Annotated in this window: 51 protein-coding genes and 1 pseudogene (2 of these 52 running past the window's edge); 15 read left to right on the top strand and 37 right to left on the bottom strand. The window is 69.1% G+C overall.

Features of this window, described 5'->3' with window-relative positions; genetic code table 11:
- The 11 genes from NRF20_RS35435 to NRF20_RS35385 all read right to left on the bottom strand — a co-directional run.
- A protein-coding gene (locus tag NRF20_RS35435; protein WP_398629093.1) for a diacylglycerol kinase crosses the window boundary here: on the bottom strand, positions 1–823 show its 5' portion. Its footprint begins 86 nt before the window's first position; the window shows 823 of its 909 coding nt (coding positions 1–823); it begins with the start codon at positions 821–823; its stop codon lies beyond the left edge, outside the window.
- 18 nt (positions 824–841) lie between these two features.
- On the bottom strand, positions 842–1,789 hold the full coding sequence (gene tatC, locus NRF20_RS35430; RefSeq protein ID WP_398629094.1) for a twin-arginine translocase subunit TatC: 948 nt from the start codon (positions 1,787–1,789) through the stop codon (positions 842–844).
- Positions 1,790–1,838: 49 nt separating this feature from the next.
- On the bottom strand, positions 1,839–2,132 hold the full coding sequence (gene tatA / locus NRF20_RS35425) for a Sec-independent protein translocase subunit TatA (protein WP_398629095.1): 294 nt from the start codon (positions 2,130–2,132) through the stop codon (positions 1,839–1,841).
- A gap of 267 nt (positions 2,133–2,399) precedes the next feature.
- Positions 2,400–2,597: a hypothetical protein gene (locus NRF20_RS35420; RefSeq protein WP_259933213.1), complete on the bottom strand. Its 198-nt coding sequence runs from the start codon at positions 2,595–2,597 to the stop codon at positions 2,400–2,402.
- Positions 2,598–2,632: 35 nt separating this feature from the next.
- A complete protein-coding gene (locus NRF20_RS35415) occupies positions 2,633–2,902 on the bottom strand; it encodes a hypothetical protein (protein ID WP_266362875.1) in 270 nt (89 codons plus the stop codon).
- 19 nt (positions 2,903–2,921) lie between these two features.
- Positions 2,922–3,878: a helix-turn-helix transcriptional regulator gene (locus NRF20_RS35410; protein WP_398629096.1), complete on the bottom strand. Its 957-nt coding sequence runs from the start codon at positions 3,876–3,878 to the stop codon at positions 2,922–2,924.
- A gap of 13 nt (positions 3,879–3,891) precedes the next feature.
- Positions 3,892–4,845, bottom strand: a complete 954-nt coding sequence (locus NRF20_RS35405) for a helix-turn-helix transcriptional regulator (protein ID WP_266362872.1) — start codon at positions 4,843–4,845, stop codon at positions 3,892–3,894.
- 113 nt (positions 4,846–4,958) lie between these two features.
- Complete coding sequence (locus NRF20_RS35400) at positions 4,959–5,333, bottom strand: FKBP-type peptidyl-prolyl cis-trans isomerase (protein WP_266362870.1); 375 nt, start codon at positions 5,331–5,333, stop codon at positions 4,959–4,961.
- 43 nt (positions 5,334–5,376) lie between these two features.
- Positions 5,377–6,324 carry an FKBP-type peptidyl-prolyl cis-trans isomerase gene (locus tag NRF20_RS35395; RefSeq protein ID WP_398629097.1) on the bottom strand — a complete coding sequence of 316 codons (948 nt, stop codon included), beginning with the start codon at positions 6,322–6,324 and terminating at the stop codon, positions 5,377–5,379.
- Positions 6,325–6,451: 127 nt separating this feature from the next.
- Positions 6,452–7,813 carry a Pup--protein ligase gene (pafA, locus tag NRF20_RS35390; protein ID WP_093894153.1) on the bottom strand — a complete coding sequence of 454 codons (1,362 nt, stop codon included), beginning with the start codon at positions 7,811–7,813 and terminating at the stop codon, positions 6,452–6,454.
- A 9-nt stretch (positions 7,814–7,822) separates the two neighbouring features.
- Positions 7,823–9,082, bottom strand: a complete 1,260-nt coding sequence (locus tag NRF20_RS35385) for an MFS transporter (protein WP_266362866.1) — start codon at positions 9,080–9,082, stop codon at positions 7,823–7,825.
- A gap of 132 nt (positions 9,083–9,214) precedes the next feature.
- On the opposite strand from NRF20_RS35385, the gene NRF20_RS35380 reads away from it, so the two are divergent.
- The gene (locus tag NRF20_RS35380) at positions 9,215–10,261 is read left to right on the top strand and encodes a LacI family DNA-binding transcriptional regulator (RefSeq protein ID WP_398629098.1); all 1,047 of its coding nucleotides are present in this window, start codon (positions 9,215–9,217) and stop codon (positions 10,259–10,261) included.
- Positions 10,262–10,313: 52 nt separating this feature from the next.
- On the opposite strand, the gene prcA is transcribed toward NRF20_RS35380, so the two are convergent.
- The 6 genes and pseudogenes from prcA to arc form a co-directional block, all read right to left on the bottom strand.
- Complete coding sequence (prcA, locus tag NRF20_RS35375; RefSeq protein WP_382950796.1) at positions 10,314–11,156, bottom strand: proteasome subunit alpha; 843 nt, start codon at positions 11,154–11,156, stop codon at positions 10,314–10,316.
- A gap of 58 nt (positions 11,157–11,214) precedes the next feature.
- On the bottom strand, positions 11,215–12,060 hold the full coding sequence (gene prcB / locus NRF20_RS35370) for a proteasome subunit beta (RefSeq protein ID WP_398629099.1): 846 nt from the start codon (positions 12,058–12,060) through the stop codon (positions 11,215–11,217).
- Positions 12,012–12,199: pseudogene (locus NRF20_RS35365) on the bottom strand (endonuclease domain-containing protein); the annotation flags it as partial. The pseudogene NRF20_RS35365 and the gene prcB, both read right to left, overlap by 49 nt.
- A gap of 101 nt (positions 12,200–12,300) precedes the next feature.
- Positions 12,301–12,519 carry a ubiquitin-like protein Pup gene (locus NRF20_RS35360; RefSeq protein WP_016325855.1) on the bottom strand — a complete coding sequence of 73 codons (219 nt, stop codon included), beginning with the start codon at positions 12,517–12,519 and terminating at the stop codon, positions 12,301–12,303.
- 120 nt (positions 12,520–12,639) lie between these two features.
- Positions 12,640–14,151 (bottom strand): depupylase/deamidase Dop, encoded by a 1,512-nt coding sequence (gene dop / locus NRF20_RS35355; protein ID WP_398629100.1) that lies wholly within the window; start codon positions 14,149–14,151, stop codon positions 12,640–12,642.
- 236 nt (positions 14,152–14,387) lie between these two features.
- On the bottom strand, positions 14,388–16,154 hold the full coding sequence (arc, locus tag NRF20_RS35350; RefSeq protein ID WP_398629101.1) for a proteasome ATPase: 1,767 nt from the start codon (positions 16,152–16,154) through the stop codon (positions 14,388–14,390).
- A gap of 241 nt (positions 16,155–16,395) precedes the next feature.
- Here arc and NRF20_RS35345 point away from each other — a divergent pair, with 241 nt between their 5' ends.
- Positions 16,396–16,707 carry a ferredoxin gene (locus NRF20_RS35345; RefSeq protein WP_114243630.1) on the top strand — a complete coding sequence of 104 codons (312 nt, stop codon included), beginning with the start codon at positions 16,396–16,398 and terminating at the stop codon, positions 16,705–16,707.
- Positions 16,708–16,746: 39 nt separating this feature from the next.
- On the opposite strand, the gene NRF20_RS35340 is transcribed toward NRF20_RS35345, so the two are convergent.
- The 3 genes from NRF20_RS35340 to NRF20_RS35330 form a co-directional block, all read right to left on the bottom strand.
- On the bottom strand, positions 16,747–17,325 hold the full coding sequence (locus NRF20_RS35340) for a hypothetical protein (protein WP_398629102.1): 579 nt from the start codon (positions 17,323–17,325) through the stop codon (positions 16,747–16,749).
- Between the two features lie 229 nt (positions 17,326–17,554).
- Positions 17,555–18,460, bottom strand: coding sequence for a tRNA (adenine-N1)-methyltransferase (locus NRF20_RS35335; RefSeq protein ID WP_266362854.1), 906 nt, complete (start codon positions 18,458–18,460; stop codon positions 17,555–17,557).
- Positions 18,461–18,510: 50 nt separating this feature from the next.
- Entirely contained in the window at positions 18,511–19,761 is a 1,251-nt protein-coding gene (locus NRF20_RS35330; protein ID WP_114248900.1) for a site-2 protease family protein, read from the bottom strand.
- 171 nt (positions 19,762–19,932) lie between these two features.
- Here NRF20_RS35330 and NRF20_RS35325 point away from each other — a divergent pair, with 171 nt between their 5' ends.
- Entirely contained in the window at positions 19,933–20,778 is an 846-nt protein-coding gene (locus NRF20_RS35325; protein WP_413753914.1) for a RecB family exonuclease, read from the top strand.
- Positions 20,779–20,787: 9 nt separating this feature from the next.
- On the top strand, positions 20,788–21,459 hold the full coding sequence (locus NRF20_RS35320) for a response regulator (RefSeq protein WP_093541287.1): 672 nt from the start codon (positions 20,788–20,790) through the stop codon (positions 21,457–21,459).
- Between the two features lie 79 nt (positions 21,460–21,538).
- Here the strand turns inward: NRF20_RS35320 and NRF20_RS35315 are convergent, their stop codons facing one another.
- From NRF20_RS35315 to metH, 3 genes are all read right to left on the bottom strand, one after another.
- Entirely contained in the window at positions 21,539–23,140 is a 1,602-nt protein-coding gene (locus NRF20_RS35315) for an ABC transporter substrate-binding protein (RefSeq protein WP_398629103.1), read from the bottom strand.
- 365 nt (positions 23,141–23,505) lie between these two features.
- On the bottom strand, positions 23,506–24,207 hold the full coding sequence (locus NRF20_RS35310; RefSeq protein ID WP_266362850.1) for an HAD family hydrolase: 702 nt from the start codon (positions 24,205–24,207) through the stop codon (positions 23,506–23,508).
- A gap of 120 nt (positions 24,208–24,327) precedes the next feature.
- Positions 24,328–27,840 (bottom strand): methionine synthase, encoded by a 3,513-nt coding sequence (gene metH / locus NRF20_RS35305; protein ID WP_413753913.1) that lies wholly within the window; start codon positions 27,838–27,840, stop codon positions 24,328–24,330.
- A 239-nt stretch (positions 27,841–28,079) separates the two neighbouring features.
- Between metH and NRF20_RS35300 the strand changes: the two genes are divergently transcribed.
- The 6 genes from NRF20_RS35300 to NRF20_RS35275 all read left to right on the top strand — a co-directional run bounded on the left by NRF20_RS35300 (position 28,080) and on the right by NRF20_RS35275 (position 35,099).
- Positions 28,080–28,844, top strand: a complete 765-nt coding sequence (locus tag NRF20_RS35300) for an IclR family transcriptional regulator (protein WP_229845830.1) — start codon at positions 28,080–28,082, stop codon at positions 28,842–28,844.
- Positions 28,845–29,093: 249 nt separating this feature from the next.
- The gene (locus NRF20_RS35295) at positions 29,094–29,885 is read left to right on the top strand and encodes an MIP/aquaporin family protein (RefSeq protein WP_398629105.1); all 792 of its coding nucleotides are present in this window, start codon (positions 29,094–29,096) and stop codon (positions 29,883–29,885) included.
- A gap of 56 nt (positions 29,886–29,941) precedes the next feature.
- The gene (gene glpK / locus NRF20_RS35290; RefSeq protein WP_398629106.1) at positions 29,942–31,477 is read left to right on the top strand and encodes a glycerol kinase GlpK; all 1,536 of its coding nucleotides are present in this window, start codon (positions 29,942–29,944) and stop codon (positions 31,475–31,477) included.
- Between the two features lie 5 nt (positions 31,478–31,482).
- Positions 31,483–33,093, top strand: coding sequence for an FAD-dependent oxidoreductase (locus NRF20_RS35285; RefSeq protein WP_413753912.1), 1,611 nt, complete (start codon positions 31,483–31,485; stop codon positions 33,091–33,093).
- Between the two features lie 134 nt (positions 33,094–33,227).
- Positions 33,228–34,286, top strand: a complete 1,059-nt coding sequence (locus tag NRF20_RS35280; RefSeq protein ID WP_398629108.1) for an LLM class flavin-dependent oxidoreductase — start codon at positions 33,228–33,230, stop codon at positions 34,284–34,286.
- 141 nt (positions 34,287–34,427) lie between these two features.
- Complete coding sequence (locus NRF20_RS35275) at positions 34,428–35,099, top strand: FadR/GntR family transcriptional regulator (protein ID WP_037700470.1); 672 nt, start codon at positions 34,428–34,430, stop codon at positions 35,097–35,099.
- Between the two features lie 99 nt (positions 35,100–35,198).
- On the opposite strand, the gene NRF20_RS35270 is transcribed toward NRF20_RS35275, so the two are convergent.
- From NRF20_RS35270 to NRF20_RS35250, 5 genes are all read right to left on the bottom strand, one after another.
- Complete coding sequence (locus tag NRF20_RS35270) at positions 35,199–36,251, bottom strand: ABC transporter permease (RefSeq protein ID WP_266362839.1); 1,053 nt, start codon at positions 36,249–36,251, stop codon at positions 35,199–35,201.
- A complete protein-coding gene (locus tag NRF20_RS35265; RefSeq protein WP_398629109.1) occupies positions 36,248–37,768 on the bottom strand; it encodes a sugar ABC transporter ATP-binding protein in 1,521 nt (506 codons plus the stop codon). The genes NRF20_RS35270 and NRF20_RS35265 overlap by 4 nt, the downstream gene beginning before the upstream one ends.
- A 133-nt stretch (positions 37,769–37,901) precedes the next feature.
- A complete protein-coding gene (locus tag NRF20_RS35260) occupies positions 37,902–38,942 on the bottom strand; it encodes a sugar ABC transporter substrate-binding protein (RefSeq protein WP_266362835.1) in 1,041 nt (346 codons plus the stop codon).
- A gap of 146 nt (positions 38,943–39,088) precedes the next feature.
- Positions 39,089–39,868: an SDR family NAD(P)-dependent oxidoreductase gene (locus tag NRF20_RS35255; protein WP_398629110.1), complete on the bottom strand. Its 780-nt coding sequence runs from the start codon at positions 39,866–39,868 to the stop codon at positions 39,089–39,091.
- Entirely contained in the window at positions 39,865–41,205 is a 1,341-nt protein-coding gene (locus NRF20_RS35250) for an L-fuconate dehydratase (protein ID WP_413753911.1), read from the bottom strand. Before NRF20_RS35250 ends, NRF20_RS35255 begins: the two co-directional genes overlap by 4 nt.
- A gap of 256 nt (positions 41,206–41,461) precedes the next feature.
- Between NRF20_RS35250 and NRF20_RS35245 the strand changes: the two genes are divergently transcribed.
- Entirely contained in the window at positions 41,462–42,544 is a 1,083-nt protein-coding gene (locus tag NRF20_RS35245; RefSeq protein WP_398629112.1) for a PAC2 family protein, read from the top strand.
- 66 nt (positions 42,545–42,610) lie between these two features.
- Here NRF20_RS35245 and NRF20_RS35240 read toward each other — a convergent pair whose 3' ends face one another.
- From NRF20_RS35240 to NRF20_RS35220, 5 genes are all read right to left on the bottom strand, one after another.
- The gene (locus tag NRF20_RS35240) at positions 42,611–45,658 is read right to left on the bottom strand and encodes an NPCBM/NEW2 domain-containing protein (RefSeq protein ID WP_413753910.1); all 3,048 of its coding nucleotides are present in this window, start codon (positions 45,656–45,658) and stop codon (positions 42,611–42,613) included.
- A 125-nt stretch (positions 45,659–45,783) separates the two neighbouring features.
- Positions 45,784–47,013, bottom strand: a complete 1,230-nt coding sequence (gene mshC, locus NRF20_RS35235) for a cysteine--1-D-myo-inosityl 2-amino-2-deoxy-alpha-D-glucopyranoside ligase (protein WP_398629114.1) — start codon at positions 47,011–47,013, stop codon at positions 45,784–45,786.
- 152 nt (positions 47,014–47,165) lie between these two features.
- Positions 47,166–48,020 (bottom strand): SCO1664 family protein, encoded by an 855-nt coding sequence (locus NRF20_RS35230; RefSeq protein WP_398629115.1) that lies wholly within the window; start codon positions 48,018–48,020, stop codon positions 47,166–47,168.
- Positions 47,984–48,574: a DUF3090 domain-containing protein gene (locus tag NRF20_RS35225; protein ID WP_072484378.1), complete on the bottom strand. Its 591-nt coding sequence runs from the start codon at positions 48,572–48,574 to the stop codon at positions 47,984–47,986. The genes NRF20_RS35230 and NRF20_RS35225 overlap by 37 nt, the downstream gene beginning before the upstream one ends.
- Before the next feature lie 104 nt (positions 48,575–48,678).
- Complete coding sequence (locus NRF20_RS35220; protein ID WP_398629116.1) at positions 48,679–49,401, bottom strand: histidine phosphatase family protein; 723 nt, start codon at positions 49,399–49,401, stop codon at positions 48,679–48,681.
- Between the two features lie 59 nt (positions 49,402–49,460).
- Here NRF20_RS35220 and corA point away from each other — a divergent pair, with 59 nt between their 5' ends.
- Complete coding sequence (gene corA, locus NRF20_RS35215; RefSeq protein ID WP_266362819.1) at positions 49,461–50,456, top strand: magnesium/cobalt transporter CorA; 996 nt, start codon at positions 49,461–49,463, stop codon at positions 50,454–50,456.
- 25 nt (positions 50,457–50,481) lie between these two features.
- Here corA and NRF20_RS35210 read toward each other — a convergent pair whose 3' ends face one another.
- Positions 50,482–51,270: a ferritin-like domain-containing protein gene (locus tag NRF20_RS35210; RefSeq protein ID WP_398629117.1), complete on the bottom strand. Its 789-nt coding sequence runs from the start codon at positions 51,268–51,270 to the stop codon at positions 50,482–50,484.
- A 300-nt stretch (positions 51,271–51,570) separates the two neighbouring features.
- Positions 51,571–52,620: an LLM class F420-dependent oxidoreductase gene (locus NRF20_RS35205; RefSeq protein ID WP_266362815.1), complete on the bottom strand. Its 1,050-nt coding sequence runs from the start codon at positions 52,618–52,620 to the stop codon at positions 51,571–51,573.
- Between the two features lie 140 nt (positions 52,621–52,760).
- Here NRF20_RS35205 and NRF20_RS35200 point away from each other — a divergent pair, with 140 nt between their 5' ends.
- Entirely contained in the window at positions 52,761–53,744 is a 984-nt protein-coding gene (locus NRF20_RS35200) for an aldo/keto reductase (RefSeq protein ID WP_413753909.1), read from the top strand.
- Entirely contained in the window at positions 53,741–56,080 is a 2,340-nt protein-coding gene (locus NRF20_RS35195; protein ID WP_413753908.1) for a helix-hairpin-helix domain-containing protein, read from the top strand. The genes NRF20_RS35200 and NRF20_RS35195 overlap by 4 nt, the downstream gene beginning before the upstream one ends.
- 63 nt (positions 56,081–56,143) lie before the next feature.
- Here the strand turns inward: NRF20_RS35195 and NRF20_RS35190 are convergent, their stop codons facing one another.
- Positions 56,144–56,803 carry a hypothetical protein gene (locus NRF20_RS35190; RefSeq protein WP_398629120.1) on the bottom strand — a complete coding sequence of 220 codons (660 nt, stop codon included), beginning with the start codon at positions 56,801–56,803 and terminating at the stop codon, positions 56,144–56,146.
- Positions 56,804–56,850: 47 nt separating this feature from the next.
- Between NRF20_RS35190 and NRF20_RS35185 the strand changes: the two genes are divergently transcribed.
- Positions 56,851–57,039, top strand: coding sequence for a DUF5703 family protein (locus NRF20_RS35185; protein WP_030918345.1), 189 nt, complete (start codon positions 56,851–56,853; stop codon positions 57,037–57,039).
- Positions 57,040–57,106: 67 nt separating this feature from the next.
- Here NRF20_RS35185 and NRF20_RS35180 read toward each other — a convergent pair whose 3' ends face one another.
- On the bottom strand, positions 57,107–57,136 hold the end of the coding sequence (locus tag NRF20_RS35180; protein WP_398629121.1) for a chaplin. 705 nt of this gene lie beyond the right edge of the window; only the last 30 of its 735 coding nucleotides appear in the window; its start codon lies beyond the right edge, outside the window; its stop codon occupies positions 57,107–57,109.

Below are 57,136 nucleotides of genomic sequence, written 5' to 3'. Positions count from 1 at the left end.
CCCCGTCCGCGTACGCGGTGACACCGGCTGCGGCCAGCTCGATCGAGGAAACCCTGTGCACGGTGACCTTGGGGTGGCTGAGGTGCGTTCCCTTGTAGACGCGGGGGAAGACCTTCAGCAGGGTGGTGCGGCTGCAGTCCCCGACGACGGTCACGTCGAAGAGCCCGTCGTCCATGACGGCGTCCGCGCAGATCCGCATGCCTCCGCCGTACGTCGATCCGTTGCCGACGGCGATGAGCGTCGCCTCGATCTCCCGGACCGGTCCGCCGTCCAGCCTGATGCGGTACGGGATGGGCTTGAACGCGGCGAGTTCGGCGAGGATCGCGAGGTCGTACTTGAACCGTCCACCGACCCAGCGCATCCGGTTGCCGCGGTCGTTGACCCGGGAGTCGAAGCCGGAGGCGAGCACGGACCCGAACCACCGCTCACCGACCCGTCCGAGGTCGATCTCGCGGACGGTACCGCCCTTGAGCGCCTCGGCGGCCAGCCGTCCGGCGACGGCCGGATCCCGTATCGGCATCCCGAGCGCGCGGGCGAAGTCGTTCCCGGTGCCGACCGCGACGACCCCGAGCGGGGTCATCGTTCCCGCGACGGCCTGCAGGGCGAGGGACATCATGCCGTCCCCGCCCACCGCTATCAGCGCACCGGTCCCGCCCGCGACGGCCTCACGGGCCCGCCGCAAAGCGTCGTCGGCGTCCACGCCGAGAACCGTGCGTACGGAGAATCCGGCGTCCCGCAACGCGGAAGCGGCCGGCTGCGCGGCATGCGCGCCCCGGCCGCGTCCTGCGGTGGGATTGACGAAAAGAGTGATCTCGCTGGTCACCCGGGGGACCTTACAAGGTCAGGTGATGTCGTCGTAACCATTGCCCCGGTCACGGTCCGAGCTCGCCTGGGTGGGCAGCGAGCGGCTGGACGAGACCGGTTCGATCTCACCGATGCCCTCGGGGGTGAGGTCCAGCTCCGACGCCTCGTCGTCGTCAAGGCCGGCATCGGGATTGGAACGCTTCCTGCGCTTGTCGTTGAGGAGGGAGAAACCGACCGCGATGAAGTACAGCACCGCGAGCGGGCCCGCGAGCAGAAGCATCGAGATGGGATCGCCGCCGGGTGTCGCGATGGCCGCGAACGCAGTGAGCCCGACGATCATCCCGCGCCACCAGCGCAGCATGCGGACGCCGGACAGGACCCCGGTCATATTGAGCAGGACCAGCAGCAGCGGCAGCTCGAAGGCCAGCCCGAAGACGATCACCATGCGGGTAATCAAGTCGAGAAAGTCGTCAAGGGGCAGCAGGTTCTTCACGTTGTCGGGCGTGAAGCCGAGCATGATCTGGGCAGTCTGCGGCAGGATCTCGTACGCCAGGTAGGCGCCGGCCAGGAAGAGCGGCACCCCGGCCGCGACAAAGGCCACCGCGTAGCGCTTCTCCTGCTTGTGCAGGCCCGGGGCCACAAATGCCCACAGCTGGTAGAGCCAGACGGGAGTGGCCACCAACACACCCGTCATCAGGGACACCTTCAACGCGATGGTAAAGGGTGAGAGCAAACCGTTGGTGGTCATCTCCGCGCACGGACGACCATTGATCATGGTCACGGTGCCGTTCTTGCAGCCGACCGAATCCAGGATCGGCTTCATCAGGAACTCGAAGATTTCCTTCTGGAAGAACGCTGCCGCGATCACGGTGATCACGATGGCCAGGACCGACTTCAGCAGTCGATCACGCAGCTCACGCAGGTGATCGAGGAGAGGCATCCGCCCCTCGTCGTCCTTCTCCTGCTTGCGGGCAGACTTGAGCAACCCACTTCCCTCGTCTCGTGCGGCAGCTGTCGGTGGAGCGGATCAGCTGTCAGCTCTGGGTGGTGGGCTTGGCCTCGCTGACCGGACGGGCACTGCTGACGTCTCCCGGAGCGGCCTGAATGGTACGAGCGGGCGCTGCCTGCGGTGCGGTGTCCGCGGCCGTCTCCGTGGTCGGCGCCGCAGGCTCCGCGTCGTCCTTCTTCATGGCCTTGGCCTCGCTCTTGAGGATGCGGGCCGACTTGCCGAGTGAACGCGCCATGTCGGGAAGCTTCTTGGCACCGAAGAGCAGCAGGATGACAGCGATGATCAGAACGATCTCGAGGGGCTTCAGATTGCCGATCATGTGCGACTTCCTTCTCACTGAGGCGACTGGAGGGCGGGCTCGCTACCCATTCGGCCGGACACACGTCCGACCTGTGCGCTGGCAGCGATCGTAACCCGTAGGGGTAAACGCAAGGCAATGCCCGTGCATACTCCCGCTTGCGGCCCGCACCTCCCCGCCTGGGCCGACGTCAGCAGCGTACCCCCCCGAACCCGAGAAACTGGAGGCCGCGCCCTCCCCGATCCATCGCCCCTGCTCACGGGCTCACACGATCGTGGAGCGGTACATCTAGCGCAACGCTTCACCCGTGGCAGCAAGATCCGTCGCGGCCCGCTCCAGGTCCTCCGCCGCCCGGTTGATGCGCTGGGTCGTTCGGGTCACCTGACGCCCCAGACGCTGGGCCTCGATGAAGACCTTGACGGCCAGCACGCCGAGAACGGCGATCCCGAGAAACCCCAGGGCGATGGCGAGCATGGGCCAGAACATGCGCAGAGCCTCAATGTGTCTAGGTGTCCGAAGTTCTAAAGGCTGGTGTGGAGGCGCAGCGTCCGCACCCCGCCGCCGGTGAGGAGCTCAACTATCCGTTCCCCGGCGGGTTTACGGACGGCCGCGCCGCACTCCGGGCAGGTGAAGGAGTAGAACGTCGTCCGGCGGCTGGCACCCACGGCGAGGCGGATGGCGCCCGCCGCCAGCTCGAACCGCTCGCGGCAGTCCGGGCAGGCGGCCTTGAACCGTACGGATTCGGGCACCACCACGGTCGGAACACCTGACACCACAGACATATTGCGCATATCTCCCTCAGGTATCCGCTCAGGCCGGTCCGTCATAGGCAGCGAGCGCCGCACGGGCCGCCTGTTGTGCGCTCTGCGCGAGCTCCGGCGGGGAGACGATGCGGCCTTCCCGGCCCAGTCGCAGCGCGAGCCTGCGCAGCGAGGCCGGATCGGGGGTGCGCAGGGTGATCCGCAGCCCGCCGTCCGGCAGCTCCTGTGCGCAGTCGTGCGGGTAGTACTCGGCGACCCACCGGCCGCCGGGGCCCACCTCGACCACGACCTCCGGGTCCTCGGCCGCCGGCTGGACGAGCCCTTCGGACAGATCCCGCAGTTCGAGCTCGGGCGGCGCGGCCGGCTCGTCGAGCAGCCGGATCTCGGCGACCCGGTCGAGCCGGAACGTCCGCCGGTCCTCGGAGGACCTGCACCAGGCCTCCATGTACGTATGCCCCACGGCGAACAGCCGGATCGGGTCCACCTCGCGTTCGGTGAGCTCATCGCGCGCGGGCGAGTAGTAGCGCAGCCAGAGCCGGCGCCGCTCGGAGATCGCCCGGTCGACATCGGCGAAGACACCGCCCTCGGACTCGAAGGTGACCGAAAGCCGCGAGCTCGCCGCCCCCACCTCACCGGCCGCGGTCTCCAGCTTCGCGGTGGCCCGCAGCAGCGCCTGCCGGTCACTCTCGCGCAGCCCCGGCAGCGTGGCCACGGCGCGGGCGGCTACCAGGAGCGCCGTCGCCTCGTCGGCCGCGAGCCGCAGCGGTTCCGCGACATCGTCGGGGTTGTGCCACCAGATCCGGTCGCCGTCGGTGTCGATGTCCAGGAGATCCCCGCCGCGGAAGCTCGTACCGCACATGGGCAGCACGTCGAGGTCGGAGATCAGCTCGTCCTCGGTGATCCCGAAGGCGCGGGCGACGTCCTGGACGTGGGCGCCGGGGCGCTCACGCAGATACGTCACCAGGGAGAGCATCCGGCGGGTCTGGTCGATCGCGTTCGTGGCCATGTATCGGTCCCCCTCAGTCCTTGGCCACGGCGCGCAGCCGGTCCACCACATCGGCCCGCAGGTCGGCGGGTTCCTTTACGACGACGTCCGGACCGAACTCGACGAGCCAGGCGTCCAGGCCGTGTCCGTACGGAATCTCCAACTCGTCCCACCCGTCGCCGAGTTCCCGGACCGATATGGCGCGCGAGCGCAGCGGGTATCCGGCACCGGCCCGCAGCCTGATCCGCGCGGTCCGGGTCGCCGTCTCCCCCGCCCAGCTCTCGACGGTCTCGCGGACGGTCACGACGTCGGGCACCTCGACGGTGAAGGCCCCGGCCCGGGAGCGGACCCGGCCGGTGATCCGGGAGAGCCGGAACACCCGCTCGGCGCCGCGGTCCCGGTCCCAGCCGGCCAGATACCAGTGGCCGCGCCAGCACTCCAGCGTCCACGGCTCGACCTGGCGCTGCTCGGGCCGGGCGGCGTTGGCCTTGCGGTAGTCGAAGGTCACCGGGCGGCGGTCCCGGCAGGCCAGCATCAACGGCTCGAACGCGGCCTCATGAACGGGGATACGGGGTTCGAGGGCGCTGTGCACCTCGTACGCGTCCTCGGCCTCCGGCATGCCCGCGGCCCGCAGCTTCTGCAGCGCTCCGCTGGCGGCGCCGGCCAGCCGCGCCTGCTGCCAGACCTTGGCGGCCAGTCCGAGTGCGGCGGCCTCCTCGGCGTCCAGCGTGATCGGGGGCAGCCGGTTGCTGTCGCGGCGGGCGAGATATCCCGTGTCGCCGTCCAGGTTCTCCACGGTCTCGATGATCAGACCGAGCTCGCGCAGATCGTCCTTGTCACGCTCGAACATCCGGTTGAAGGCGTCGTCGGAACCCGCTTCCAGGTAGGCCTCGATGGAGCTGCGCAGTTCGCGCTTGCTCAGCGGGCGCCGGGTCCCCAGCAGACACAGGGCCAGGTTCATCAGCCGCTCGGCCTTGGCAATCGCCATCGACGCCCTTTCTGTTTTGCTCTACGACCGTCGACCGTACCGCTACGCGCGGTCCGGACAAAAGCGAGGGCCCGTGCCCCCAGGCACGGGCCCTCGTATCGCACGGATGCGGATCAGACGGCGACCAGGTCGCAGACGAAGATCAGCGTCTCGCCGGGGGCGATACGGCCGCCACCGGCGCCGCGGTCGCCGTACGCGAGGTGCGCGGGGATGGTCAGCTGACGACGGCCGCCGACCTTCATGCCCTGCACGCCCTTGTCCCAGCCGGAGATGACCTGGCCGGCACCGAGCTGGAACTGCAGCGGAGTGCCGCGGTTCCAGGAGGCGTCGAACTCCTCGCCGGTGGAGAAGGCCACGCCCACGTAGTGGACGGAGACGGTGGCGCCCGCCTCGGCCACCGCGCCGTCGCCTTCCCAGATGTCCTTGATTTCCAGGTCGGCCGGCGGCTCGCCACCCGGGAAGTCGATCTCGGGCTTCTCGATGCTCACTGACTTGCTCCTCTTAATGATGAACTGGGCAACCGGGACAGTCTTACATCTTTGCCAGGATGTCCACGGCGAACACCAGCGTGGACTTCGCGGGGATGGTCTGCTGCGCCTTGTCACCGAACCCCTGGTCCGGCGGGATGACAAGGAGCACACGGCTGCCGATCTTCTTGCCGACCAGACCGTTCTTGAGCCCCTTCAGGGTGACCTGGGCCAGTGGGAAGGTCTGCGTCTTGCCCGCCGTGTAGGTGCTGTCGAACGTCTTGCCGTCCTTCCACAGCAGACCGACGTAGTTCACGATGACGCTGTCGGTGTCCTTCACGACGTCGCCCTTGGACTCCAGGATGTAATTGGAGACGAGCTTCTTCGGCGGGTCGGTCTTGGTGGGGATGGTGACCTTGGGGGCCTTGCCGTCGGTGTTGGTGCCGACCTTGGGCAGGTCGATATTGTCCTGGGCGACCGCGGTGCCCTTGGCTGACGTCGGGATCTGCGTCGACTTCAGAATGTCGACGACGAAGACGAGCGTGGCGTTCGGCTTGATGTCGCCCTGGCCCTGCGCTCCGTAACCGAGATCCGGCGGAATGACCAGCTCGACCCGGCTGCCGACCTTCTGGCCGACGAGGCCCTTGTCCCAGCCCTGGATGACCATGCCGGCGCCGAGGGTCAGATCGAGCGGCTGCTTGCGGTCGAAGCTGTTGTCGAACGGCTTGTCGGAGTCCCAGGGCTGCCCGAGGTAGTTGACCTGGATCGCATCGCCGTTCTTGAGCGTGGCGCCGTCACCCTGGCTGACGACCCTGGTCTTCAGCTCCTTGGGCGGTTTCCCCGTGCCCTTGGACAGGGTGGGCTTCTCGCCGAATTTCGCTCCCGCGGTGATCGCGGGGAACCCGTCCTCGGACACGGCGGAAGCGGAAGCGGAAGCGGAGCCCTTTTCGTCACCGCAGGCCGCTGTCAGCAGCAACAGGGGGACGACGAGAAGGCCGGCAAGTCGGCGCACTTGTTCCTCAGATCTCAGACGGCACAGTTGGTTTGGTCCTCGACACTCTAGGGCGTACGCAGGGCCCCGTACGAGGAACGTACGGGGCCCGCGTCGCGTCGGGAGCCGAAGTTGTCCTGTTGCCGGCTCACATACCCGCGATCAGCTTCTCCACTCGGTCGTCCACCGAACGGAACGGGTCCTTGCACAACACCGTGCGCTGCGCCTGGTCGTTGAGCTTGAGATGGACCCAGTCGACGGTGAAGTCCCGCCGCTGCTCCTGGGCCCTGCGGATGAAGTCACCTCGCAGCCGCGCCCTGGTCGTCTGCGGGGGCACGGACTTGCCCTCGAAGATCTTCAGGTCGTTGCAGACACGGGCGGCCTGTCCCTTGCGCTCCAGCAGGTAGTACAGGCCGCGGCGGCGGTGGATGTCGTGGTACGCGAGGTCTATCTGGGCGACCCGCGGATGCGACATGGTCATGTTGTGCTTGGCCCGGTACCGCTCGATGAGCTTGTACTTCATCACCCAGTCGATCTCGGTCTCGATCCGGTCGAGGTCCTCGGCCTCGACCGCGTCGAGGGTACGGCCCCACAGCTCCAGGACCTGAGCGACGGTTCCGGTGCGGATGCCACGGCGGTCGACAAAGTCGACGGCCTTCTCGTAGTACTCGCGCTGCACCTCGATGGCGGACGCCTCGCGGCCACTGGCCAGGCGCACCTTGCGCTGCCCCGTGGTGTCGTGACTGACCTCGCGGATCGCCCGGATCGGGTTCTCCAGCGTCAGATCCCGCATCACGGTGCCCGCCTCGATCATGCGGAGCACCAGATCGGTCGCGCCCACCTTGAGCAGCATGGTCGTCTCGGACATGTTGGAGTCACCGACGATGACGTGGAGGCGGCGGTACCGCTCCGCGTCCGCATGCGGCTCGTCACGCGTGTTGATGATCGGGCGGGAGCGCGTCGTGGCGGAGCTGACGCCCTCCCAGATGTGCTCGGCACGCTGGCTGACGCAGTAGACGGCACCTCGCGGTGTCTGCAGCACCTTGCCCGCGCCGCAGATCAGTTGCCTCGTGACGAGGAAGGGAATGAGGATGTCCGCGAGCCGGGAGAATTCTCCGTGCCGCGCCACGAGATAGTTCTCATGACACCCGTAGGAGTTTCCCGCCGAGTCGGTGTTGTTCTTGAAGAGATAGACGTCGCCCGCGATTCCCTCCTCGTGCAGGCGGCGTTCGGCGTCGACGAGCAGGCCTTCGAGAATGCGCTCACCGGCCTTGTCGTGGGTGACCAGCTCGGTCAGGTTGTCGCATTCGGGGGTTGCATATTCCGGATGCGATCCCACGTCGAGGTAGAGGCGGGCGCCGTTCCGCAGAAAGACATTGCTGCTGCGGCCCCATGACACAACACGGCGGAAGAGGTAGCGCGCCACTTCATCAGGAGACAGTCGGCGCTGTCCCCTGAACGTGCACGTGACGCCGTACTCGTTCTCCAGCCCGAAAATGCGGCGGTCCATGACTGAACATTACGCCTGATGGCCTGAGCTGAAACCGGGTTCGACAGCACCGTTTCGATCATTTTCCGATCCTTGTACAGCAACGGCCGTACGCCCGGGAACTGCGAGGACCCCTCCCGTGGCAAGCAGGACCAGCAGCGCCGCCACCCCGCCGGCCCCCGCGACGGCGAAGCTCCACGTCGTGCCGCCCAGTTCGACGGCCGGACCTGCCACGGCCGTTCCCGCCGCCGCGCCCACTCCGAACGTCGTCACCAGCCAGGAGAACGCCTCGGTCACCGTGCCCTGCGGAGCATGCCGGTCGACGACGATGAACGAGCACGCGATCGCGGGCGCCAGAAAGACTCCGGCCACTGCTGCCAGAGCGGTCATGGCGACCACCCCCGGGGTCAGCATCAGCGGCAGATAGCCCAGCGCCAGCAGCGCGACGATGACGCGCAGCCGGCGCTCCGGAGCCCCGGCCCACTGCCGTGCCCCGTACACCGCGCCACCGACCAGCGCACCCAGCCCGAGCGCGGCCATCAGCCAGCCGTACACCGACTCCCGGCCGTGGTCGTCGGCGTACGCCACCCCGGCCACTGTGATCGAACCGAGCGCGAGCCCCACGAAGAAGAACGAGCCGAGCAGCGCCAGCAGTCCCGGCGAGCGCAGCGCGCCCAGCCAGTGCGCCTCGCGGGGCGCGGAACGCCAGGCTCGGGAGGGCTCGGAGAGGACGACGGAGAGCGCCCCCAGGACACCTATCGCGTTGATGACGAGCAGGGCGGCGGCGGGCGACCAGAGGGAGACGAGCAGCGTCACCAGCAGCGGGCCCACGGTGAACATGACCTCCTGGGCGACGGCGTCCATCGCGTACGCCCGGTGCACCCGGTCCTCGCCGCCCAGGACGCTCGGCCACAGGGCCCGCAGACCGCCCTCCAGCGGCGGGGTGAACACGCCGGCCACCATCACCGCTCCGTAGGCCAGCGGCAGTGACCCCAGGCCCACCAGTGCCAGCAGGGCCATGCCCAGCGCCGACACCACGGAGGCCGGGAGCTGGACCCGCGGCTGGCCGTACAGGTCCACGGCGCGGCCCAGCAGCGGCTGTCCGACCGCGGTGGACAGCCCGTACACGGCCGCGAGCGCGCCGGCGAGGGTGTAGCTGCCGCCCTCGGCCCGGGTGAACAGCACGATCGCGATATGGGCGGTACCGCTCGGGAGCCGCCCCACCAGGGTCCCTGCCAGCAGCCGGGCGGCGTGCCGCGCCCGGAGGATGTCCAGAAATCCCGCGGCCATGTCCCGCCCCTCTCCCTCGGGCACTCTCCGCACCCTGAGGTTTTACGTATAACGTCGAGGTTCATACGTACCATGTGCCCAGTCCGCAGGTCCACCTCACGGCGCCTGCCCCCGACCGGCCCGGAGGCCCCAGTGACCAGCGCACCACAGTCACAGCCGGCCCCGGCCCGGCCCACCAGCCGCGATGTCGCGCGGGCCGCGGGCGTCTCGCAGGCCACCGTCTCCCTCGTGCTCGGCGACAAATGGCGAGGCAGGGTCTCCGAGGCCACCGCCGAGCGTGTACGGCACGCCGCGCACGAACTCGGCTACCAGCCCAATCTCGCCGCCCGCAGCCTCCGTCTCGGCCGCACCAGGACCGCACTGCTGGTCGTCCCCGCGCTCACCAACGAATTCTTCGCACGCGTCTACACCGGCGCCGCCGCGGTCGCCGCCGAACACGGCTTCGGGGTCGTCCTCTACCCGTCCCCCGAAGGCACGGGGCCGGCCAGGGATCCCTTCGCCTCGGCGCGCGCCTCCCTCGACGGGGTGATCGCCTCCTCCATGGCCGCCGGCGCACTGGACGTGCTGCGTGGCGCCGGCCTGCCGCTGGTCATGCTCGACAGCGACCCGGCGGACACCGGCGTCGCGGCACGGGTCAACCTCGACATCGCCGACGGCATGCGGCAGGTCGCGGAGCATCTGCTCGCGCTGGGCCACCGCCGCTTCGTCCACCTTGCGTCGGCGGTCGACACCTGGACCTTCGCGGTCCGTGCCCGGGCGCTCCACGACGCCCTGGGGGCGGTGCCCGGCACCTCCGTACGGACCGTCACGGCGCCGCTCGACGTACAGGCAGGCCGCGAAGAAGCGGAGCACGCACTCGGCGCCTCCGGCCCCCGGCCCACCGCCATCGTCTGCGACGACGACATCCTCGCCGCGGGCGCCTGCAAGGCTGCCCGCAGGCTGGGGCTCCGTGTCCCCGACGACCTCTCCGTCACCGGTTTCGACGATCTGGCCCTGGCCACAGCCGTCGAACCGGAGCTCACCACCGTGCAGCTGCCCGCCGAGCAGGTCGGTGAACGCGGCATGGCCGCCCTGCTGGCGGTCCTGGACGGCCGCCCGGCCGAGCCCGGCAGCCTGCCCGTGCACCTGGTCGCACGAGGCTCCTCGGCGCCCCCGTCCGCGGACGGTCAGCGCTCATGACGGTGCCCCGGCCCGCCGGGAAGGGCGGACCGGGGCACCGGCACAGCGTGGACTACTCCTCGGAGGACTCCACGTCCCCACCGGAATCGGTGGACTTGGTGACATCCGTCGTGCTCGCAGGGGACTCCGTCCCGGAGGACTCAGCCCCCTCGCCGTCCTCGATGTCGGAGGGGGCATCCGTCGGTGCGGAGCCGCCGTCCGCCTCCAGCAACCGCGCCAGCTGCCGGCCGACGATCCGCTTGAACTTCCGCTGCTGCGGCCTCGTACGGTCCAGGACCGCGACTTCCAGCCGCTCCGCGGGGATCTCCCGCTCGCTGCCGTTGGGATCGCGGGACAGCGCCTGCACCGCCAGCTTGAGCGCCTCGGCGAGCGTCATGCCGTCGCGGTGCCGCTGGTCCAGGAAGGTGCTGATCTGCTCGGCATTCCCGCCGACCGCGACCGATCCGTGCTCGTCGACGATCGAGCCGTCGTGCGGCAGCCGGTAGATCTGGTCGCCCTCCGGCTCGGCGCCGACCTCGGCGACCACCAGCTCCACCTCGTACGGCTTCTCGGCCGCACTGGAGAAGATGGTGCCCAGCGTCTGCGCATAGACATTGGCCAGCCCACGGGCTGTCACATCGTCACGGTCATAGGTGTATCCACGCAGATCCGCGTAGCGCACACCGCCGATGCGGAGATTCTCGTACTCGTTGTACTTGCCGGCGGCGGCGAAACCGATCCGGTCATAGATCTCGCTGAACTTGTGCAGCGCACGGGACGGGTTCTCGCCGACGAACACAATGCCGTCGGCGTACTGCAGCACAACAAGGCTGCGACCACGGGCGATGCCCTTCCGGGCGTATTCCGCCCGGTCGGCCATGGCCTGCTGAGGTGAGACATAGAACGGCGTCGACACCGGTTATCCGTCCCTTTCTGTCAGTGACAAGAGCATCGAAGAAGCAGCGGAACGGGGATCAGAGCAGCGCGGCGCGCGGGCCGTCGGGCTGTTCCAACCGGCGTTCCAGAATCGAGCGGGCGATCTCGGAGGATTCCGCCTCGACCAGCTTCCGGAAGCCTTCGTCGGTGATGACGGTGACGATCGGGTAGATCCGCCGGGCCACATCGGGACCGCCGGTCGCCGAGTCGTCGTCCGCGGCGTCGTACAGCGCCTGCACGACCAGGGTGAGGGCCTGCTGCTCCGTCAGATCCTCGCGGTAGAGCTTCTTCATCGAGCCACGGGCGAAGATCGACCCGGAGCCGGTGGCAGCGTATCCGTGCTCCTCGGAGCGGCCGCCGGTGACGTCGTACGAGAAGATCCGGCCCTTTCCGCGGTCGACGTCGAAGCCGGCGAAGAGCGGCACGACGGCGAGGCCCTGCATGGCCATCGCCAGATTGCTGCGGATCATCGTGGAGAGCCGGTTCGCCTTGCCCTCCAGGGAGAGCTGGGCGCCCTCGACCTTCTCGAAGTGCTCCAGCTCCAACTGGAAGAGCTTGACCATCTCCACGGCCAGTCCGGCCGTGCCGGCGATGCCCACCGCCGAATACTCGTCGGCCGGGAAGACCTTCTCGATGTCGCGCTGCGCGATCATGTTCCCCATGGTCGCCCGCCGGTCGCCGGCCAGGACCACACCGCCGGGGAACGTCGCCGCGACGATGGTCGTCCCGTGCGGCGCCTCGATGGCCCCCTGCAGAGGCGGCAGGTTCCGGTTGCCCGGGAGCATGTCGGGAGAATGGTCGGACAGGAAATCCATGAACGAAGAGGATCCCGGCGTCAGGAAGGCAGCTGGTAGACGCCCGGTGCTACGAGTGTTGGCTTCCACGCGTTTCCCTCCAGGTATGCGACGGCCCTGCGCAAGGTGTCAGGATCGTCTCCCAACGTGCCGATGGCCGAATTGCAGTTGATGCGTTTACGCCACGGACCCTACCCGTCCCGCGGCAGTGGTCCACATGGACTGCGGGGCAGCTGCACGGCCTGCGGTGCCGCTTGTGGCCGCGCGGTACGGGCCGACCCGGCCCGTACCGCGCGTACCTCTCCACTCCCCCGCGTTCACATGTGTGAACTACTGTCCACCCTTTTGAACGAAGGAACGCACGAAGTCCTCTGCGTTCTCCTCGAGTACGTCATCGATCTCGTCCAGAACCGAGTCGACATCGTCGCTCAGCTTCTCCTGGCGCTCCTTGAGGTCCTCGGACGCCTGCGCGTCCTGCGCCTGCTCCTCGACCTCCTCGGTGGAGCGCGTCGCCTTCTGCTGTCCGCCGCCGGTGTCCTTGGTCGCCATTTAGCTCACCCCGCTCGGTTCGAAGCACTTGATCAGACCCTACCTACGGGGTCCGACATTGGCCCGGTAGTTGTCTCAACGTCCGGGGGTCATCCCGATGTTTCCCCGATCGCGGCCCTTTCAGCCGCCCGACAGCACCTGGACCAGCTCTTCCGCCGTGCGACAGCGGTCCAGGAGCTCCTTGACGTGATTACGGGTGCCGCGGAGCGGTTCCAGGGTGGGTACGCGTTGCAGTGAGTCATGGCCCGGCAGGTCGAAGATGACCGAGTCCCAGGAGGCCGCGGCCACGTCGTCCGCGTACTGTTCCAGGCAGCGGCCGCGGAAATAGGCCCTGGTGTCCTCCGGAGGCTTCGTACGGGCCTTCTCGACCGCGTCCTCGTCCAGCAGGCGCTTCACCTTCCCGCGGGCCACCAGACGGTTGTAGAGGCCCTTGTCGGCCCTCACATCGGCGTACTGGAGATCCACCAGGTGCAGGCGCGCCGCGTCCCAGTCCAGGCTGTCCCGGCGGCGGTAGCCCTCCATGAGCTCCCGCTTGGCGATCCAGTCGAGCTCGCCGGACAGGCTCATCGGATCGTTCTCCAGCCGGTTGAGGGTGTCCTCCCAGCGGATCAGGACGTCCTTGGTCTGCTCGTCGGCGTCCACCCCGTACCGCTCCTCTACGTACTTGCGGCCCAGCTCGAAGTACTCCATCTGGAGCTGCACCGCGGTGAGCGTACGCCCACTACGCAGCGTGATCAGATGCTTCAGCGTCGGGTCGTGGGAGACATGGTGCAGGGTACGCACCGGCTGGTCGACCGCGAGATCGACGTTGATGAAGCCGTCCTCGATCATGGAGAGGACCAGGGCGGTGGTGCCGAGCTTGAGATAGGTGGAAATCTCCGAGAGGTTCGCATCGCCGATGATCACATGGAGCCGGCGGTACTTCTCGGCATCGGAATGGGGTTCGTCGCGGGTGTTGATGATGGGGCGCTTGAGGGTGGTCTCCAGCCCGACCTCGACCTCGAAGTAGTCGGCGCGCTGACTGATCTGGAAGCCGTGCTCGTGCCCGTCCTGGCCGATTCCCACGCGTCCCGCTCCGGTGACCACCTGGCGGGAGACGAAGAACGGGGTCAGATGGCGCACGATGTCGGAGAACGGGGTCTCCCGCTTCATCAGGTAGTTCTCGTGCGTGCCGTACGAGGCGCCCTTGTTGTCGGTGTTGTTCTTGTAGAGGTGGATCGGCTGCGCGCCGGGAAGCTGGGCCGCGCGTTCGGCCGCTTCGGCCATGATGCGTTCGCCGGCCTTGTCCCAGAGGACCGCGTCCCGCGGATTGGTGACTTCCGGGGAGCTGTATTCGGGGTGCGCATGGTCGACGTAGAGGCGGGCCCCGTTGGTGAGGATGACATTGGCCAGGCCGATGTCCTCGTCGGTGAGCTGGCTGGAGTCCGCGGTCTCGCGGGCGAGGTCGAAGCCTCGCGCGTCCCGCAGCGGGTTCTCCTCCTCGAAGTCCCAGCGGGCGCGGCGCGCCCGGTGCATCGCCGCTGCGTAGGCGTTGACGATCTGGGATGAGGTGAGCATGGCATTGGCGTTGGGGTGGCCGGGGACGGAGATCCCGTACTCCGTCTCGATGCCCATTACTCGCCGTACGGTCATGCGGCCCTCCTTGCCCGGCGGCGCTCCCTTGAGGGGGCGGCGCTCAAGTACCGCTGCTTGTCCGGTGCGTGTGCGGTGCCCGTCCCCGCACTGCGCGACCGGGCGGTACGCAAGAGCCTAGAGCGACTCTGTGCTGGTGGGGAGATCAATTACGTCATTGCTGCGGTGTCGCGTGAGCTGTCCGGAAAGCAACCGGCTGCGGATGCCCGGCCGGGCATCCGCAGCCGGTCTGCGTTCTACAGGTACTGCCCAGTATTCGCCACCGTGTCGATGGACCGACCGGTGTCTGCGCCCTGCTTTCCGGTGACCAGCGTACGGATGAAGACGATCCGCTCGCCCTTCTTGCCGGAGATCCTGGCCCAGTCGTCCGGGTTCGTGGTGTTCGGCAGGTCCTCGTTCTCCTTGAACTCGTCCACACACGCCTGGAGGAGATGGGAGACCCGAAGGCCCTTCTGGCCCTGGTCGAGGAAGGCCTTGATGGCCATCTTCTTGGCCCGGTCGACGATGTTCTGGATCATCGCGCCGGAATTGAAGTCCTTGAAGTAGAGGACTTCCTTGTCGCCGTTGGCGTACGTGACCTCGAGGAAGCGGTTCTCCTCGGACTCGGTGTACATCCGCTCGACGACCGACTGGATCATGGCGTGCGCAGCGGATTCCTTGGATCCGGTGTGCTCCGCGAGGTCGTCCGCGTGCAGGGGCAGCGAAGGCGTGAGGTACTTCGCGAAGATGTCCTTCGCGGCCTCTGCGTCGGGGCGCTCGATCTTGATCTTCACATCGAGGCGGCCGGGTCGCAGGATCGCGGGGTCGATCATGTCCTCGCGGTTGGAGGCGCCGATGACGATGACGTTCTCCAGGCCCTCGACGCCGTCGATCTCGGCGAGCAGCTGGGGGACGATGGTGTTCTCCACGTCCGAGCTGACGCCGGATCCCCGGGTGCGGAAGAGGGACTCCATCTCGTCGAAGAAGACGATGACGGGGGTGCCCTCGCTCGCCTTCTCACGGGCACGCTGGAAGACCAGGCGGATGTGCCGCTCGGTCTCGCCGACGTACTTGTTGAGGAGTTCCGGGCCCTTGATGTTGAGGAAGTAGCTCTTGCCCGCGGGCTGGCCGGTGACTTCGGCGACCTTCTTGGCAAGGGAGTTGGCCACTGCCTTGGCAATGAGTGTCTTGCCGCAGCCGGGCGGGCCGTAGAGCAGGATGCCCTTCGGTGGCCGCAGTTCGTGTTCCTTGAAGAGGTCGGGGTGGAGGTAGGGGAGCTCGACCGCGTCCCGGATCAGCTCGATCTGGTCGCCCAGGCCGCCGATCTTGTCGTAGTCGATGTCCGGTACTTCTTCGAGAACGAGCTCTTCGACCTCGCTCTTGGGCACCACTTCGTAGACGTAGCCGGACCTGGGCTCGAGCAGCAGTGCGTCGCCGGGGCGGATGGTGATGTCCAGCAGCGGCTCGGCGAGCCGTACCACCCGTTCCTCGTCGGTGTGCCCGATGACCAGGGCCCGTTCGCCGTCCTCGAGGATTTCCTTGAGTGTGACGATGTCCCCGGCCCGCTCGAATTCCATGGCGTCGACCACGTTGAGCGCTTCGTTGAGCATGACTTCCTGACCGCGCCGGAGGTCGTCGAGCTCAACGCTGGGGCTGACATTCACCCGGAGCTTTCGGCCCCCGGTGAAGATGTCGCAGGTGCCGTCCTCATTGCCCTGCAAGAACACACCGAAACCGGCCGGCGGCTGTGCGAGCCGGTCGACTTCTTCCTTGAGGGCCACGATCTGGTCGCGGGCCTCGCGGAGTGTGTTGGCGAGCCGCTCATTCTGCGCGGACACGCCTGCCAGGTTGGTCTGCAACTCGACGATCCGCTCTTCGAGAATCCTCGTATGGCGCGGAGAGTCGGCGAGCTTACGTCGCAGGACGGCGATTTCCTGCTCGAGATAGGCGACCTGGCCGGCTGGGTCTTCGGACCCCCGCCCGGGCCGGATGCCGCGGTTGATGTCGTCGTCGTGGGCTGCCACGGTCCTCACCTCCTCCAAGGGGAGCTGGACGCTTCCTGACCCTACCTGGGTGGGTGATGATTGAAACCCCTAGATCACAAAGACTGCGAGGCGTGTCCGATCTTCACCCTTGCGTTCCCCCTCGTGTCAGGGGAATACCCACCCTTCAACATCGGAAAGCGGCCGGTTGTATCGTCGAACCGTTCAACACCCGTCAGGGCTGGCTACTTTTGGTTCGGATACGCAGGAAACGGCAGGAGAAATGACCGTGCAGCAGGACGCTCCCACCGGCAGCGACACGCAGGACCTGGAGGTCTGGATCGACCAGGACCTCTGCACGGGAGACGGCATCTGCGTGCAGTACGCACCCGAGGTGTTCGAGCTGGACATCGACGGTCTGGCGTATGTGAAGAGCGGCGACGACGAGCTGCTGCAGGACAAGGGCGCGACGACGCCCGTACCGCTGCCGCTTCTTCAGGATGTGGTCGATTCGGCCAAGGAGTGCCCGGGCGACTGCATCCATGTACGTCGCGTTTCGGACAGGGTAGAGGTGTACGGTCCCGAGGCCGCCTGATCCGGCGGTTCCGGGCGAGCGATCACGCGCAGTGACCGATCAGGCGCTGCTCGGGGCGGCCTGGGCGGCACGGACGAATGCGCCGCCCTGCCACTGCCAGGTGACCTCTTCCTGCTGGTCGGGACAGCAGCGCGGCACTGCCGCCGAGGAGTAGCCGAGCAGGGTGGCGGAGATGATGCCGTCACGCACCGCGAAATCACCGACGCTCATCTTCTGGGCGGGGTCCACCAGGGTCGCCACGACCCGGGGTGTGGCCCCGCTTCCTTGTGTGAGGACGTAGACGCCGCTGGGCGGGGTGCCGGAACCGGCCGCGCAGTGGACCACGGCGACGGTCTCGGGGCGGCCGTCGCCGTCGAGGTCGCCGGGTGCCTGTTTGGCCACGGTGTTCTCCAGCCCGCCGCATTCCGTCGGGAAGGTCGCCCGCTCCGGGTCGGGTGCGGTGACGGATGTGGTGCCGTGCTGCGCGGTGGTGCGGTGGGGGGTCGAGGCGGAGGCCGTGGGGTCCGGCTGGAGCATGCCTGCGGTTGCGACGACAGCAGCCATGGCTGTCGCGGTGGCCAGCCAGTGCAGCGGCCTGGTGTCGGTGTGCGCGAGGTCCGGGAGCTCGGAGGGCTGCACGCGGGATGTCTCCTGTGGTTCCTGTGGTTCGAGGATGCCTGGGTGGGTGGTGCCGCCGGTGGGACGTCCGCGGTGGCGTGGGGGTGGCCAGCATCGTGCCACACCTCACAGAGCAGCGGAACGGTGGGGTCGGCACGGACGAGCTTCCGTTACGGCAACGAAAGGGCGCCGCCGCCGAGTTCCCGGGTCGGTCCGGGAACTCGGCGGCGGCGCCGGTACGTTGTGCGGCTCAGCCGCGGGAGGAGCCGCTCTGGCTGCCGGGACCGTCGTAGTCCTCGCCGTAGGCGCCCTTGGCGGGGCGGCGGCGGCGCAGCGGGGCCTCCACGCCGTCGGCCAGACGGCGGGCGGTGACGAGGAAGCCGGTGTGGCCGATCATGCGGTGGTCCGGGCGGACGGCCAGGCCCTCGACGTGCCAGTTGCGGATCATCGATTCCCAGGGCTGCGGTTCGGCGAAGCAGCCGATCTCTCGGATGGACTCGACGGTCCGCGCGAGCTGGGTGGTGGTCGCGACGTACGCGCAGAGGATGCCACCGGGCACGAGCGCCTTGGAGACGGCCTCCAGGCACTCCCAGGGGGCGAGCATGTCGAGGATGACACGGTCGACGTCGGTGTCCGAGAGGTTGTCCTGGAGATCGCCGACGGTGAGCTGCCAGGCGGGGTGCGGTTCGCCGAAGTAGCGTTCCACGTTCTGCCGGGCGATCTCGGCGAAGTCCTCGCGGCGCTCGTAGGAGTGCAGCATGCCCTGGTCGCCGATGGCGCGCAGCAGGAAGGTGGAGAGCGAGCCGGAACCGACGCCGGCTTCCACGACGCGGGCGCCGGGGAAGATGTCGGCGAAGGCCAGGATCTGCCCCGCGTCCTTGGGGTAGACCACGGCTGCGCCGCGGGGCATGGACAGGACGTAGTCGGGGAGCAGGGGGCGCAGCGCGAGGTAGGCGACGTTTCCCGTGGTTCGGACAACACTGCCCTCGGGGGCACCGATCAGCTCGTCGTGCGGGAAAGAACCCTTGTGGGTGTGGAAGTTCTTTCCGGCTTCGAGCGTGAAGGTGTAGTGGCGTCCCTTGGGATCGGTGAGCTGGACCTGGTCCCCGACCTTGAAGGGCCCGCGTCGGCGGGCGGCACCGGTCGGTTCAGACATGTGACCAGCGTACCGGTGATTCCCGGCGCGCCGACCGCGAGCCCGGGCGGTCAGGCGGCGGGCCTGGCCAGGGCGGCGACAAATGCCCGTTCGACGTCGGCGGTGGACAGCACGCCGTAGATCTCGCCGGTCTCCTCGAGGACGAGGTATTCGGTGGCGGGGTTGGCCTTGAGCCTGTCCAGGAGTGCTTCGCCGGCCAGCTCGGCGGAGATCTTCATGCCCTCGGTGAGGTCCTGGGCGAGGCTGCTGACGGCGACCCAGGGGCGGCGGTGTTCGGGGACGGAGACGATGGCCGTCTCTCGGACGACGCCCTGGGGTTCGCCGTGTCCGTCGACGACGACGAGGGCGCGGGCGCCCGCCTCGTTGGCGCGGCGCAGGGCCTCGGAGAGCGGGGTGGCGGCCTCCACCGGAACGGCGCGCCGGGTGAGGGTGCGGGCGCGCAGTTCGGGGAGGTGTTCGCGCAGGCGGGCCATGCGCAGGCTGTTGCCCGCACCGGTCCAGATGATGGCGGCGAGGATGGCGGCGAGCAGCGCGTCGGTGACGGTGTCCAGGCCGCTGAGGTCTCGGGGGTTGTTCCCGAAGGAGCCGGTGTGGGTGAGCAGCGGGAGGCCGATGAGGGTGACGACGGCGAGCGCGCGGCCGACCCAGGCGGCGGCGACGGTGCCGCTCATCGGCCGCCCTGTGATCTTCCAGACGACGGCGCGGAGCATGCGCCCGCCGTCGAGCGGAAGACCGGGGAGGAGGTTGAAGGCGGCCACCAGGAGGTTGGAGATCATCAGTCCGGCGAGGAGGACACCGGGCACGGTACCGGGCGCGACGAACGTCATCCCTACGTAGAAGAGCCCGGCGAGCACCAGGGAGAGCAGCGGGCCGACGAAGGCGAGAACGAATTCGCGGCCGGGGGTCTCGGACTCCTTCTCGATCTCGGAGACGCCGCCGAAGAACTGGAGCTGGATGCGGCGCACCGGCAGCTTGTAGCGCAGCGCGACGACCGTGTGGGCGAGCTCGTGGACGAGTACGGACGCATAGAAGGCGATCGCGAAGAAGAGGGAGACCAGATAGCGGGCCGCGCCGAGTTCGGGCAGCACCCGTTCGAGCTGACCTCCGAAGACCCAGGTGATCAGTGCGGCCACGATGAACCAGCTGGGCGCGACGTACACGGGCACGCCGAAGGGTCGGCCCATGAGCAGGCCGCCGCCGGGCTCTTCGGGGCGCCGCGGTTCGCCCTTCTCGGGGCCGGCGCCGGGGTCCGTTCCCCCTGCACCGGGCTGCGGCCGCCCGCTGTCGCCGCTCTCGTCCACGAGGTCCCTTCGGTCGGTGCTGTACGGCACGATCATGCAGTGTTCGAGGGTGTGTGGTCGATGGTATGCCGCCGGCTGTCAGTGGCGGGCCGTAGGGTCTTCGACATGACCTCCCTGCCGCGGCCGCCTCAGCCGCCTTCGTCCCTGTCGCCGTCGCGGGCGAGCGATTTCATGCAGTGTCCTCTGCTGTACCGCTTCCGGGTCATCGACAAACTGCCGGAGAAGCCCAGCGAAGCGGCGACCCGGGGGACGCTGGTGCATGCGGTGCTCGAGCGGCTCTTCGACAACCCGGCGGTGGAGCGCACGGCCGGCCGGGCCACGGCGCTGATCCCCGGCCAGTGGGACCGGCTGCTCGAGTCGAAGCCGGAGCTGTCGGAGCTGTTCGCGGAGGATGCCGGGGGCGAGCGGCTGGCGCGTTGGCTCTCGGAGGCGGAGAGCCTGGTGGAGCGGTGGTTCTCACTGGAGGATCCGACACGCCTGGAGCCCGCCGAGCGGGAGCTGTTCGTCGAGACGGAGCTGGAGTCGGGACTGCATCTGCGCGGGGTGATCGACCGTATCGATGTGGCGCCGACGGGCGAGGTCCGGATCGTCGACTACAAGACGGGGAAGGCACCGCGCCCGGAGTACGCGGAAGGCGCGCTCTTCCAGATGAAGTTCTACGCTCTGGTGATCTGGCGGCTGAAGGGTGTGGTGCCCCGTCGGCTCCAGCTCGTCTATCTCGGCAGCGGCGACATCATGACGTACGACCCGGTGGTGGCGGATCTGGAGCGCGTCGAGCGGAAGCTGCTGGCGCTCTGGGACGCGATCCGGCGGGCGACGGAGACGGGCGAGTGGCGGCCCCGGCCGACGAAGCTCTGCGGCTGGTGCGACCACCAGTCGGTCTGCCCCGAATTCGGTGGCACTCCCCCGGTTTATCCGTTGTCAGTACGCCCGGCGGAGTCGGAGCAGGATGTGCAGGGCAGAATGGATCCGGTCCGTGCTGAGGCCGGCCGGCCTGTGGCCCTCGAAGGACCTTAAGGAGACCCTGTGGCTATCCGCGTCCTACTGGTCGATGACCAACCGCTGCTGCGCACCGGCTTCCGAATGATTCTGGAGGCGGAGGGGGATCTCGCGGTGGTGGGCGAGGCCGGTGACGGCCTCCAGGCTCTCGACCAGGTGCGGGCGCTGCAGCCCGATGTGGTGCTGATGGACATCCGTATGCCGCGGATGGACGGCGTCGAGGCGACGCGTCAGATCACCGGTCCCGGCCGTGACGGTCCGGCGAAGGTGCTGGTGCTGACCACGTTCGATCTCGACGAATATGTGGTGGAGGCGCTACGCGCCGGTGCCAGCGGCTTCCTGTTGAAGGACGCTCCGGCCAATGAGCTGGTGCAGGCCATCCGCGTGGTCGCCGCAGGCGAGGCGATGCTCGCTCCGAGCATCACCCGCAGGCTGCTCGACAAGTATGCGGACCATTTGCCGTCCGGCGAGGAGCCGGTGCCCGACACCCTGCACACGCTGACGGACCGTGAGGTCGAGGTGCTGAAGCTGGTGGCGCGCGGTCTGTCGAATGCGGAGATCGCCGCGGATCTGTTCGTCAGTGAGACCACGGTCAAGACGCACGTCGGGCATGTGCTGACCAAGCTCGGCCTGCGCGACCGGGTGCAGGCAGCCGTATACGCGTACGAGAGCGGCCTGGTGCGCCCCGGCGCCCAGTGAGCGGACCAGCGCGCGGACCGGGAAACGGCCCTGCGCGCGACGGCGCCCCGGCCGGGCCCGGCCGGGGCGCCGTCCGTGCTCAGACGGTGCCCTTCCCCAGCTCCCAGAGCTGGAGGTCGGCGGAGGAGTTGACCGCCCACTCGACGCCGGTGAGGTCTTCGCGGGAGGCGGCGTACTGCTTGCCCTGCCAGATCGGCAGTACGGGGACGTCGTTGGCGACGGTGTCCTGGAGCTGCTGGAAGGTCTTGGCCGAGGCGCTGCGGTCGGTCTCGCGGCGGGACTGCGGAATGAGCGTCTTCTGGGCCAGGGTCGACTTGTAGGGCGAGTTGAGGAAGTTGTTCTTGTCGAGGAACGGCGCCATGAAGTTGTCGGGGTCCGGGAAGTCGGGGAACCAGCCCATGCCGTAGACGGCGTAGTCGCCGCGCAGCTGTGCCGGGCGGTACTTCGCCCAGGGGGTTCCCTGGACGGTGACGTCGAACAGTCCGGTGTCGTTGAGCTGCTTCTTCAGGGTTCCGAACTCGGCGGCGGTGCCGGCGCCGACACGGTCGGTCGGGTAGTGGAGCGTGAGCTTCACCGGGGTGTCGACGCCTGCGGCGTTCAGGATCGCCGCAGCCTTCGTGGGGCTCGGTTCGCTGTACTTGTTGTAGAACGAGTTGGCGTGCGCGGTGATGCCGGACGGGATCAGCGAGTACAGCGGCTCGGCCGTGGTGCCGTACACCTTGCTCGCGATTTCACCGCGGTCGATGATCTGGGCCATGGCCTGGCGGACGGCCTTGTTCTTCACAGCCGGGTCGTTGGTGTTGAAGCCCAGGAAATGGATGGCGAGGCCGGGCATCTCGGTGAGCTTGATGCCGTCCCTGGGCTTTTCGAGCATCTGCTGGGACTGCTCGGGCGACATGGTGCGGGTCATCATGTCGATCTTCTCGTTGTCGAGGGCCTTGCCCATGGCCGTCGGGTCAGGGAAGACGTCGAGCTCGACCTTCTCGTTCCGTACCTTCAGATCCCCCTTGTAGTGGGGGTTCCTGGTGAAGAGCACCTTGACGACCTGGTTGTGCTCGACTTCCGGCTTCATGATGTACGGGCCGGAGCCGTCCACCTGGAATCCGGTACGCGCGGTCTTCGCCGCGTACTTGCTCTGCGGCACGATCCCGGCGACCGGGGTGGCGAGCTTGTACGGGAACGTGGCGTCCGGCGCGCGCAGATGGAAGATGACCTCCCGATCGCCCTGGGTCTCGACCGTGTCGATGTTGTCGAGCAGGGCGGCGGGCCCGTTCGCGGCGTCGATGCGGATGACGCGGTCGATGGAGTACTTCACATCATCGGCGGTTATGGCCTTGCCACTGGAGAACTTCAGACCACTGCGCAGCTTGCAGCGGTAGCTCTCGTTCTGCGTGTCCGTGAAGGTGCAGCTCTCCGCGGCTTCGGGCACCGGCTCGCCCCCGCCGCGCGGCACGTGCACCAGGGTCTGCACGGTCTGCCGGAGCACGTTCCATACGCCGGCTTCGTAGCCGATGGCGGGGTCGAGCGGCGCGGGGTTGGCCTTGGAGGCGACGAACTGGTCCGTGGTGCCGACAACGATGGCGGCCTTGCCATCGCCCCCGTCGCCCGACGCGCCGCAGGCGGCGAGTGCGGGTGCGAGCAGGCCGACGACGGCCGGCAGCACCAGAGTCTTGCGGTTCATCTTGGACGCTCTCCCTCATCCGTGCATTGAGAAAGCGACATTAGTAGGCGCCGTCGGCAATGCCGGACCGGAGATGTCCCGATGCGTAATCAGACGGTGATGGGAATTAGCGGCGAGCCGTTTCCTCGTCCAGGAAGGTTTCGTACAGGGCCTCACTAATTTGGACATTTCAACACACCAAAACGGACATCTCGGTGGATCTCGAAAAGCCTTCAAAGGTCATTCAGGTGATAAAGCTCACGCCCGGGGCTCTTTCCTCCCTTTGCCGTACGCCCGGCTTGCACACACTTACGTACGACAGAAAATGCACCATCCGACGCCGAGAGTTTTTCGATTTATTCACAGAAACACTCTCGGTGTGCGGATCACTGCAATCCCGTGATCAGGCCCCGGAGAAATGCGAGATCGACTTCTTCGAGCGAACGTACGACCACTCGGCCGGAGGCAGGGGCGATCGGCGCGACGGACGGTACGGCGACCACCCGGCAGCCCGCGGCCTCCGCCGCCGCGACGCCGGTCGCGGTGTCCTCGATGACCGCGCAGAGCTCGGGGACCGCCCCGAAGCCGGACGCGGCGGTGAGATAGGGCTCCGGGTGCGGTTTGGTACGGGAGACCTCGTCGCCCGCGACGGTGAGGGCGAAGTGGTGGGCGCCCACCGAGTCCAGCACCCGGTCGATGATCCGCCGGTGCGAGGCGGAAACCAGGGCGGTGGGAATCTCGTGCCTGGCCAGCTCGGCCAGCAGCCGTGCCGCGCCCGGCATCAGCGGCACCCCGCGGCCGATGCGCCTCTCGAAGCGGTCGTTGAGCAGCACGGTGAGTTCGGCGAGGGTGATGTCCGCGCCGGTGACATCCATGAGGTAGCCGGCGCTGCGGGTCATCGGCCCGCCGACCACCACGTCCCGCCAGGCCTCGTCGAGCTGATGTCCGAGCTCGGCGAAGACCTCCACCTCGGCGTCCCACCAGAAGCCCTCGGTGTCGACGAGCGTGCCGTCCATGTCGAGCAGGACGGCCTGCAGAGCGGCGCCTTCGGCCGTGCGGGTCATGGACGCGGGAACCGTGCTGGTCATCCGGCACACCTTCCGTAAGGGACGAGAAGGCCGGCCGCCATTTCCCGTGGGAAGGGCGACCGGCCTGCACTGGACCGACCAGTGTACGACTTGTCCGGCTACCGCGCGCTGAACGGCGTCTTACCGCGCGTTGAAGTACTTCGCCTCCGGGTGGTGGATGATGATCGCGTCGGTGGACTGCTCCGGGTGCAGCTGGAACTCCTCCGAGAGATGCACACCGATCCGCTCGGGCTGGAGCAGCTCGGCGATCTTCGCCCGGTCCTCCAGGTCGGGGCAGGCGCCGTAGCCGAGCGAGAAGCGCGCACCGCGGTACTTCAGCGCGAACATGTCCTCGACATCGGCGGGGTCCTCGCCGCCGAAGCCGAGCTCGGAGCGGACCCGGGCGTGCCAGTACTCGGCGAGGGCCTCGGCCAGCTGTACGGACAGGCCGTGCAGCTCCAGGTAGTCGCGGTAGGAGTTGGCCTCGAAGAGCTTCGCGGTCTCGCCGCCGATCTTCGAGCCGACGGTGACGACCTGGAGGCCGATCACATCCGTCTCGCCGGACTCCTCGGGGCGGAAGAAGTCCGCGAGGCAGAGGCGGCGGCCGCGGCGCTGGCGCGGGAAGGTGAAGCGGGTGCGCTCGGAGCCGTCCTCGTGGAGCAGGATCAGGTCGTCGCCCTTGGAGACGCAGGGGAAGTAGCCGTAGACGACGGCGGCTTCCAGCAGGTTCTCCGTGTGCAGCTTGTCGAGCCAGCCGCGCAGGTGCGGGCGGCCCTCGGTCTCGACCAGATCCTCGTACGTCGGTCCGTCACCGGCGCGGGCCTGCTTGAGACCCCACTGGCCCTTGAAGAGCGCGCCCTCGTCCAGCCAGGACGCGTACTCCTTGAGCTGGATGCCCTTGACGACCCGGGTGCCCCAGAACGGCGGTGCGGGGACCGGGTTGTCGACGGCGACGTCGGAGCGGACGCCCTCCTCGGGCTCGTCGACCTCCAGGACCGCCGTGTCTCGCTTGGGGACGCGGCGCTGCTTGAGTTCGGGGAGGGTGGCGCCGGGGACGCCGCGCTTGACCGCGATGAGGGCGTCCATCAGGCGCAGCCCCTCGAACGCGTCGCGGGCGTAGCGGACCTCGCCCTCGTAGATCTCGTGGAGGTCCTGCTCGACATAGGCCCGGGTGAGGGCCGCGCCGCCGAGGATCACCGGGAAGTCGGCGGCCAGCTTGCGCTGGTTCAGCTCCTCCAGGTTCTCCTTCATGATCACGGTGGACTTCACCAGGAGGCCGGACATGCCGATGACGTCGGCGCGGTGCTCCTCGGCGGCCTCCAGGATCGCGGAGACGGGCTGCTTGATGCCGAGGTTCACGACGTTGTAGCCGTTGTTGGACAGGATGATGTCGACGAGGTTCTTGCCGATGTCATGGACGTCGCCGCGGACCGTGGCCAGGACGATGGTCCCCTTGCCCTCGGCGTCGGACTTCTCCATGTGCGGTTCCAGATAGGCGACCGCGGTCTTCATGACCTCGGCGGACTGGAGCACGAACGGCAGCTGCATCTGGCCGGAGCCGAAGAGCTCACCGACGACCTTCATGCCTTCGAGCAGCGTGTCGTTGACGACGTCGAGGGCCGGGCGGGTCTGCAGGGCCTCGTCGAGGTCGGTCTCCAGGCCGTTCTTCTCACCGTCGATGATGCGGCGCTGGAGGCGCTCGTCGAGCGGCAGGGCGAGGAGTTCCTCGGCCTTGCCCGCCTTCATGGACTTCATGTTGACGCCCTCGAAGAGCTCCATGAGCTTCTGGAGGGGGTCGTAGCCCTCTGCGCGGCGGTCGTAGATGAGGTCGAGCGCGACCTTGACCTGCTCCTCCTCGAGGCGTGCGATCGGCAGGATCTTGGAGGCGTGCACGATCGCCGAGTCGAGTCCGGCCTTGACGCACTCGTCGAGGAAGACGGAGTTCAGCACGACGCGGGCGGCCGGGTTGAGGCCGAAGGAGATGTTGGACAGGCCCAGCGTGGTCTGGACGTCGGGGTGGCGCTTCTTCAGTTCGCGGATGGCCCCGATGGTGGCGATGCCGTCGCCCCGGGACTCCTCCTGACCGGTGCAGATGGTGAAGGTCAGGGTGTCGACGAGGATGTCCGACTCCTTGATGCCCCAGTTGCCCGTCAGGTCCTCGATGAGCCGCTCGGCGACGGCGACCTTGTGCTCGACGGTACGGGCCTGGCCCTCCTCGTCGATGGTCAGGGCGATCAGCGCGGCGCCGTGCTCGCCTGCCAGCGCGGTGACCTTGGCGAAGCGGGACTCGGGTCCGTCGCCGTCCTCGTAGTTGACGGAGTTGAGGACGGCACGGCCGCCGAGCTTCTCCAGACCGGCCCGCAGGACGGGCAGTTCGGTGGAGTCGAGCACGATCGGGAGGGTGGAGGCGGTGGCGAAGCGGCCGGCCAGCTCCTCCATGTCCGCCACACCGTCGCGGCCCACGTAGTCGACGCAGAGGTCGAGCATGTGGGCGCCCTCGCGGATCTGCTCGCGGGCCATCTCCACACAGTCGTCCCAGCGGGCCTCCAGCATGGCCTCGCGGAACTTCTTCGACCCGTTGGCGTTCGTACGCTCCCCGATCGCGAGGTACGAGGTGTCCTGGCGGAACGGGACGGTCTGGTACAGGGACGCGGCGCCCGGCTCGGGGTGCGGGGTGCGGGGAGTGACGGCGACGCCGCGGACCCGCTCGACGACCTGGCGCAGGTGCTCCGGGGTCGTACCGCAGCAGCCGCCGACCAGCGAGAGGCCGTACTCGCGTACGAAGGTCTCCTGGGCGTCGGCCAGCTCGGCCGGGGACAGCGGGTAGTGCGCGCCGTCCCTGCCGAGCACGGGGAGGCCGGCGTTGGGCATGCAGGAGAGAGGAATGCCCGAGTGGCGGGCGAGGTAGCGCAGGTGCTCGCTCATCTCGGCGGGGCCGGTGGCACAGTTCAGGCCGATGAGGTCGATGCCGAGCGGTTCCAGAGCGGTGAGCGCCGCGCCGATCTCGGAGCCGAGCAGCATCGTGCCGGTCGTCTCCACGGTGACGGAACAGATCACCGGAAGACTGGCACCGGTGGCCTCCAGGGCGCGGCGGGCGCCGATGACGGAGGCCTTGGTCTGCAGGAGATCCTGGGTGGTCTCGACCAGGAGGGCGTCGGCCCCGCCGGCGATCATGCCCTCGGCGTTCTGCTGGTAGGCGTCGCGGAGTTTGGTGTACGGGGCGTGACCCAGCGTCGGAAGCTTCGTGCCCGGGCCCATGGAGCCGAGCACCCAGCGCTGTTGTCCGGTGGAGGCGGTGAACTCGTCGGCGACCTCGCGGGCGATGCGCGCGCCTGACTCGGAGAGCTCGAAGACCCGCTCGGCGATGTCGTACTCGCCCAGGGCCGCCAGGTTGGCGCCGAAGGTGTTCGTCTCGACGCAGTCCACGCCGACGGCGAAGTACTCCTGGTGCACGGAGCGCACGATGTCGGGGCGCGTGACGTTCAGGATCTCGTTGCAGCCTTCGAGGTTCTGGAAGTCCTCGAGGGTGGGGTCCTGCGCCTGGAGCATGGTGCCCATGGCACCGTCGGCCACCACCACCCGGGTGGCAAGTGCCTCGCGGAGGGCTTCGGCTCGGTTCCGGCTGTCGGCGGAAGGGGTCGGCGACGAGGCCATGGATGTACTCCCTGGGATGCGACGGCTGTCGGCTTTGCGTCTTCGGCGGAAGGCGCACCAGGCCAGCGTAGCCGGGCAGCGCCCGGGGCCGTCACTCCGTCCCACGGAACGGACGGCATGCTGTGCGGGGAGATGTCCGAATCACAGTGGTGCCGCAGTTTTCCTGTGGGATCGAGCACAGGTCGACATCGACCGATAGTGTTCAGCATTGTCGAACCAAGGTGGAGGAGTACGGCGCGATGGCCAAGAACATCCAGTCGCTGGAGCGGGCGGCGGCGATGCTGCGCCTGCTGGCAGGCGGCGAGCGTCGGCTGGGGCTGTCCGACATCGCCTCTTCACTGGGCCTGGCCAAGGGCACCGCGCACGGCATCCTGCGCACACTCCAGCACGAGGGCTTCGTCGAGCAGGACGCGGTGTCCGGCCGCTATCAGCTGGGCGCCGAGCTGCTGCGTCTGGGCAACAGCTACCTGGACGTCCACGAGCTGCGGGCCCGCGCGCTCGTCTGGACGGACGACCTGGCCCGCTCCAGCGGCGAGAGCGCCCATCTGGGGGTCCTGCACCAGCAGGGCGTCCTCATCGTCCACCACGTCTTCCGGCCCGACGACAGCCGGCAGGTCCTGGAGGTGGGGGCCATGCAGCCACTGCACTCCACGGCTCTGGGCAAGGTGCTCTCGGCGTACGACCCGGTGGCGCACACCGAGGCCCTGGAGGCCGAGCGGAGGTCTTTCACCCCGCGAACCGTCACCGATCCGGAGGAGTTCGAGACGATGCTCGACCTGATCCGGGCCCGCGGCTGGGCAGCCGATGTGGAGGAGACCTGGGAGGGCGTCGCCGCGGTGGCCGCCCCGATCCACGACCGGCGGCGGATGCCGGTCGGCGCGGTGGCCGTGACCGGCGCGGTGGAGCGGGTCTGCGCGGACGGGGAGCTGCGCCCCGAGCTGATCGCCGCAGTGCGGGACTGTGCCCGCGCGGTCTCCAGGGATCTGGGCGCCCGGCCCTTCTGACCACCGTGGCCGCTGATCGTTACCGACGGCTCGTCGGTAACGATCGAGTTATAGGCCACACAACCCTTGACGCCTGATTCACCTGGGGGAAGCATTGCCGTTCACCGGTCGGCATTGTCGAACAGCTAACGGAATTTCGCGTTAAGGTGTGACAGCGCCAAGGGCCGGAAAACGCCCTCACGTGAGGGCGCGGACCACCGGAGGGACCCGGGGTTCGGCTTCCCTGGACGAAGGACAAAGGAGTCGCGGGTGTCCAGCTCCGACATCTTCATCGGCGAGACCATAGGTACCGCCGTACTCATCCTGCTCGGCGGCGGTGTCTGTGCCGCCGTCACTCTCAAGCGCTCCAAGGCGCAGAACGCCGGCTGGCTCGCCATCACCTTCGGGTGGGGTTTCGCCGTGCTGACCGGCGCATATCTGGCCGGTGGCGTTTCCGGCGCGCATCTCAATCCGGCGGTCACGATCGGTCTCGCGATCGAGGGCGGCACCAAGTGGAGCGACGTACCGCTGTACCTCGGCTCCCAACTGCTCGGCGCGATGATCGGCGCGGTGCTGGTCTGGCTGACGTACTACGGGCAGTTCCGGGCGCATCTCACCGATCCGGAGATCCTGGGAGCCCAGTCGGGTGAAGAGGGCATGGTCGACAAGGCCGCCGCCCCGAAGGCGGGCCCCGTGCTGGGCATCTTCTCCACCGGCCCCGAGATCCGGCACGCGGTGCAGAACCTCGTCACCGAAATCATCGCCACCGTCGTGCTCGTGCTCGCGATCCTCACCCAGGGCCTCAACAACGAGGGCAACGGCCTGGGCACGCTCGGCGCACTGGTCACCGCTCTGGTCGTCGTCGGTATCGGTCTCTCCCTCGGCGGGCCGACGGGTTACGCAATCAACCCGGTTCGCGACCTCGGTCCGCGTATCGTGCACGCGCTGCTGCCGCTGCCGAACAAGGGCGGCTCCGACTGGGGCTACGCATGGATCCCGGTCGTCGGACCGCTCATCGGCGGCGCGATCGCGGGCGGGCTCTACAACGTCGCCTTCGCCTGAGCCGTGGCGCACAGAGCCGTAACCCTCAAGACCACACAGACTTCCGGGAGCACACCGTGACCGACGCACACACCACCGGCCCGTTCATCGCGGCCATCGACCAGGGCACCACCTCCAGCCGCTGCATCGTCTTCGACAAGGACGGCCGGATCGTCTCCGTCGACCAGAAGGAGCACGAACAGATCTTCCCGAAGCCGGGCTGGGTCGAGCACAACGCGACCGAGATCTGGGAGAACGTCCAGGAGGTCGTCGCCGGCGCCATCGTCAAGGCGGGCATCACCGCCGCCGATGTGAAGGCGATCGGCATCACCAACCAGCGCGAGACCACACTGCTCTGGGACAAGAACACCGGTGAGCCCGTCCACAACGCCCTGGTCTGGCAGGACACCCGCACCGACGCGCTCTGCAAGGAGCTCGGCCGGAACGTGGGCCAGGACCGCTTCCGCCGCGAGACCGGTCTGCCGCTCGCCTCGTACTTCGCGGGCCCCAAGGTCCGCTGGCTGCTCGACAACGTCGAGGGGCTGCGCGAGCGCGCCGAGCGCGGCGACATCCTCTTCGGCACCATGGACTCCTGGGTCATCTGGAACCTGACCGGCGGCACGGACGGCGGCGTCCATGTCACCGACGTCACCAACGCCTCGCGCACCCTCCTGATGAACCTGCACACCCTGGCGTGGGACGACAAGATCCTCGCGTCCATGGAGATCCCGGCGGCCGTGCTGCCCGAGATCCGCTCCTCCGCCGAGGTGTACGGCACCGCCAAGGGCGGCGTCCTGGACGGTGTCCCGGTCGCCTCCGCGCTCGGCGACCAGCAGGCGGCCCTCTTCGGCCAGACCTGCTTCTCCAAGGGCGAGGCCAAGTCCACGTACGGCACCGGCACCTTCATGCTGATGAACACCGGTGAGACGCCCGTCAACTCGTACAACGGGTTGCTGACGACGGTCGGTTACCGGATCGGCGACCAGAAGCCGGTGTACGCCCTGGAGGGATCCATCGCCGTCACGGGCTCGCTGGTGCAGTGGATGCGTGACCAGATGGGCCTGATCAAGTCCGCGGCCGAGATCGAGACCCTGGCCTCCTCGGTCGAGGACAACGGCGGTGCGTACTTCGTGCCCGCCTTCTCGGGTCTCTTCGCCCCGTACTGGCGCTCCGACGCCCGCGGCGTCATCGCCGGTCTGACCAGGTACGTCACCAAGGCGCACATCGCCCGTGCCGTCCTGGAGGCCACTGCCTGGCAGACACGCGAGATCACCGACGCCATGACGAAGGACTCCGGTGTCGAGCTCTCCGCCCTGAAGGTCGACGGCGGTATGACCTCCAACAACTTGCTGATGCAGACACTCGCCGACTTCCTGGACGCACCCGTGGTGCGGCCCATGGTCGCCGAGACCACCTGCCTCGGCGCCGCCTACGCCGCCGGTCTCGCCGTCGGCTTCTGGCCGGACACCGACGCGCTGCGCGCCAACTGGCGCCGGGCCGCCGAGTGGACACCCCGCATGGCCGCGGACACCCGCGACCGCGAGTACAAGAGCTGGCTCAAGGCCGTGGAACGGACCATGGGCTGGCTCGAAGACAGCACAGTCGAGGAGTAATCACAATGACCACCCAGCAGAGCGTCCCGTCACTCGGGACGCACCCGGCCTCCGGCTCCCTTCCGAGCCGCGCCGAGACTCGGGAGCAGCTCTCCAAGGCGACGTACGACCTCCTGGTGATCGGTGGCGGCATCCTGGGCATCTCCACCGCCTGGCACGCCGCGCAGTCCGGGCTGCGGGTGGCCCTGGTGGACGCCGGCGACTTCGCCGGCGCCACCTCCTCCGCCTCTTCCAAGCTGCTCCACGGCGGTCTGCGCTACCTGCAGACCGGCGCGGTGAAGCTGGTCGCGGAGAACCATTTCGAGCGGCGCGCTGTGTCCCGTCAGGTCGCCCCGCACCTGGCGAATCCGCTCACCTTCTACCTGCCGGTCTACAAGGGCGGCCCGCACGGCGCGGCCAAGCTCGGTGCGGGTGTGTTCGCGTACTCGGCGCTCTCCGCGTTCGGTGACGGGGTCGGGCATGTGATCAGCCCGGCGAAGGCGCAGCGCGATGTGCCGGAGCTGCGTACGGACAATCTGAAGGCCGTCGCGGTCTACGGCGACGACCAGATGAACGATGCCCGGATGGCACTGATGACGGTCCGCGCGGCCGTCGACGCGGGTGCGGTCGTCCTGAACCACGCGGCGGTGACCGGGCTGCGGTTCACCAAGGGCCGGGTGACGGGCGCCGACCTGGAGGACCGTACGGACGGCACGGAGTTCGGCGTCGATGCCCGCCTCGTGCTGAACGCCACCGGCCCGTGGGTCGATCACCTGCGCAAGATGGAGGACCCGAACGCGGCGCCTTCGATACGTCTGTCCAAGGGCGCGCACCTGGTGCTCAAGCGCACGCGTCCCTGGAAGGCCGCGCTGGCCACCCCGATCGACAAGTACCGCATCACGTTCGCCCTGCCGTGGGAGGACATGCTGCTGCTCGGTACGACGGACGAGGAGTACGAGGGCGATCCGGCGGACGTCGCGGTCAACGAGAAGGACACCGCGCAGATCCTCGACGAGGCGGCGTTCTCCATCAAGGACCAGCAGCTGTCGCGCGATCTGATCACCTACTCCTTCGCGGGCCTGCGAGTGCTGCCGGGCGGCCCGGGCGACACGTCCAAGGCCAAGCGCGAGACGGTCGTGACGGAGGGCCGCGGCGGGATGCTGTCGGTCGCGGGCGGCAAGTGGACGACGTTCCGCCACATCGGCCGGACGGTGATGAACAAGCTGGCCGCGCTCCCCGGGCACCCTCTCGCGGAGGACATGGAGCCGATCTCGCACCTGCCGAAGAAGCTCCCGCTGCCCGGCATCGCCAACCCGAACGCGGTGGCGCACCGGCTGCTGGTCGACGGCGGTACGCCCGGTCCGCGCATGGCGGCCGACACGGCCCGCCACCTCGCCACGCACTACGGCTCGCTCTCCTTCGACATCGCACGGCTGGCGAACGAGAACCCGGCGCTGGCCGAGCGCATCCACCCGGACGCGCCGGAGATCTGGGCTCAGGTCGCCTACGCACGTGATCACGAGTGGGCCGAGACGGCGGACGATGTGCTGCGCCGCCGCACGACGCTGACGATCCGGGGTCTGGCGACGAACGAGATCCGGGCCGGCGTCGAGTCCATGCTCGGCGACCGGAGCTGACGGGCTCGAACGCGTAGGTCGGGGCGGCTCCCAGGTGGGGGGCCGCCCCGACCGTATGTCCGGGAGCCCTCAGCCCGGTGAACGCGCCACACGGTTGCCATACAGGTGCAATATGACGCAGGGACAGTTGAACCATGAAGCTCTCCGTACTGTCCCTCATCGGCCACGCCCCGCACCCGCTGAACGGTCAACGCCCCTCCCCCGCCGAGCGGTTCGAGGAGGTGATCGAGACCGGAGTCGTCGCGGAGCGGCTCGGCTTCGACGCGTACTCGATCGGCGAGCGGCATGCCGGGCCGTTCCTCTCGTCGAGCCCGAGTGTGGTGCTCGGCGCACTGGCGGCCCGTACCTCCACCATCCGGCTCCTGACCGGTGTCACGGTCGTCGCGATCCTCGATCCGGTGCGGGTGGCCGAGGACTTCGCGACGCTCGACCAGATGTCCAGGGGCCGGATCGAGCTGGTCGTCGGGAAGGGCGCGGAGGCCGGCCACTTCGACCTCTTCGGGCTCGACGAGGAACGGCAGTGGGACCTCCAGAAGGAGAAGTACGAGCTGCTGCGGCGGCTGTGGACCGAGGAGGGCGTCGACTGGGAGGGCGAGTTCCGTCCCGCGCTGAAGAACACGACGACCCTGCCGCGCCCGTATGCCGGAGCGCCGCGCATCTGGCACGGCTCGGCGACCAGCCTCAACTCCCCCGAACTGGCGGCGCTCCACGGCGATCCGCTGTTCACCGCCAATGCCATCCAGCCCCGTGCGGCGTACGCCCGGCTGATCGATCACTACCGGGAGCGCTTCGAGGCGTACGGACACGATCCGGCCCGCGCGCATGTGGCGGCGGGGTCGGGCGGGCTGCTGATCGCCGACAGTTCGCAGCAGGCGGTGGAGCGCTACAAGGAGCTGTACGAGGCGAAGGTGAAGCAGTCTTCCCGGCCGCATCTGGAGGGCCGGGCCGGCTACAACACGCCGTTCCGGACGATCGAGGAGGCCATCGCGGACGGGCCCCAGCTGATCGGCAGCCCGCAGCAGATCATCGACAAGATCCTCGGCTGGCACGAGGTGTACGGACACGATCTGCAATCGATCACCGTGGACGGCTTCGGGCTCAGCCACCCCGAGCAGATCGAGACGCTGCGGCGGTTCGCCGAGGACATCGCTCCGGTGGTACGGCGTGAGGCACCGTCCGCGCTCTGGGACTGACCCCGCCCGGCCCCGACGACCGTGCGGCAGCCGCGCACCTGGGACGACCTGCAGCAGACCTGGTTCATCCGCCTCTTCCGACCCGCATAATGAAGAGAGACATCGGATGTCTGATTCCAGTCCGGATCCAGGAGGACCGTCATGGCTGTCACCGACGAGGCGATCGAGAAGATCAAGGGAATGATCGTCTCGGGTGCGCTAAGGCCCGGCGACCGGCTCCCCAAGGAGAGCGAACTCGCGGCGGAGCTGGGGCTCTCCCGCAACTCTCTGAGGGAGGCGGTGCGCGCCCTGTCGCTGATCCGCATTCTCGATGTGCGGCAGGGTGACGGCACGTACGTGACCAGCCTCGATCCGCAGTTGCTGCTGGAGGCGCTGAGCTTCGTGGTGGACTTCCACCGCGACGACACGGTGCTCGAATTCCTCGCGGTCCGCCGCATTCTGGAACCGGCCGCGACGGCGATGGCCGCGACCCGGATCAGCGAGGCCCAACTGGACGTACTGAGCTCACAGTTGGATGCCCTGGGTGCGCAGCCCTCGGTGGAGGAGCTGGTCGCCTGCGATCTGGAGTTCCACCGCGGCATCGTGCAGTCGTCCGGGAACTCGGTGCTCTGCTCGCTGCTCGACGGGCTGTCGGGGCCGACGACCCGGGCGCGGGTCTGGCGCGGTCTGACGCAGGAGGACGCGGTCAGCCGCACGCTCCATGAGCACCGGGCGATCGTGTCGGCGCTGCGGGACCGGGATGCGGAGGCTGCGCGGGCCTGGGCGACGGTGCACGTGGCGAGCGTCGAGCAGTGGCTGCGGTCGACGCTGTAGCGCGCGGCGGGTGGGTGACCGGTGCTCCGCACCGGGCCCCGCACCTCGAACGCCGGCGGGGCTGAGGAATCAGCCCCGCCGGCGTCTGCGAGAACGGGTTCAGTCCTGCTTCTCACCGCTCGCGAAGCGGGAGATGACCAGGGCGACGATGATGATGGCGCCGTTGAGGAACTGGTTCCAGAGCGCCGGGACACCGCCGAGGGTCATCACATTGACCACCAGCTGGAGCGTCAGTACGCCGGTCAGCGCGCCGAACAGGGTGCCCCGGCCGCCCTTGAGGCTGATGCCGCCGATGACCGCGGCGGCGAACACCTGGAAGATCCAGCCGTTGCCCTGGGTCGCCGCGACCGATCCGTAGTGGCCGGTGTAGAGAATGCCCGCGAAGGCCGCCAGCAGACCGCCGATGGCGAGCACGATCCAGGTGACCCGGTCCACCCGGATGCCCGCGGCTCGCGCCGCTTCCGGGTTGCCGCCGATGGCGTACAGCGAGCGTCCATGGCGCAGCCAGGCCAGTGCGGCGCCACCGACGGCGAACAGCGCCAGGCAGATCCAGACGGCGGCCGGTGCGCCGAGCCATTCGCTCTTGCCGAGGTAGCGGAAGGACTCCGGGACGTCGGTGATGGACTTGCCCTCGGTGATGCCGATGTGCAGGCCGCGCAGCATGGTGAGCATGCCGAGCGTGGCGATGAAGCCGTTGACCCTCAGCTTCAGCATCAGGAAGCCGTTGATCGCACCGATGGCAAGGCCCACCAGCAGACAGAGCGGGATCGCCGACCAGGTGGGCAGCAGGCCGAGGCCCGCGAAGCGGCCTCCCTCCGCGGGCAGGACCAGCCACATCGCGACGACCGGCGCGATGCCGATCGTCGACTCCAGTGACAGGTCCATCCGTCCGCAGATCAGGATCAGTGCCTGGCCCAGGACCAGCAGGCTCAGCTCGGAGGACTGCTGGACGACGCTGATCAGGTTCTCGGAGGTCAGGAACACCGGCGAGACGATGAACCCGATCACCATCAGCACCAGAATCACCGGTACCAGGGAGAAGTCGCTCCACCGGATCAGCTTCAGCCGGTCCAGCGGGCTCTCGCCCGTCAGGGAGCCCTTCAGCCCGCTGTCGATGCCGTCGGCCGCCTCAGGCCGTACCGTTCCGGTCATTCCCTTTCCCCCACACCTTCCATGGCGGCGACGAGTTCCCCGTCGGTCCACCCGCTTGCGAATGTTGCGACCACACGCCCGTGGAACAGGGCGAGCACTCGGTCGCAGACCCGCAGATCGTCCAGCTCGTCCGAGATGATCACTGCGGCGTTTCCCTCGTCGGCGACCCGCCGCACGACTCCGAGCAGCGAGTCCTTGGACTTGATGTCCACACCCGCGGTGGGCCGCACGGCCACCAGCACGCTCGGCCTGCGGGCCAGCGCACGGGCGACGACCACCTTCTGCTGGTTGCCGCCGGAGAGCCCGGAGACGGGCTGCTCGGGCCCCTGTGTCTTGATGTCCAGCGAGGCGATCATCGACCGTGCGAACTCCCTGGTGCGGGAGGGCAGTACGGTCCCCCACGGGCCGAGCTGGTCGGTGACCGTGAGGGTGGCGTTCTCCGCGACGCTGCGTTCCAGGACGAGGCCCTGGTCGTGCCGGTCCTCGGGGATGTAGCCGATCCCGGCGTCCAGCGCGTGCGGCACACTGCCGGTGCGCACGGTCCTTCCGTGTACGGAGACCGTGCCGCCGCCCGCCTTTCGCATACCGGCCAGGGCCTCGCCCAGGGCCGTGTTGCCGCTGGCCGCGGAGCCGGCGAGGCCGACCACCTCGCCGGGGCGGACCTCCAGGTCCAGCGGTTCGAACTGGCCCTCCAGAGTGAGCCCTTCGGTGCGCAGGACGGGGGCAGCCGACTGATCCCGTACCGCCGCACGGTCACCGCCCGCGTGCCAGGCGGTGGCGCCGGCGGACTGCTCTCCGGTCATCGCCGCCACCAGTTCCGCCTTGGCGATGTCGGCGACCGGGGCGCTCAGCACATGGCGGGCGTCGCGGTAGACGGTGACCGCCGTGCACAGTTCGTACACCTCCTGCAGATGGTGGGAGATGAAGAGGAACGCCACTCCCTGGCTCTGCAGTTCCCTGAGCTTGTCGAAGAGCCGCCCGATGCCGCGGGCATCGAGCTGGGCGGTCGGCTCGTCCAGGATGATCAGCCGGGCACCGAAGGACAGCGCCCGGGCTATCTCGACGAACTGCCGCTGCTCGACGGCGAGATCGCGCGCCCGGGTGCTGGGGTCGACCTGGACCCCGTAGTCGGCGAGGAGCCGCTCGGCACGCCTGCGGAGCTTCCCCCAGCTGATCCAGCGGGAGTTGTCGTCGAAACGGTTGAGGAAGAGGTTCTCGGCGACGGTCAGGTCGGGGACGACCATGGACTTCTGGTAGACGCAGGCGACCTTCGACTGCCAGGCCGCGGTGTCCCCGAAGGCGGGCGCGGGCTCCCCGCCGAACGTGACCGTTCCCGCGTCCGCCTTGTGGAGTCCGGTCAGGACGCTGACCAGCGTCGACTTGCCCGCACCGTTGCGACCGACGAGGGCATGGGACTCACCGGGCTGCACGGTGAGCCGGACCCCGTCGAGCGCCACGGTGGGCCCGAAGCGTTTGACAACGCCTTCCGCCTGTACGGCGGGTGGTGCCTTTTCCATCAGACCCCTTCTCAGCGAAGCGCTGTAGTGATGTTGGCGGCCTGCCCCCGGGCAGCAGTCAGGGCTCGGCCGCGTCTCGGTTCCTCGGAGCCGAGAGGGAAGACCTCTCGGCAACGAGAGGGAGGAGCCACGGCTAGCTCTTCTTCTCCAGCTGATTGGCCCACAGCTTCGGGTCGTCCACATTGTCCTTGGTCACCAGGGGCGCGGGAAGTTGGTCCTCGAAGCCGTTCGGGATCTTGATGATGTTCGAGTCGTGGTCGGTGGGGCCTTCCTTGAAGGTCTTACCGTCCAGGGCCGCCTTCGCGTAGTACAGCGCGTACTTCGCGTACAGGTCGGCGGGCTGGGAGATCGTCGCATCGATCTTCCCGGCCTTGATGGCGTCGAACTCCTCCGGGATGCCGTCGTTGGAGATGATCGTGATGTGGCCCGGCGTGCCGGCCGGCTTCAGCAGCTTCTTCTGCTCCAGGAGCGCGAGGGTGGGCTGCAGGAAGACACCGCCGGCCTGCATGTAGATGCCGTTGATGTCGGGGTTGGCGGCCAGGGTGGCCTGGAGCTTGGCGGAGGCGACATCGCCCTTCCAGTCGGTGGCCAGCTCGAAGACCTTGATGCCGGGGAATTCCTTGTCCATGCAGGACTTGAACGCCTCGGACCGGTCGCGGCCGTTGATCGAGGCGAGGTCGCCCTGGAACTCGACGACCTTGCCCTTGCCCTTCAGCTGCTCGCCGAGGTACTTGCAGGCATTGGTCCCGTACGCCTTGTTGTCGGCCCGCACCACCATGTAGATGTTGCCCTTGTCGGGGCGGGTGTCGACACTGATGACCGGGATCTTCTTCTCGTTCAGCGTGTTGAGCGACTCGGCTATCGCACCGGTGTCCTGGGGTGCCATCACGACGGCCTTGGCGCCCTGGTCCGTGAAGGTCTGGACGTTGGCGACCAGCTTGCCGATGTCGTTCTGCGAGTTCGTCAGCGGCAGCGCCTTGACCTCGCCCGCCTTGACCCCCTTCTCCACATAGTTCTGGTACGAATTCCAGAAGTCGCTGTCGCTGCGCGGCAGGTCGATGCCGACCTTCCCGCTGCCCGCACCGTCAGCGGTGGACTCGCGGTTGCAGCCCGCGAGGGCAGTGACTGCCAGCAGTACGGCGCAGGCTGCCGCACTCGTCGTACGCACTCTCATTGGTGTCCCGTCCTTTGTGGAGTACCGGCTCGGAGCTCTGTTGGCAAAGCGGCGGTGCATGGTGCACAGGGGGGCGGCCCATTTGTGCGGCTCGGGCCTGTCCGGCCCTGGTCCGCCGGACAGGCCCGAGGGTCGCGCACCCTTAATCAGTTCTCGGCGGGGCGCAGGCGCAGGCCCTGCATTCCACCGTCGACGGCCAGTGCCGTGCCGGTGACCGAGGCGGCGGCGGGGCTGGCCAGGTAGACGATCGCGGCGGCCACCTCGTCGGCCGAGACCAGCCGTCCCAGCGGCTGGCGAGCGTTCAGCGCGTCTCGCTCAGCGGCCGGGTCGTCGGCCTGGCCCAGCAGCCGCCCGATCCACGGGGTGTCCGCGGTGCCCGGATTGACGCAGTTGACCCGGATGCCCTCACGGACATGGTCGGCGGCCATCGCAAGGGTCAGCGAGAGGACCGCGCCCTTGCTCGCGCTGTACAGGGCGCGCTGCGGCAGTCCGGCGGTCGCGGCGATCGAGCAGGTCTGGGTGATCGAGACGGCACCGGGGCGGTCGGCCGCCGCGAGCCGCAGATGGGGCAGGGCGTGCCGGGCGGTGCGGACCATGCCGAGGACGTTGATGTCCAGGACCCGGGTCCACTCGTCGTCGGTGTTGTCCTCGACCGTGCCGATGGAACCGATGCCCGCGTTGGACACGACGGAGTGAAGACCGCCCAGTTCACCGGCGGCCAGGTCGACCGCCTCGCGCACGGCCGCGTCGTCGGTGACGTCCGCCTTGAGGGCGAGCGTGCCGTCGGGGGCGCCTGCGGTCTCACGGTCGAGTACGGCCACACGCGCACCGCGCGCCAGCAGCATCGTCGCCACGGCGGCCCCGATGCCGGAGGCGCCTCCCGTCACCAGGGCGTTCATGCCCTCGAAGTCGCTTGTGCCGGTCATCGGTCATCCTCCTCGGTGGTGCGGCGGGCCTGCCATACCGGGCCCTCCGGATAGCGGTGTGCGGCGATCGATCCGGGGAGCATCCGGGCGGAGAAGCCCGGGGAACTCGGGGCGGCGTATCGGCCGGATTCGATCACGGTGGGGTCGGCGAAGTGTTCGTGGAGATGGTCGACGTACTCGATCACACGGTTCTCCCAACTGCCGGAGACCGCCACATAGTCGAACATCGAGAGGTGCTGCACCAGCTCGCACAGTCCGACACCGCCCGCGTGCGGGCAGACCGGTACGCCGTACTTGGCGGCGAGCAGCAGGATCGCCAGGTTCTCGTTGACTCCCGCGACCCGGGCCGCGTCGATCTGGACGAAGTCGACGGCTCCGGCCTGCAGCAGCTGTTTGAACACGACCCGGTTGGCGACATGTTCGCCGGTGGCGACCTTGACCGGCTGCCCGGCGCGGACTGCGGCATGGCCCAGGATGTCGTCGGGGCTGGTCGGCTCCTCGATCCAGTGCGGGTCGTACGGCGCGAGCGCGGTCATCCACTTCACCGCGTCGGCGACGTCCCAGCGCTGGTTGGCGTCGACGGCGATCCGGACGTCCGGCCCGACAGCCTCGCGGGCCAGGGCGAGTCTGCGGACATCGTCGCCGAGATTGCCGCCGACCTTCAGCTTGATCTGGGTGAAGCCGTCGGCGACGGCCTCCTTCGCCAGCCTGACGAGCTTGTCGTCGGTGTATCCCAGCCAGCCGGGCGAGGTGGTGTATGCCGGGTAGCCCTCGGCACGCAGTCGCTCGGCGCGCTCGGCCCGGCCCGGTTCGGCGGCCCGCAGGATCGCGAGGGCCTCGTCGGGGGTGAGGGCATCGGTGAGATAGCGGAAGTCGACGAGGGAGACGAGCTCCTCGGGCGTCATCTCGGCGAGGAACTGCCAGACGGGCCTGCCGGCCTGCTTCGCCGCGAGGTCCCAGGCGGCGTTGACGACCGCGCCGGCCGCCATGTGCATCACACCCTTTTCGGGGCCGAGCCAGCGCAGTTGGGAGTCATGGGTGAGTTCACGGTGCAGCGCGGCGAGGTCGGCCGCGGTGCGGGGCACCGGGCGCCCCACCACGTACGGGCGCAACGCTTCGATGGCGGCGGCCATCACCTCGTTGCCGCGCCCGATGGTGAAGCAGAAGCCATGCCCCTCGATGTCAGTGCCGTCAGCGCCGCCAACGGGAACAGCGCTCAGTACGACATAGGCGGCCGAGTAGTCGGGGTCGGGGTTCATCGCGTCCGAGCCGTCCAGTTGTTCCGAGGTCGGAAAACGGATGTCGTGGACCTCGAAATCCGTGACGGTCTGACTCATGTGCGCCCCCAGGGGAATAACATCGGACCTCTGCTCTGGTCATCCGATGTATAGCGTCACGAAGGCCCCAACGTCCAGAGTTGGAACGAAATTGACTGGACACAGCTCGGATGTATCCAGAGACTGATGCCCTGATTCGACCGGCGATGCACCTTCGCGGGTCAGGTTCACCCGGCTGTGCACAGGGGCTGCGGCGAGAGTGGCCGGAAGCCGTAAGGTTGGTGGGTACGCAAGGGAACTTCGGAAGGAGGCCTGGGTGATCGAGCTCGAGGGGGTTCCCGAGCTGATCGACCCGGTCATGGTGGCCGCGTTCGAGGGATGGAACGACGCGGGTGACGCCGCGTCCACGGCGGTCGCTCACCTGGACCGGGAGTGGAAGGGCGAGGTGTTCGCGGCGCTGGACGCCGAGGACTACTACGACTTCCAGGTCAACCGGCCGACGGTCTGGCTGGACGGCGGGGTGCGCAGGATCACCTGGCCGACCACCCGGCTCTCCGTGGTCCGCATCGGCGGGGACAAGCCCCGCGATCTCGTCCTGGTCCGGGGTATCGAGCCGTCCATGCGCTGGCGCTCGTTCTGCAACGAGATCCTGGCCTTCGCCCATGAGCTGGGCGTGGAGATGGTGGTGGTCCTGGGCGCACTGCTCGGCGACACCCCGCACACCCGCCCGGTACCGGTCAGCGGAGTCACCTCCGACCCGGATCTGGCGCGGACCATGGACCTGGAGGAGACCAGGTACGAGGGTCCGACGGGCATCGTCGGCATCCTCCAGGAGGCCTGTACGCACGCGGGCGTGCCCGCGGTGAGCCTGTGGGCGGCGGTGCCGCACTACGTGTCTCAGCCGCCCAACCCGAAGGCCACCCTCGCGCTGCTGAACCGCCTGGAGGATCTCCTCGGTCTGCGTATCCCGCTGGGCGAGCTGCCCGAGGACGCGCGTGCCTGGCAGCTCGGAGTCGACCAACTGGCCGCCGAGGACAGCGAAGTGGCGGAGTACGTGCAGACGCTGGAGGAGGCCCGGGACACCGCGGAGCTTCCCGAGGCGAGCGGCGAGGCCATCGCCCGGGAGTTCGAGCGCTATCTGCGTCGCCGGGACGTCGGTCCGGGCCAGGCGCCCGGCGGGCATGCGACGGAGAGCAGCGACGCCTCGTATCTGCGCGACACCTCCAGCGGCCGCACCCGCCCGCCGAAGCCGGTCCGGCCGGACACCGGGGGCGAGACGGGACCCGGCTCACCGCCCGCGAGCGGGCCCGGTCGGCAGCCATCGGCCGACCAGGAGAACGAGGACAGCGACGGCGACGACGGCCCGCAGGATTCGTCGGAGGAATCCTCGGAGGACTGATGAGACCGGCGGAGCGCCGGGCGTCGGGTACATCCCCGCCCGGCGCTCCTTCACTGTCCGGGTCATTCAGGAACAGGTGAACCGCGCCGCGGCCCAGTCCCCGTGGTCACCGGTCTTGGATCCATTGGTGTCCGTGACCTTCAGGTGCACATGGCGCGCACCGTCGAGCTTCACATCGACCGGTACCGTCGCCGACGCCCCCGTCACCTTCGGCGAGGTCCACAGCACCTTGCCGTCCGCCTCGACGGAGAACGCCACTTCGCCGTAGCCGTTGATCTCGTCGTCGATCCCCACGTCCGCAGTGAAGGCGGTGCAGCGCCCGCCGAGATAGACCTCGATGTCGGAGTCGGCATGGGTGCCGATCCCCTTGTCGTACGTCTTCCCCGCGAGAGTCAGCCGGTGTCCGTCGGCCGCGCCCGACTCGCCGTTGCTGCGGTCTCGTTCGGCTGGCCCGTATCCATTGACCGACTTCAGCCACACCAGATCGCTCGCCCATGCCTCACCGGCGGGCGGCGGCGGCATCACACCGGCAGCGAACCGCTGGACGGAGGTCCGGGCTTCGCCGGCTGCCCGGTAGCGGGCGAGTGCGGTGATCCTCGCCTCCCCAGCCATGGCGTCCTTGGCCGGGGTGACCGACACCTCGACCCGCCGGGTGGTGCCCGCCGGAATCCGGTCCACGGCCTGGTCCTGGGTGACCTGCCAGCCCTCGGGAACGTCGAGGGTGACCGCGGCGTCCGTCACGTCGGCGTCGCCCGCGGTGACATCGACGGCGACGGCGCCTTCGACCCCGGCGCCGATCTCCTGCCCGGCCGGCGCGGAGACGACGGCCGTCGCGGCCGCGTTCCTCCCGCCGACCGCGCTTGTGTTCTCCAGCTTCACGGAGAACTTCTTGCCGGTGGAGAGCGACGCAGTCTTGATCTTCACGACACCGCCGCGGTCGTCCTGGTCGTACCACCAGCCCTGCTTCGCCGCCTTGTACGCGGCCGCGGAACCCAGCCGGGGCAGCTTGCCGTTGAGCTTGACCGCGCTCGGCGCGGAGCCGGTGTGCACGCTGAACTCGTACGGGCGGGTGCTCTGCTTGCCGGTGAACTCCCCCTTGCTCTCACCGATCCGCACGGTGACGTCGCCCGCGCCCCGTACCGGTGCGTCGACGTCGGCGGTCTGTGTGGCGTACTTGCCGTCGCGGTGCTGCCGGGTGACGCCGTCGTCCTCGTAGAGCGTGAAGGACGACGTGCCCTGCGGGTAGATGTCCCAGGCGAGCGGGGAGTCGGCGGTGCGGTCCTTGTACGAGCGGATGCCCGGCCACATCGGCACACTGGCACCGCCCTTGACGAACAGCGGCAGCGTGTCGAGCGGGGCGCTGTAGTGGTCGACGGTGGTCGGCCCCTCGTACGTGCGGCCGCTCCAGTAGTCGGTCCAGGTGCCCTTCGGCAGATAGATCCCGTTGCGCTCGGTGCTGTCCTGGTAGACGGGCGCGACGAGGAAGTCCTCTCCCGACATGAATTCGTACTTCGCCGCGTCCGTCGCCGCTTTCGGGTCGTCCGGGTATTCGAGGACCAGCGGGCGGACCATGCCGACGCCCGTCTTCGTCGCCTCGTGCGCGTAGGAGTACTGGTAGGGCAGCAGCGACTCCTTGAGCTTGAGGTAGTCGCGGTTGATGGAGGTGTACGGCTCCCCGTACCGGTAGGGCTGTTTGTCGCTGGCCGCCCAGCCGTCCATGGTCATCGTGGTGCCCAGGAACATCTTCCACTGGAGATCACGGGTGTACGTCTTGGCGCTGCCTCCGAAGATGCCGTCGACATCGCCGGTGGTGTAGGCGAGACCGGACATCGTGGCGCCGGCGTAGGTCGGGATCTGCCAGCGGATGTAGTCCCAGGTGCCGTACTGGTCGCCGGACCACTGGACGCCGCAGCGCTGCGCACCCGACCAGCTCTCGGGGGCGTAGGTGAAGCCGCGGGCGTCACTGTTGTCCTCGATGCCCTTGTACGCGTCCTTGCAGCCGTCAAGCGCGAACTTGTACCCGGAGCCGATCCAGGCGACATCGAGCTTGGCGACCCGCTGACCCGCCTTGACCTGTTCGGCGATCTTGTCGATGCCGTCCTGGGTCCACAGGCCGAGCTGCATGTCGCGGTCCTGGAGGCCCTTGGCGGTCTCGGCGAGGTCCTCGTATCCGCAGCCGTATCCGTCGTTGACGAGCATCCAGCCGTTGGGCATGTCGTGCTCGACGTAGCCGTCGGCGATCTTCAGGGAGTCCAGGGTGCGGCGCTCGCCGCGGTTGGCGTTGTGGAGGTAGCAGTCGGCGTCGCCGATCTCCATTCCGTACACGGGTGGCAGGAAGGGCTTGCCGGTGAGCTTCGTGTACTGCCCGATGACGCCCTTGGCGCTGTCGCCCGCGAAATAGTAGGCGTCGAAGCGCTTTTCCTTCGCACTGGTGGTCACCGGGTCGGTGAAGGCATAGGTGTTCGGCGCATAGGTGTTGCGGAAGACGCCGTACCCCGCCGAGGAGAGGTAGAACGGCACCGAGTTGGGGTGGCCGCCGTCGTCCCAGTTGTAGTCGACGCCGACCTCGACGGTCCGGTCGCGGTGCGAGGTGTTGCCGCGGCCGTTCTGCATTCCGGCGCCGTAGAACTGCTCGTCCGCGCCGCGGGCCAGGGTCTGGGTGGTCTGCTTCCCGTCCCAGCTCAGCCCCTTGGCCTCGGACCAGACCTGGGTGCCGTCCGCCCGGTACAGCGCGAAGCGCAGGGGCGCCTTGTAGGCGCGCAGGGTGACGCTGCCGGTGGAGAGTTCGTAGCGGTCGCTCCGCTCCTTCCACCGGGTGTGCGGCGGGGCGCCCTGCGGCATGACTATGTCGTCGCCGGTCGGGTCGGAGAACGTACCGTCCGGGGCGAGTTCGATACGGAAGGTCTCGTCGGAGACGAAGCTGACACGGGCCTCGGCGGCGCCGGCCCTCAAGTGGTAGACGGATCCGTCGGCGGAGAATCCGGTGAGGTCGCCGACCGTGGTGGTGTCCGGTTCGGCGGCGCCGGCCTGGGCTGCGCCGGGCCCCGCGAAGACGGCCATCAGCCCCAGCAAGGCTGCAAGTGCCGCCGTTCTGATGCGCGTTGATGATTGCATAGAGCGCTTTTAGCGCAGTATCGAGCACTTGACCATGGACAAAACGGAACCGGCCCTGAACTTCGTCGAGAAGTCCAAGGCCGGCTCATCGGATGGCGATCAGCGGGTTGTCACCGTGCGCGGCACTACAGTGCGACACCCAGCAGCGCGTCGACGGTGCGCGAGACAAGGCCCGGTGCGCCCTCGTCCGTACCGCCCTCGGCGTTCTGGCGCTCGGCCCAGCGGTCCACGGCCGCCAGGGCGGCCGGTGCGTCCAGGTCGTCGGCGAGGGCCTCGCGGACCTCCTCGACCAGGGCCTCGGCGGGCAGTCCGTCGGGCCGGGAGACGGCGGCACGCCACCGTCCGAGCCGCTCGACGGCATCGGCGAGCACCTGGTCGGTCCACTCCCAGTCGGACCGGTAGTGGTGCGACAGCAGGGCGAGCCGGATCGCCGCCGGGTCCACGCCGTCATGACGAAGCTTCGAGACGAAGACCAGGTTGCCCTTGGACTTGGACATCTTCTCGCCGTCCAGGGCGACCATTCCGGCGTGCACATACGCCTGGGCGAACGGGTACTCGCCGGTCAGCACCTGGGCGTGCGAGGCACCCATCTCGTGGTGCGGGAAGGCGAGGTCGGACCCGCCGCCCTGGACGTCGAAGCCCATGCCGAGGTGGTCCAGGGCGATGGCGACGCACTCGATGTGCCAGCCGGGCCGGCCGGGGCCGAGCGAGGCGCCGTCCCAGCTCGGCTCGCCCTCACGGGCGGCCATCCAGAGCATCGGGTCGAGCGGGTTCTTCTTGCCGGGGCGCTCCGGGTCGCCGCCGCGCTCGGCGCAGAGCAGCCGCATCGCCTCGGTGTCGAGGTTCGAGACCCCGCCGAAGTGCGGGTCGGTCTCGACGGAGAAGTACACATCCCCGTCGAGTTCGTAGGCGGCGCCGGCGTCCCGGAGCCGCTCGACGAGCGGGACGATGCCCGGTATCGCCTCCACGGCGCCGATGTAGTGCTTCGGCGGGAGCATGCGCAGGGCAGTCATGTCCTCGCGGAACAGGGCCGTCTCGCGCTCGGCGAGCTCGGTCCAGTCCTGACCGTCGCGCACGGCCCGCTCCAGCAGCGGGTCGTCCACGTCGGTCACGTTCTGGACATAGTGAACCTGCCGCTTGGTGTCGAGCCACACGCGCTGAACGAGGTCGAACGCGTTGTAGGTCGCCGCATGACCCATGTGGGTCGCGTCGTACGGCGTGATGCCGCAGACGTAGATACGGGCGACGGGACCGGGGTCAAGAGTGATCCGTCCGCCGGTCGCGGTGTCGTGGATCCGAAGGTCGCGGCCCTTGCCAGGCAGGGCGGGGACCTCAGAAGCGGGCCAGGCATGCATGCCACGAGCGTAACCGGATGCATGTTCCGGATACGAACCGGATGCCGGTTCTTGACCGAAGAGGCGGTCTTGCGCGGCGTGGGTTCATCTGCTCCGGTGGGGACCCCGCCCGACTGCCCCTGCTCCCGCACCGCCGGTGTGGCTTGATCTCGTCACACCGGCGGCCAGGGGATCGACGGCCACTCACCGCTCGGCTCCGGGTGCTTCCCCGACGCCCTCAGCCCCTCCACGCGTCCCCGCAAGGCCTCGATCTCGACCTCGGTGATCAGCTCGGCCAGCCGGGTGACGAGCGGGCTCCCGGGCGCCAGCTCCGCACCGAGCCGGTCCACGACCTCGACGGCCTCGGCCGTCAACGGCTCGCCCGCCCACCCCCAGAGCAGGGTGCGCAGCTTGTCGTCGGTGTTGAAGGTCACTCCGTGGTCGATGCCGTAGAGCCGGCCGTCGGGTGCGGGCAGCAGATGGCCGCCCTTGCGGTCACCGTTGTTGATCACGGCATCGAGGATCGCCAGCCGCCGCAGCCGCGGATCGTCCGCGTGGACCAGCAGGGCCGTCTTCCCCTCCCCGACCTCGGCGAGGGCGACGGCCTTCCAGCCCTCCCCCGGCTCCTCGTCCTCGACGAGCGCCAGAAGCGGGGGCGGACCGTCCGCGGAGGACTCGTCGCCGTCCGGCTCCGCTTCGATCCAGAGCTGGCACATGCCCTCGCCGTACGGCCCGTCCCGCAGCACGGTGGGCGGTATGAGCCCCCATCCGGTCGCCTCGGAGATCTCGTACGCGGCCACCTCACGCTGGGCGAGCGTGCCGTCCGGGAAGTCCCACAGGGGCTGTTCCCCGGCCACTGGCTTGTAGACGCACGTCACCTCGTCGCCCTCGTGGGCGACCGTGCAGTAGAGCACCGCGTTGGACGCCCCACGGATCTGGCCGCGGACGGTGAGCCGGCCCTCGGTGAGGAGGGTGGCCAGCTCGGTGTCGGTCAGGCTCCGCGACGGTACCCGTTCTGGCGCGGGCATACGTGTCCTTCCGGGTCGAGCGGCAGGCTGCACAGCGGGCACGGCGGGCGCCCGGCGTTCACGACATCCAGGGCGCGCTTGGCGAAGGCGCGGGCCTGTGCGCCGCTGAGGCGGACCCGGAGCATCGGCGGACCGTTCTCCTCGTCCTGGAGCAACCGCTCCTCGGCCTCCGCGAGATCCTCGTCGGAGTCCACGTCGAGCTCGACCAGCGCCTGCGCCTCGACGATCATGCGCTGCTCCTCGCCGTCCCAGGCGAGCGCCATCGTGCCGACCCGGAACTCCTCCTCGACGGGCACGTCGAGCGGCGCTGTGTCGGTGACATCCATCGGAGCCACGGCGGGCACCGGAGAATTCCCGCCGGTCCGCCGCACCACTTCGTCGAGCAGTTCGTCGATGCGCTCGGCGAGCGCGGCGACCTGAGTCTTCTCCAGGGCCACGCTGGTGACGCGTCCGCCTGAGGATGCCTGCAGGAAGAACGTACGACGTCCAGGCAACCCGACCGTACCGGCCACGAAGCGGTCCGGGGGGTCGTAGAGGAACACCTGACGGGACACGTCCTGTCTCCCTTGAAAATTGACGGCAGATGAGGGGCGGCCGGGGTCCGGGGGTTTCCCCGGAAAGGGCGCCTACGGCGCGTCCACCCTACTGCGCAAAGCGATCACGGCGCCCCAGCGCCGCCCCCGACCGCCGCGTCCGCATCGGCGTCCGCCGCCGGGCGCCGGCCCTGGTCCGTTGCGGCTGTGTGCTCACGGGGCGCCAGCGGGGCGAGGTCCCCCGTGTCGCCGAGCCGCAGCAGGAAGGGCCGCAGCCTGGTGTAGCGGATCGCGGTGACCGAGCAGGGGTCGGCGTGGATCCGCTGGAAGAGGTCGAGATGCATGCCGAGCGCGTCGGCGACGAGGGCCTTGATGATGTCGCCGTGCGAGCACATCACATAGGCGGCGTCGTCACCGTGCTCGGCCTCGATCCGCGCGTTCCAGTCCCGTACTGCGTCGACGGCACGTGCCTGCATGGCGCGCATGGACTCGCCGCCGGGGAACGCCGCGGCCGACGGATGCTGCTGCACGACTCTCATCAGCGGTTCGTCGGTGAGTTCCGCCAGTTTGCGCCCCGACCAGTCGCCGTAGTCGCACTCGCTGATCCGCTCCTCGGTGTGCAGCACCAGTCCCGGCCGGGCTTCCAGCAGCGGCTGCAGGGTCTCCCGGCAGCGCTGCAGGGGGCTGCTGACGGCGGCGACGAGGGGCAGTGCGGCCAGCCGTCCGGGCAGCGCCGCGGCCTGGGCGGCACCGCGCTCGTCGAGCGCGACACCCGGGGTGCGGCCCGCGAGCACCCCGGCCGTGTTTGCGGTGGAGCGTCCATGGCGTACGAGGATCAGGGTGGGCATACGGGCCAGCGTAGGCCGCTGCCGCCGGTGAGGTGCGCCGGGGACCGGAGCAGGGAAGAATGCGCGCCGTGATTGTGGACAGTGCGATCTACCGGGGCGGGCGTCGTACCGAAGGCCCTGCCGATCTCTCGGATGCCCTCGCGGAGGCACGGGCCACCGGGGACGCGTTCCTCTGGATCGGTCTGCACGAGCCGACGGAGAAGGAATTCGAGCTCGTCAGCGGCGAGTTCGGACTCCATCCGCTGGCCGTGGAGGACGCCCTGAGTGCGCACCAACGGCCCAAGCTGGAGGTGTACGACGACTCGCTCTTCGCGGTCATCAAGCCGGTGGTCTACGAGCACCTGAGCGACACGGTCACCACCGACGAGCTGATGGCCTTCATCGGCGATTCGTTCGTCGTGACGGTCCGGCACGGGGAGGGCGCCCCGCTCGCCGCGGTACGCCGCCGTCTGGAGTCCGAGCCGGACGTTCTCAAGCACGGGCCGACCGCGGTGCTGTACGCGATCAGCGACGCCGTCGTCGACCACTACATCGAGGTGGCGGGCGAGCTCCAGGTCGACCTGGAGGAGCTGGAGACCGAGGTGTTCGCGCCGACCGGCGCCGTGGACACCAAGAACACGGCATCCCGCATCTACACCTTCAAGCGGCAGATCATGGAGTTCCGCCGTGCCACAGGTCCGCTGAGCGCCCCCATGGCCCGGCTGGCGAGTGCGGAGGTGCCGTTCGTCCACGAACACTCGCAGCCGTTCTTCCGCGACGTGAGCGACCATCTGACGCGCGCCAACGAGTACGTGGAGGGGCTGGACCGGCTGCTCTCCGACATCCTCTCGGCGCAGCTGGCCCAGGTAGGCGTGCGGCAGAACGACGACATGCGCAAGATCTCGGCCTGGGCGGCGATGGCCGCCGTACCGACCATGGTGGCGGGGATCTACGGCATGAACTTCGAGCACATGCCGGAACTCCGCTGGGTGTGGGCCTATCCGGCGGTGATCGTGCTGATGGGCTCCGTGGTCTTCGGCCTGTACCGGCAGTTCAAGCGCCGCGGCTGGCTCTGACGGGCGGCCGCGCGCGGCGCCCGGATCAGGCGAACTCGGGCGCCTGTGTCGCGGGACCGCCCAGTGCGTCGCGCCGCTCGGGCGGCGCCAGGCTCACCATGCGCCGCCACCCCACGAGCCTCTCGTACGCGTAGACCCCGTGGATTCCCGCGGCCAGCACCGCCACCTTGGCCCGGGGCCAGTGCAGGATGCGGCCCATGTGATCCATCACGGCGAGGCTGACATCGCGGTACACCCGGATCTCGGTGAGCGCGCACTCGCGCAGAATGCGCTGGATCGTGCGGCCGTGTCCGAAGCGGGCGAAGCGGAGCAATTCCTCATGGCAGTAAGCCAGGTGGTTGTCCTCGTCGTTCGAGATCATCTTCACGGCGCGGGCGAGGTCGGGGTGGTCGGCGAAGTACTTGCGCAGCAGCGTCATCTGCTCGGAGGCGCGCTGTTCGGTGACCCGGCTGTGGGCGAGATAGGTGATGATGTCCCGCTCGGAGAGCGGCTCCTGGCGCCCCAGCTGCTCATGGGCGAGGCCGATGCCTTGCTTCTCCAGCAGCATCGTGTAGTCGGTCTCGTGCGGAACCTCGACCGGCTGCAGCCCACGCTTGTTCAGCAGCGCGTTGAAGATGCGGCCGTGCTTGTCCTCGTCGGCGCCGTGCCGCGCGATCTTGGGCGCCAGGGCCCGCTGGCTCTCGGGCACGAGGGCCGCGATACGCCCGTTCTCCCAGCCACCCTGGGACTCCCCGCTGGCCGCGATGGAACAGAACAGCCGGAACGACTCGTCTTCGTCGACAATCTCCTGGAACAGGTTCCTTGCCGAGAGCATCACTGCCACCTCCGTACCGGCATCCGCCCATCGACAGTCAAATGTGACACGCCCACCCGGGCAACAGGAACGCCCCACGGCTACGCCGGACGGGCTGCAACGCTCCGGCCCGTCCGGCGCTCGAGGACGCAACCGTCAGCCCTGTGACCCCGCACCGAACCGCACGCCGTTCGGCGTAACCACATGCCCCCGAACGCGTTGTTCCGCGTAACGGCCGTGGCGGGGAGGACCCCCGAGCCCCCACCACGGCCGTAGCGCTGTCCCGGAGCCCCGGGAGCCTCCGGAAGTCCGGAGCCCGCGCTACGCGAGCCCGGACCGCTCCAGCGCATCCGTACCGGCCCGCAGAGCCGTGATCCGCTCATCGAGCGTGAACCCGGCCGGAGCCAGAGTCAGCGTCGTGACACCTGCCGCGGCATACGCCTGCATCCGCTCGGCGATCCGCTCGACCGAACCGAGCAGCGTGGTCTGGTCGATCAGCTGGTGCGGCACAGCGGCAGCGGCGCCGTTCTTGTCGCCGGACAGGTACTTGTCCTGAATCTCGGCGGCTTCCTTCTCGTACCCCATGCGCTGCGCGAGCTGGTTGTAGAAGTTCTGCTTGCGGCTGCCCATACCGCCCACGTACAGCGCGGTGTACGGACGGAACATGTCCGCGAGGCCATTGATGTCGTCACCGACGGCCAGCGGCAGCGTCGGGCAGACGTCGAAGCCCTCCATGGTCTCGCCGGCCTTCTCGCGGCCCGCCCGCAGGTACTTCACCGCGGTGTCCTCGAGGTGCTCCGCGGACGGGAAGATCAGCAGCGCACCGTCGGCGATCTCGCCGGTCTGCTCCAGGTTCTTCGGGCCGATCGCGGCGATGTAGAGCGGGATGTGCTCGCGCTGTGGGTGGACGGTGAGCTTGATCGGCTTCCCCGGACCGTCCGGCAGCGGGAGTGTCCAGTGCTGCCCCTCGTACGACAGCCGCTCACGGGACATCGCCCTGCGGACGATCTCGACGTACTCCCTGGTGCGGGCCAGCGGCTTGTCGAACTTGACGCCGTACCAGCCCTCGGAGACCTGCGGTCCCGACACGCCGAGGCCGAGGCGGAACCTGCCGCCGGAGAGCGAGTCGAGGGTGGCGGCGGTCATCGCCGTCATGGCCGGCTGGCGGGCCGGGATCTGCATGATCGCGGAGCCGACGTCGATGGACTCGGTCTGGGCGGCGACCCAGGTCAGCACGGTCGGCGCGTCGGAGCCGTACGCCTCGGCCGCCCAGCAGACGTCGTAACCGAGCCGGTCGGCCTCCTGGGCGACGGCGAGGTTGTCGCCGTCCATTCCCGCGCCCCAGTAACCGAGATTGATGCCGAGCCGCATAGCCGCTCCCCTTACCGATCAGTAACGTCCCTGAGCTTCGGACTCTAGCGCGCGGCAACGGGTTCCGGCAGGGGCGACTTGATGCCGGGTTGTCCACAGGCTTCCGCCGGGTGGGGCTCTGGCCAGTAATCTCAGCGCACATGGAGCAGAGGCATCTCGGCCTAACCGGCCTTCGAGTGTCCCGGATCGGGCTCGGCACCCTGACCTGGGGCCGGGACACCGACGAGCACGACGCTGCCGAACAGCTGAAAGCCTTCTGGGAAGCGGGCGGCACGCTGGTCGACACGGCCGATGTGTACGGCGGTGGGGAGGCCGAATATCTGCTCGGGCGACTCACCGAGGGCCTGGTGCCACGGCGCGATCTGGTCATCGCGACGAAGGCGGGCAGCGTGGCCGACCCGTACCGCCGGTTCAACGGATCCCGCGGCCATCTGCTGGCCGCGCTGGACGCCTCCTTGGAACGGCTCGGTACGGATTACGTGGATCTGTGGCAGATCCACGCCTTCGACCCGGTGACTCCGCTGGAGGAGACCCTTCAGGCGGTGGACCTGGCCGTGTCCACCGGCCGCGCCCGGTACGCGGGGGTGTCGAATTTCTGCGGCTGGCAGCTGGCCAAGGCGGCGACCTGGCAGCTCGCATCGCCCGGGGTGCGCACCCGGCTGGCGAGCACCCAGATGGAGTACTCCCTGTTGCAGCGGGGTGTGGAACGCGAGGTGCTGCCGGCCGCGCTCGATCTGGGCGTGGGGCTGCTGCCTTCCTCCCCGCTGGGCCGGGGTGTCCTGACCGGCAAGTACCGGACGGGCACCCCGGCGGACTCACGCGGCGCCTCGGAGCTGCTGGCCCCGTTCGTCGAGCCGTATCTCGACGACCCGGCGAGCCGCATCGTGGACGCGGTGGCGACGGCGGCCGACGGCCTGGCCACGACGGCGCTCCAGGTTGCTCTCGCCTGGGTGCGGGACCGGCCGGGAGTGGTGGCCCCGATCGTCGGTGCACGCAACGCGCAGCAGCTCACGGAGGCATTGTCAGTGGAGGCGCTTAGTCTTCCTGACGAGATCTGCCAGGCGCTCGACGATGTGTCGGCGCCCGTGCACCGCTATCCCGACCAGGACTGGAGCACGCTGTGACTGCGCTTCCCCGGGGGGAAACCCCCGGCTCCCCGGCCGCCGACGACGACAGCGTTGTCGCGGACCCCTCCGCCGCCGTGCCCGCTCCGTCCTCGCAGGACGAGGGTCACGACGGGGGCGAGGGATCGACGACGGCCGATGACGCCGCCGACGCCGCGGAGACGGACGGCGACGACTCCGGGACCGACGAGGCAGCCGAAGCCGGGGCCGACGGCATGACGTACACCGATGAAACGGCCGACGGGACCGATGGCACGGCCGACACCGACGGGACAGCCGCGGACGACGGCGCCGTGGACGGTTCGGCTGCCGCCCCCGCACCGCTCTCCGAGGCCGAGGCCGAGCTCGCCGCCCAGCGTGAGCTGAGGGAACGGATCGAGAAGCGCAAGGCCGAGAAGGAAGGCCCCATCGCCGCCGGTGCGAAGCTGAGCGGCCAGGCGGCCGATCTGCTGGCGGCCGTGCGTGCCGTGGAGAGCGGTGAGAAGCCCGCCGCCGCGTTCTTCGACTCGCCCGCACCCGCCACCCCTCGCCGGGCCGCTCCCACGCCCGCTCCGGTACGCCCCCGCGCGCCGGAGCAGGCCCCGGCTCCGCAGGGCGCCTCGCCGGAGGCCATCGCCGCGGTGGCCGCCGTACTGGCCGAGGGCGGGGCACCCGGAGCGCTGGCGCGCCCGGCTGCCGAGGCCCTCGGTGCGCAGGCCGCCGATGCCCTGCGCGAGGACCCGTGGCAGTTGCTGGCCGTGCCGGGAGTCAGGCCCGAGCAGGCCGACGGTTTCGCACGGGCCGTGCTGGGCACCGAATGCGGTCCGGACGACGAGCGGCGCACCGCGGCCCTGGTCGGCTGGCTGCTGGAGCGGGCCGCGCTCCAGGGCCATACGGCACTGGACGCGACGGCGGTACGTGCCGCGCTCACCGAGCGCTCGGTGACCGACCCCGACTCAGCCGTACAGCATGCCGTTGCCGCGGGCGTCGTCCTGGTCTTCCAGGACGGGCAGGACGACCAGGAGTCCGACGCACCCGCGGAACCCGGCGAGGACGCCGAAGTGGGCGCAGAGGACCGGGCCGGGCAGGAACCGGTGCAGGTGCTGCTTGGTCTCGACCGGTACGCACTCGCCGAGGAGAGCCTCGCCGACGGTCTGGCCCGCCTGATCAACACCTGTGAGAAGGACGCCGACTGGACGGAGCCGGCCTCGGCCGCGGGCTCCCCGTCGGCGGCCGAGCTGATCCGTGCGGTCGCGGCCCATGGCCTCGTGGCGCACACCGGCGGCGAGGCGGCCAGGGCCGAACCCGCCGCGCTGATCACCGCGGCCCGCGGCCTCGGACTGCGCGCCCTGGGTGCCGTGCACAGCGTCGACGGCAGGCGTCGGCTGTCCGAGGCGACCGGCGATCCGTCGGCGGCCGTCACACTCGCCGGGCTGCTCTCCGGCGCGGAGGGCCCGGGACGGGACGAGGAGGGGGCGATCGCCGTCGACCTGCTCGTCGTGCTGGACGCCCCGCAGCTGGACGTCGAGACCGCCGCGATCCTCGTGGAGTCGCTGGCCGACGGCACCCGGCTGGTGCTCAGCGGCGACCCGGGCGTACTGGGCTCGGCCGGTGCGGGGCGGGTGTTCGCCGATGTGCTGGCGGCCCGTGCCTGCCCGCAGATCGTGTCCCGTACGCCGGATCCGGGACCGATCGGCGAACTGGTCTCCGGCATCGGAATCGGCGAGCTGAACCAGGTCGCGGCGCCCGGCAGGGAGGTGGTGATCGTCCCCGTGCGCGATGCGGGCGAGGCGGTGCACCGCACGGTGCAACTGGTCGCCGACTCGGTGCCGCGCGCCATCGGCGTACCGTCGGCCGACACCCAGGTGATCACCGTCGGCCACGGCGGCTCGGCGGGCACCCGGGCGTTGAACGCGGCACTGAAGCAGCGGCTCAACCCCGGTCCGGGGCGGTTCGGCGGCTTCGACCCGGGCGACCGTGTCGTCCATGTCCCGACGCCCGGCAGGACCGTGCCCGGGGTGGTCGTCTCGGCCGACGCCGAGGGCCTGCACCTGGACTGCGCGGGAACGAAGGTCGTCGTACCGCAGGAGCGGGTGGAGTCGTCCGTTCGCCACGGGTGGGCCCTCAGCGCCCACCAGGCGGCCGGGATGCGGTGGCCCGCAGTGGTCGTCGTGCTCCCGGGTGACGCCGCCCAGGGGCTGAGTCGCCCCTGGGTGTACACCGCCTTCAGCCGCGGCCAGCGGCATCTGTCCGTCGTGCACGGGGTGGATCAGGCGCTCCAGCGCGCGGTCGCGCAGTCCCCGGCCCAGGACCGCACGACGCGACTGCGCACCCTGCTGGAGGCTCCGGCCGGATGACCGGCCCGCACCCTGTCCCCCACCGCCGGACGGGCTCGGTTCCGAGCCCGTCCGGCGGACGGATCAGGAGCTGTCCACCACCAGGCCGACCGGCTCCTCGTCCGATTCGTCCTCGTCGAAGACGGCGCTGACGTCGAAGCGGCAGACCACCAGCTGCGGGTCCGCTTCGTCGAACGGTGCGCCGAGCCACTCCCCCGCCTCGGGCAACTCCTCCGCAGCCGTGACCCAGAGCGTGGAGTCGCCCTCCTCCAGACCGAACTCCGTATGCCGGGAAGCGATCTCGTCCGGTTCGTACTCGCCGAAGAGCACTCCGAGCGCGGCATGGACGCTGGAGCCCACCACCGCGGCGCTCCCGCCGGCGCGGTCGTCCGGATCGAGGTCGGCGATGCGCTGGGCCTGTGCGAGCAGCCGCGGCGGATCCACCACCGCGTAGTCGCGCCGGATCAGCACACTCAGCGCGTTCGGCTCCTCGGGGCCGGCGTACGGCGGCAGGGAGTCCTCCGCACCCGGGATCTCGAAGGGAGTGACCTCGTCGTAGCGGTCGTAGAGCAGTTCGTCGTAGAACTCGGCGGCAGCGGCCAGTGCATTGAACGCGTCATAGACAGCGGGATCATCGTCCCCTGTCCGGCGTTCGACCGCCTCGAGGTGATGGTCGAGCGCGGCTTTGATCGCTTCGGCGGCGGCGCGTACCTCGGCAGCGGTGGGCTGCGCAGCATCAGACATAGTGCAGACGCTATCCGTACACGGGCTCTGCCCGCACAATAGATGCGATGCCGGAATACGAATTTGTCGATGTGTACGTACCGCGCGGGGTGTCCCGGAAGGAGACGGCCCGCCTGCTGACCGACCATGCCGAGTACGGGCACTGGGAGTTGGACCGGCTGACGCTGCGCCGTGACGGCAGCCGCAGGGTGCGGCTGCGCCGACGGATCATCCGCCAGCTCCGGGCCACCTGGTGAGACGGAGCGGGCCCCGCAATCGCGGGGCCCGCTCCCTTCACTGTGCTTGCGTCGCCGCTCAGGACCGCTAGGCGGACATCCGGGCGCGGCGGTACAG

The sequence above is a fragment of the Streptomyces sp. R-74717 genome, from assembly GCF_047305335.1.
Taxonomy (GTDB): domain Bacteria; phylum Actinomycetota; class Actinomycetes; order Streptomycetales; family Streptomycetaceae; genus Streptomyces; species Streptomyces atratus.
This window is presented reverse-complemented; position numbering and strand designations above follow the sequence as displayed.

Coding starts and splice junctions, on each gene's coding strand:
- tatA (WP_398629095.1), bottom strand. CDS start 2,132: ATGATCGGCAATCTGAAGCCCCTCGAGATCGTTCTGATCATCGCTGTC.
- NRF20_RS35420 (WP_259933213.1), bottom strand. CDS start 2,597: ATGTTCTGGCCCATGCTCGCCATCGCCCTGGGGTTTCTCGGGATCGCC.
- NRF20_RS35415 (WP_266362875.1), bottom strand. CDS start 2,902: ATGCGCAATATGTCTGTGGTGTCAGGTGTTCCGACCGTGGTGGTGCCC.
- NRF20_RS35410 (WP_398629096.1), bottom strand. CDS start 3,878: ATGGCCACGAACGCGATCGACCAGACCCGCCGGATGCTCTCCCTGGTG.
- NRF20_RS35405 (WP_266362872.1), bottom strand. CDS start 4,845: ATGGCGATTGCCAAGGCCGAGCGGCTGATGAACCTGGCCCTGTGTCTG.
- pafA (WP_093894153.1), bottom strand. CDS start 7,813: ATGGACCGCCGCATTTTCGGGCTGGAGAACGAGTACGGCGTCACGTGC.
- NRF20_RS35385 (WP_266362866.1), bottom strand. CDS start 9,082: ATGGCCGCGGGATTTCTGGACATCCTCCGGGCGCGGCACGCCGCCCGG.
- NRF20_RS35360 (WP_016325855.1), bottom strand. CDS start 12,519: ATGGCGACCAAGGACACCGGCGGCGGACAGCAGAAGGCGACGCGCTCC.
- dop (WP_398629100.1), bottom strand. CDS start 14,151: ATGACCGTACGGCGAGTAATGGGCATCGAGACGGAGTACGGGATCTCC.
- NRF20_RS35345 (WP_114243630.1), top strand. CDS start 16,396: ATGACCGTGCAGCAGGACGCTCCCACCGGCAGCGACACGCAGGACCTG.
- NRF20_RS35335 (WP_266362854.1), bottom strand. CDS start 18,460: ATGTCTGAACCGACCGGTGCCGCCCGCCGACGCGGGCCCTTCAAGGTC.
- NRF20_RS35325 (WP_413753914.1), top strand. CDS start 19,933: ATGCAGTGTCCTCTGCTGTACCGCTTCCGGGTCATCGACAAACTGCCG.
- NRF20_RS35315 (WP_398629103.1), bottom strand. CDS start 23,140: ATGAACCGCAAGACTCTGGTGCTGCCGGCCGTCGTCGGCCTGCTCGCA.
- NRF20_RS35310 (WP_266362850.1), bottom strand. CDS start 24,207: ATGACCAGCACGGTTCCCGCGTCCATGACCCGCACGGCCGAAGGCGCC.
- metH (WP_413753913.1), bottom strand. CDS start 27,840: ATGGCCTCGTCGCCGACCCCTTCCGCCGACAGCCGGAACCGAGCCGAA.
- NRF20_RS35300 (WP_229845830.1), top strand. CDS start 28,080: ATGGCCAAGAACATCCAGTCGCTGGAGCGGGCGGCGGCGATGCTGCGC.
- NRF20_RS35285 (WP_413753912.1), top strand. CDS start 31,483: ATGACCACCCAGCAGAGCGTCCCGTCACTCGGGACGCACCCGGCCTCC.
- NRF20_RS35280 (WP_398629108.1), top strand. CDS start 33,228: ATGAAGCTCTCCGTACTGTCCCTCATCGGCCACGCCCCGCACCCGCTG.
- NRF20_RS35275 (WP_037700470.1), top strand. CDS start 34,428: ATGGCTGTCACCGACGAGGCGATCGAGAAGATCAAGGGAATGATCGTC.
- NRF20_RS35270 (WP_266362839.1), bottom strand. CDS start 36,251: ATGACCGGAACGGTACGGCCTGAGGCGGCCGACGGCATCGACAGCGGG.
- NRF20_RS35265 (WP_398629109.1), bottom strand. CDS start 37,768: ATGGAAAAGGCACCACCCGCCGTACAGGCGGAAGGCGTTGTCAAACGC.
- NRF20_RS35260 (WP_266362835.1), bottom strand. CDS start 38,942: ATGAGAGTGCGTACGACGAGTGCGGCAGCCTGCGCCGTACTGCTGGCA.
- NRF20_RS35255 (WP_398629110.1), bottom strand. CDS start 39,868: ATGACCGGCACAAGCGACTTCGAGGGCATGAACGCCCTGGTGACGGGA.
- NRF20_RS35250 (WP_413753911.1), bottom strand. CDS start 41,205: ATGAGTCAGACCGTCACGGATTTCGAGGTCCACGACATCCGTTTTCCG.
- NRF20_RS35240 (WP_413753910.1), bottom strand. CDS start 45,658: ATGCAATCATCAACGCGCATCAGAACGGCGGCACTTGCAGCCTTGCTG.
- mshC (WP_398629114.1), bottom strand. CDS start 47,013: ATGCATGCCTGGCCCGCTTCTGAGGTCCCCGCCCTGCCTGGCAAGGGC.
- NRF20_RS35230 (WP_398629115.1), bottom strand. CDS start 48,020: ATGCCCGCGCCAGAACGGGTACCGTCGCGGAGCCTGACCGACACCGAG.
- NRF20_RS35220 (WP_398629116.1), bottom strand. CDS start 49,401: ATGCCCACCCTGATCCTCGTACGCCATGGACGCTCCACCGCAAACACG.
- corA (WP_266362819.1), top strand. CDS start 49,461: ATGCGCGCCGTGATTGTGGACAGTGCGATCTACCGGGGCGGGCGTCGT.
- NRF20_RS35210 (WP_398629117.1), bottom strand. CDS start 51,270: ATGCTCTCGGCAAGGAACCTGTTCCAGGAGATTGTCGACGAAGACGAG.
- NRF20_RS35205 (WP_266362815.1), bottom strand. CDS start 52,620: ATGCGGCTCGGCATCAATCTCGGTTACTGGGGCGCGGGAATGGACGGC.
- NRF20_RS35200 (WP_413753909.1), top strand. CDS start 52,761: ATGGAGCAGAGGCATCTCGGCCTAACCGGCCTTCGAGTGTCCCGGATC.
- NRF20_RS35190 (WP_398629120.1), bottom strand. CDS start 56,803: ATGTCTGATGCTGCGCAGCCCACCGCTGCCGAGGTACGCGCCGCCGCC.
- NRF20_RS35185 (WP_030918345.1), top strand. CDS start 56,851: ATGCCGGAATACGAATTTGTCGATGTGTACGTACCGCGCGGGGTGTCC.